Source organism: Kitasatospora sp. NRRL B-11411, from assembly GCF_000721345.1.
GTDB classification, from domain to species: domain Bacteria; phylum Actinomycetota; class Actinomycetes; order Streptomycetales; family Streptomycetaceae; genus Kitasatospora; species Kitasatospora cineracea.
The window spans coordinates 1-57,671 of record NZ_JOGH01000008.1 but is presented as its reverse complement, the minus strand read 5'-3'; the positions used below and the strand labels follow the sequence as shown (position 1 = coordinate 57,671).

Annotated in this window: 38 protein-coding genes and 1 tRNA gene (1 of these 39 running past the window's edge); 21 read left to right on the top strand and 18 right to left on the bottom strand. The window is 76.0% G+C overall.

From position 1 onward, the window contains the following. The 3 genes from IH44_RS0105900 to adhP form a co-directional block, all read right to left on the bottom strand. A protein-coding gene (locus IH44_RS0105900) for a discoidin domain-containing protein (protein ID WP_030458332.1) crosses the window boundary here: on the bottom strand, nucleotides 1-480 show its beginning. It extends 3,819 nt beyond the left edge of the window; only the first 480 of its 4,299 coding nucleotides appear in the window; the start codon lies at nucleotides 478-480; its stop codon lies off the left edge, out of view. Between the two features lie 203 nt (nucleotides 481-683). Further along, on the bottom strand, nucleotides 684-1,697 hold the full coding sequence (locus tag IH44_RS0105895; RefSeq protein WP_030458331.1) for a LacI family DNA-binding transcriptional regulator: 1,014 nt from the start codon (nucleotides 1,695-1,697) through the stop codon (nucleotides 684-686). Between the two features lie 103 nt (nucleotides 1,698-1,800). Then, nucleotides 1,801-2,814 (bottom strand): alcohol dehydrogenase AdhP, encoded by a 1,014-nt coding sequence (gene adhP, locus IH44_RS0105890; RefSeq protein ID WP_030458330.1) that lies wholly within the window; start codon nucleotides 2,812-2,814, stop codon nucleotides 1,801-1,803. Between the two features lie 272 nt (nucleotides 2,815-3,086). Here adhP and IH44_RS42400 point away from each other — a divergent pair, with 272 nt between their 5' ends. Further along, complete coding sequence (locus IH44_RS42400) at nucleotides 3,087-3,869, top strand: hypothetical protein (protein WP_051816587.1); 783 nt, start codon at nucleotides 3,087-3,089, stop codon at nucleotides 3,867-3,869. A 115-nt stretch (nucleotides 3,870-3,984) separates the two neighbouring features. Continuing rightward, the gene (locus IH44_RS0105880; RefSeq protein WP_030458328.1) at nucleotides 3,985-4,896 is read left to right on the top strand and encodes a PAC2 family protein; all 912 of its coding nucleotides are present in this window, start codon (nucleotides 3,985-3,987) and stop codon (nucleotides 4,894-4,896) included. 137 nt (nucleotides 4,897-5,033) lie between these two features. Here IH44_RS0105880 and mshC read toward each other — a convergent pair whose 3' ends face one another. The 4 genes from mshC to IH44_RS0105860 all read right to left on the bottom strand — a co-directional run bounded on the left by mshC (nucleotide 5,034) and on the right by IH44_RS0105860 (nucleotide 8,626). Continuing rightward, complete coding sequence (gene mshC / locus IH44_RS0105875; protein WP_030458327.1) at nucleotides 5,034-6,263, bottom strand: cysteine--1-D-myo-inosityl 2-amino-2-deoxy-alpha-D-glucopyranoside ligase; 1,230 nt, start codon at nucleotides 6,261-6,263, stop codon at nucleotides 5,034-5,036. An 89-nt stretch (nucleotides 6,264-6,352) separates the two neighbouring features. After that, nucleotides 6,353-7,189 (bottom strand): SCO1664 family protein, encoded by an 837-nt coding sequence (locus IH44_RS0105870; protein WP_369794905.1) that lies wholly within the window; start codon nucleotides 7,187-7,189, stop codon nucleotides 6,353-6,355. A gap of 38 nt (nucleotides 7,190-7,227) precedes the next feature. Further along, entirely contained in the window at nucleotides 7,228-7,791 is a 564-nt protein-coding gene (locus tag IH44_RS0105865) for a DUF3090 domain-containing protein (protein WP_030458325.1), read from the bottom strand. Nucleotides 7,792-7,930: 139 nt separating this feature from the next. Continuing rightward, nucleotides 7,931-8,626 (bottom strand): histidine phosphatase family protein, encoded by a 696-nt coding sequence (locus IH44_RS0105860; protein ID WP_030458324.1) that lies wholly within the window; start codon nucleotides 8,624-8,626, stop codon nucleotides 7,931-7,933. A 63-nt stretch (nucleotides 8,627-8,689) separates the two neighbouring features. Here IH44_RS0105860 and corA point away from each other — a divergent pair, with 63 nt between their 5' ends. Beyond that, entirely contained in the window at nucleotides 8,690-9,679 is a 990-nt protein-coding gene (corA, locus tag IH44_RS0105855) for a magnesium/cobalt transporter CorA (RefSeq protein ID WP_030458323.1), read from the top strand. A gap of 51 nt (nucleotides 9,680-9,730) precedes the next feature. Here corA and IH44_RS0105850 read toward each other — a convergent pair whose 3' ends face one another. Beyond that, complete coding sequence (locus tag IH44_RS0105850) at nucleotides 9,731-10,897, bottom strand: ALF repeat-containing protein (protein WP_030458322.1); 1,167 nt, start codon at nucleotides 10,895-10,897, stop codon at nucleotides 9,731-9,733. Nucleotides 10,898-11,155: 258 nt separating this feature from the next. On the opposite strand from IH44_RS0105850, the gene IH44_RS0105845 reads away from it, so the two are divergent. The 5 genes from IH44_RS0105845 to IH44_RS0105825 all read left to right on the top strand — a co-directional run bounded on the left by IH44_RS0105845 (nucleotide 11,156) and on the right by IH44_RS0105825 (nucleotide 23,778). Next, complete coding sequence (locus tag IH44_RS0105845) at nucleotides 11,156-12,010, top strand: DUF4132 domain-containing protein (RefSeq protein WP_030458321.1); 855 nt, start codon at nucleotides 11,156-11,158, stop codon at nucleotides 12,008-12,010. Then, nucleotides 12,007-17,091: a hypothetical protein gene (locus IH44_RS0105840; RefSeq protein WP_051816586.1), complete on the top strand. Its 5,085-nt coding sequence runs from the start codon at nucleotides 12,007-12,009 to the stop codon at nucleotides 17,089-17,091. Before IH44_RS0105845 ends, IH44_RS0105840 begins: the two co-directional genes overlap by 4 nt. 107 nt (nucleotides 17,092-17,198) lie before the next feature. Continuing rightward, nucleotides 17,199-18,335: an AAA family ATPase gene (locus IH44_RS0105835; RefSeq protein ID WP_030458319.1), complete on the top strand. Its 1,137-nt coding sequence runs from the start codon at nucleotides 17,199-17,201 to the stop codon at nucleotides 18,333-18,335. Nucleotides 18,336-18,340: 5 nt separating this feature from the next. Next, entirely contained in the window at nucleotides 18,341-21,931 is a 3,591-nt protein-coding gene (locus IH44_RS0105830) for a DUF5682 family protein (protein ID WP_063759552.1), read from the top strand. After that, nucleotides 21,928-23,778, top strand: coding sequence for a hypothetical protein (locus IH44_RS0105825; RefSeq protein WP_051816585.1), 1,851 nt, complete (start codon nucleotides 21,928-21,930; stop codon nucleotides 23,776-23,778). Before IH44_RS0105830 ends, IH44_RS0105825 begins: the two co-directional genes overlap by 4 nt. Nucleotides 23,779-23,936: 158 nt before the next feature. Here the strand turns inward: IH44_RS0105825 and IH44_RS0105820 are convergent, their stop codons facing one another. After that, nucleotides 23,937-26,114, bottom strand: coding sequence for a M4 family metallopeptidase (locus IH44_RS0105820; protein WP_030458316.1), 2,178 nt, complete (start codon nucleotides 26,112-26,114; stop codon nucleotides 23,937-23,939). A gap of 208 nt (nucleotides 26,115-26,322) precedes the next feature. Here IH44_RS0105820 and IH44_RS49335 point away from each other — a divergent pair, with 208 nt between their 5' ends. Then, nucleotides 26,323-29,079: a LuxR family transcriptional regulator gene (locus IH44_RS49335; RefSeq protein ID WP_051816584.1), complete on the top strand. Its 2,757-nt coding sequence runs from the start codon at nucleotides 26,323-26,325 to the stop codon at nucleotides 29,077-29,079. A gap of 21 nt (nucleotides 29,080-29,100) precedes the next feature. Here IH44_RS49335 and IH44_RS0105810 read toward each other — a convergent pair whose 3' ends face one another. Continuing rightward, a complete protein-coding gene (locus IH44_RS0105810; protein WP_030458314.1) occupies nucleotides 29,101-30,147 on the bottom strand; it encodes an LLM class F420-dependent oxidoreductase in 1,047 nt (348 codons plus the stop codon). 301 nt (nucleotides 30,148-30,448) lie between these two features. Between IH44_RS0105810 and IH44_RS0105805 the strand changes: the two genes are divergently transcribed. Together IH44_RS0105805 and IH44_RS0105800 are read left to right on the top strand one after the other, a co-directional pair. After that, a complete protein-coding gene (locus IH44_RS0105805; RefSeq protein WP_030458313.1) occupies nucleotides 30,449-31,426 on the top strand; it encodes an aldo/keto reductase in 978 nt (325 codons plus the stop codon). A gap of 31 nt (nucleotides 31,427-31,457) precedes the next feature. Next, nucleotides 31,458-33,602, top strand: coding sequence for a helix-hairpin-helix domain-containing protein (locus IH44_RS0105800; protein WP_030458312.1), 2,145 nt, complete (start codon nucleotides 31,458-31,460; stop codon nucleotides 33,600-33,602). 463 nt (nucleotides 33,603-34,065) lie between these two features. Here the strand turns inward: IH44_RS0105800 and IH44_RS0105795 are convergent, their stop codons facing one another. Beyond that, on the bottom strand, nucleotides 34,066-34,671 hold the full coding sequence (locus tag IH44_RS0105795) for a hypothetical protein (RefSeq protein ID WP_030458311.1): 606 nt from the start codon (nucleotides 34,669-34,671) through the stop codon (nucleotides 34,066-34,068). Nucleotides 34,672-35,021: 350 nt separating this feature from the next. Here IH44_RS0105795 and IH44_RS0105790 point away from each other — a divergent pair, with 350 nt between their 5' ends. Further along, the gene (locus tag IH44_RS0105790; protein ID WP_035954087.1) at nucleotides 35,022-35,231 is read left to right on the top strand and encodes a DUF5703 family protein; all 210 of its coding nucleotides are present in this window, start codon (nucleotides 35,022-35,024) and stop codon (nucleotides 35,229-35,231) included. An 87-nt stretch (nucleotides 35,232-35,318) separates the two neighbouring features. On the opposite strand, the gene IH44_RS0105785 is transcribed toward IH44_RS0105790, so the two are convergent. The 3 genes from IH44_RS0105785 to IH44_RS0105775 form a co-directional block, all read right to left on the bottom strand. Beyond that, complete coding sequence (locus tag IH44_RS0105785) at nucleotides 35,319-36,128, bottom strand: chaplin (RefSeq protein ID WP_051816583.1); 810 nt, start codon at nucleotides 36,126-36,128, stop codon at nucleotides 35,319-35,321. A 404-nt stretch (nucleotides 36,129-36,532) separates the two neighbouring features. Then, complete coding sequence (locus tag IH44_RS0105780) at nucleotides 36,533-36,775, bottom strand: chaplin (protein WP_030458308.1); 243 nt, start codon at nucleotides 36,773-36,775, stop codon at nucleotides 36,533-36,535. A gap of 187 nt (nucleotides 36,776-36,962) precedes the next feature. Beyond that, a complete protein-coding gene (locus IH44_RS0105775; RefSeq protein ID WP_030458307.1) occupies nucleotides 36,963-38,285 on the bottom strand; it encodes a M20/M25/M40 family metallo-hydrolase in 1,323 nt (440 codons plus the stop codon). Nucleotides 38,286-38,555: 270 nt separating this feature from the next. Between IH44_RS0105775 and IH44_RS0105770 the strand changes: the two genes are divergently transcribed. From IH44_RS0105770 to IH44_RS0105740, 6 genes are all read left to right on the top strand, one after another. Next, a tRNA-Leu gene (locus IH44_RS0105770) sits at nucleotides 38,556-38,643 on the top strand. 472 nt (nucleotides 38,644-39,115) lie between these two features. Next, nucleotides 39,116-39,649, top strand: a complete 534-nt coding sequence (locus IH44_RS0105765; protein WP_369794903.1) for a SigE family RNA polymerase sigma factor — start codon at nucleotides 39,116-39,118, stop codon at nucleotides 39,647-39,649. Continuing rightward, nucleotides 39,646-40,206 carry a PASTA domain-containing protein gene (locus tag IH44_RS0105760; protein WP_030458305.1) on the top strand — a complete coding sequence of 187 codons (561 nt, stop codon included), beginning with the start codon at nucleotides 39,646-39,648 and terminating at the stop codon, nucleotides 40,204-40,206. The genes IH44_RS0105765 and IH44_RS0105760 overlap by 4 nt, the downstream gene beginning before the upstream one ends. A 276-nt stretch (nucleotides 40,207-40,482) precedes the next feature. Further along, a complete protein-coding gene (locus tag IH44_RS0105750) occupies nucleotides 40,483-44,784 on the top strand; it encodes a metallophosphoesterase (RefSeq protein WP_051816582.1) in 4,302 nt (1,433 codons plus the stop codon). Nucleotides 44,785-44,908: 124 nt separating this feature from the next. Next, the gene (locus IH44_RS0105745) at nucleotides 44,909-48,496 is read left to right on the top strand and encodes a DUF4132 domain-containing protein (protein ID WP_030458303.1); all 3,588 of its coding nucleotides are present in this window, start codon (nucleotides 44,909-44,911) and stop codon (nucleotides 48,494-48,496) included. A gap of 93 nt (nucleotides 48,497-48,589) precedes the next feature. Beyond that, a complete protein-coding gene (locus IH44_RS0105740) occupies nucleotides 48,590-50,275 on the top strand; it encodes a hypothetical protein (protein ID WP_030458302.1) in 1,686 nt (561 codons plus the stop codon). A gap of 18 nt (nucleotides 50,276-50,293) precedes the next feature. On the opposite strand, the gene IH44_RS0105735 is transcribed toward IH44_RS0105740, so the two are convergent. Continuing rightward, nucleotides 50,294-50,578: a sulfurtransferase TusA family protein gene (locus tag IH44_RS0105735; RefSeq protein ID WP_030458301.1), complete on the bottom strand. Its 285-nt coding sequence runs from the start codon at nucleotides 50,576-50,578 to the stop codon at nucleotides 50,294-50,296. Beyond that, nucleotides 50,575-51,813 carry an MFS transporter gene (locus IH44_RS0105730; protein ID WP_030458300.1) on the bottom strand — a complete coding sequence of 413 codons (1,239 nt, stop codon included), beginning with the start codon at nucleotides 51,811-51,813 and terminating at the stop codon, nucleotides 50,575-50,577. Before IH44_RS0105730 ends, IH44_RS0105735 begins: the two co-directional genes overlap by 4 nt. A gap of 112 nt (nucleotides 51,814-51,925) precedes the next feature. Here IH44_RS0105730 and IH44_RS0105725 point away from each other — a divergent pair, with 112 nt between their 5' ends. From IH44_RS0105725 to IH44_RS0105715, 3 genes are all read left to right on the top strand, one after another. After that, nucleotides 51,926-52,270, top strand: a complete 345-nt coding sequence (locus tag IH44_RS0105725; protein WP_232794834.1) for a hypothetical protein — start codon at nucleotides 51,926-51,928, stop codon at nucleotides 52,268-52,270. A 116-nt stretch (nucleotides 52,271-52,386) separates the two neighbouring features. Further along, nucleotides 52,387-54,258: an FAD-dependent oxidoreductase gene (locus tag IH44_RS0105720; protein WP_157852118.1), complete on the top strand. Its 1,872-nt coding sequence runs from the start codon at nucleotides 52,387-52,389 to the stop codon at nucleotides 54,256-54,258. A gap of 162 nt (nucleotides 54,259-54,420) precedes the next feature. After that, on the top strand, nucleotides 54,421-56,076 hold the full coding sequence (locus IH44_RS0105715; RefSeq protein ID WP_030458297.1) for a hypothetical protein: 1,656 nt from the start codon (nucleotides 54,421-54,423) through the stop codon (nucleotides 56,074-56,076). Nucleotides 56,077-56,101: 25 nt separating this feature from the next. On the opposite strand, the gene IH44_RS0105710 is transcribed toward IH44_RS0105715, so the two are convergent. Together IH44_RS0105710 and IH44_RS0105705 are read right to left on the bottom strand one after the other, a co-directional pair. Beyond that, nucleotides 56,102-57,115, bottom strand: a complete 1,014-nt coding sequence (locus IH44_RS0105710; protein ID WP_030458296.1) for an LD-carboxypeptidase — start codon at nucleotides 57,113-57,115, stop codon at nucleotides 56,102-56,104. A 170-nt stretch (nucleotides 57,116-57,285) separates the two neighbouring features. After that, complete coding sequence (locus tag IH44_RS0105705) at nucleotides 57,286-57,531, bottom strand: hypothetical protein (protein ID WP_232794833.1); 246 nt, start codon at nucleotides 57,529-57,531, stop codon at nucleotides 57,286-57,288. Nucleotides 57,532-57,671: the final 140 nt, after the last annotated feature.

The window sequence follows — 57,671 nt, the reverse complement described above, 5'->3', positions numbered from 1 at the left end:
GGCCTGCCAGCCGGTGTTGGCGGTGACGTTGACCCGCACGTAGCGGGCGGTGGTGGCGCCGAAGGAGATCGTCGCCCTGTCCCCGGAGGCCGGGTCGAAGGTGTAGTTCGCCGAAGCGGTGATGGTGGAGAAGTTGGTGCCGTCGGTGGAGCCGAGCACGCTGAGCGTCTCGGTCCGGGCGCCCCAGGAGCCGGGGACCTTCAGCACCACCGTGTCGATGGAGGCCGCCGAGCCCAGGTCGACCTGGACCCACTGCGCGGAGGCGATGCCGTTGGACTCCCAGTAGCTGTCCTGGCTGCCGTCGTTGACGTTGGCCGCCGTGTAGCTGCCGTTGGCGCTGGAGGCGGTGACGGTCTTGCCGAGGGCCAGGTTGGGCCCTCCGGCCGCCTGTGCCGCCGGGAGCAGGGGCCCGGCGAGCAGGAGCATTCCCAGCGTGGCCGACGACGCCGTCAGCCGCGTGGTTATGCGCTTCGATCTCATGATGTCCCTTCATAAGGTCGAGAAGATGACAATCTTCTGTCCATCTTTTGCGTGATGGCAGCCAAGAGTTACAGCGGGGCTACGGGCATGTCAACGGATCGGTGCAAGCGTGCGCATACGAAAAGCGGGCGGGCACCGAAGTGCCCGCCCGCTCGGCGGTCCTGTCCCGTCGCCCCGTCAGGGGCCCGCTACCCGCCGGCCGGTCAGCCCCGCTCGCGGGCCGGCGCGGTCGATCCGCGCACCACCAGCTCCGGCTCGAACAGCAGCTCGTCGTGGGTGACCCGGACCCCGGCGATCTCGCCGACCAGCAGGTCCACCACCGCGCGGCCCATCGCCTCGATCGGCTGCCGGACGGTGGTCAGCGGCGGGTCGGTGCACATCATGAACGAGGAGTCGTCGTAGCCGACCACCGACACGTCGTCCGGCACCGCGAGCCCGGCCCGGCGCACCGCGCGGACCGCGCCCAGCGCCAGCGGGTCGCTCGCGCAGACCACGCCGGTGACGCCCCGGCGCAGCAGCCGGGTGGTGGCCGCCTGGCCGCCCTCCAGGCTGAACAGCGCCCGCTCCACGTGCTCGTCCGGCAGTTCGAGGCCCAGTTTGGCCACCACCGCCCGGGCCGCGGCCAGCTTGCGCTGCGAGGGCATGTGGTCCAGCGGGCCGAGCACCAGGCCGATCTTCGTGTGCCCCAGCTGCCGCAGGTGGCCGAAGGCCTGCTCGACCGCCACCGCGTCGTCGCAGGAGACCCGGGGGAAGTCCAGGTGCTCGATCGCGGCGTTCAGCAGCACGGTCGGCAGGCTGCGCTCGGCCAGCCGCTGGTAGTGGTCGTGCGGGGCGTCGCCCTGGGCGTAGAGGCCGCCGAAGAACACCACGCCGGAGACGTGCTGCTCCAGCAGCAGGTCGACGTAGTCGGCCTCGGAGACCCCGCCCGCGGTCTGGGTGCACAGCACCGGCGTGAAGCCCTGGCCGGCCAGCGCGCCGCCCACCGCCTCGGCGAACGCCGGGAAGATCGGGTTGCCCAGCTCCGGCAGGACCAGCCCGATCAGCCGGGCCCGCTCCCCGCGCAACTGGGTGGGCCGCTCGTAACCGAGCACGTCGAGGGCGGTGAGCACGGCCGCCCTGGTCGCTTCGGAGACACCGGGCTTCTCGTTCAGCACCCGGCTGACGGTCGCCTCGCTGACCCCGACCTTCTTCGCCACCTCGGCAAGTCGTCGTGTCATGGGTGGAGTGTACGACAGAAAACGCAAGCGGCTTGCGTGGATTTGCAGAAGAGGACGGAACCGACCGGTTCCGTCCTCCGCCCGCGGCCCGCGGCTTGCGGGGTCAGCGCAGGTCGAACACCAGCCGGGCCGAGACCTTCCCCGCGAGCACCTCCTCGAAGCAGGCGTTCACGTCCTCCAGCTTGCGGGTCTCCCGGATCACCTTCGTCCGGCCCAGCTGGTGCAGCCGGAACACCTCGGCCAGGTCCTGCCGGGTGCCGACGATCGAGCCGATCACCTTCGTCCCGTTCAGCACGGTGTCGAAGACCGGCAGGGTCAGCTCGCCCCCGGCGGGCAGGGCGACCAGGGCGAGGGTGCCGCCGCGGCGCAGCGCGTCGTAGGCGGCCCGGAACGAGGCGTTGGAGACGGCCAGCGAGACCGCCGCGTCGGCGCCGCCGAGCTTGTGCACCTCGGCCGCGACGTCCTGGGTGCGGGCATCGATCACGTGGTCGGCGCCGAGCTGCTTCGCCAGCTCCAGCTTCTCGTCGGTGATGTCGACGGCGACCGTCTCGGCGCCGAAGATCCGGGCGTACTGCAGCGCCAGGTGGCCGAGGCCGCCGATCCCGGAGATCAGCACCCGGGAGCCGGGGCGGGCGCCGGCCAGCTTGACCGCCTTGTAGGTGGTGACGCCCGCGCAGGACAGCGGGGCGGCGTCCATCGGGTCCACCCCGTCCGGCACCGGGACGACGTAGTCGCCGTGCGCCAGCGCGTACTGGGCGTACGCGCCGTCCACCGAGTAGCCGGAGTTGTGCTGGCTGAGGCAGAGCGTCTCCCAGCCGGTCACGCAGTGGTCGCACCGGCCGCAGGCGTCGGCCAGCCACGGGATCGCCACCCGCTCGCCGACCTGGACGTGCCGGACGTCCGCGCCGGCCGCCTCCACGATGCCGACGCCTTCGTGGCCGGGCACGAACGGCGGGGTCGGCTTGACCGGCCAGTCGCCGTGCGCGGCGTGGATGTCGGTGTGGCACAGGCCGGAGCACTCGATCCGCACCAGCACCTGGTGCGGGGCCGGGGCGGGCACCTCGCGCTCCTCGATCCGCAACGGCTCGGTGAAGTCCCGGACGACGGCTGCCTTCATGTCCTGCTCTCCTCGCGGTGCTGGGCAATTCCCAGGATTCCGACAATTCGGGGCACATCCCCACCCCCAGCCTGCTGGCTCCCCGTCCGCCCGGCGAACGGACGCGCCGCAGCCGCGGCGGCCGGGCCCCGCCGGGGGGCGTCCGGGGGACGTCCGGGGGCGCCCGGAGCTGACGGTCCCTCACGGTAGGTTTGACGAAAACCCGTCACGCCAGGGCGGGTTGGGCGGTTAGCCTGCCCCACGGACCACCGCACGGGTACGGAGGAAGACCCATGACGCGCACCCTCACGCGCACCGCCGTCAGCGCCCTCGCGCTGCTCACCACCGGGCTGCTGCTGGTCGGCTGCGAGTCCGCCAAGAACGCCGGGGCCGCGCCGCCCGGCCCCAGCGTCGGCGCCGGCACCTCCCCCTCGCCGACCGCGACCGGGCCCGGCGGCTCCGCCAGCGCGTCCTACCGCGCCCCCACCGGCGCCGCCGTCCCCAGCTACCAGCCGCCCAGCCGGCTCGACGACTCCTACTTCGCCGAGGGCTCCTGCGCCCGCGTCGTGCCCGGGTCCTCCTCGCGGTACGAGACGGTGCCCTGCGACTCCCCCGAGGCCGAGGCCAAGGTCACCAAGCGCAGCAGCACCGCGACGGGCGTGGCCGCCGCCCTCCCGCGCGGCGCGGACTGCCCCGACGGCACCGACGCCGCCCTCGACCTGACCCAGAACGCCCTGGTCGACGTCAAGCAGAACCGGGCCGCCTGGGCCTGCCTGCGCAACCTGCACGACCCGCACCCCGGCGACCCGGGCGGGGGCGGCGGCACCGGCATCGTGGTCGGCGACTGCGTCTACCGCACCGACTCCGGCGGCGCCGCCGAGACCCGCTGCGACGGGAAGGGCGAGCACCCGCCCCAGTACAAGGTGGACAAGGTCTTCATCCGCCAGACCCTGATCGACACCACCAAGCCCAAGCCGACCTGCCCCGAGGAGGCCACCGTCAGCTTCACCCTGCCCAACCCGCCGGGCACGCTCACCCTGGACCCGACCACCGCCTGCGCCGAACCGGTGGACTGACACCACTACGCTGGGCACTTCGACCGGCCCGCGGCGGCATTCAATGCCCGTAGGCTGGGCAGTAAGGGACAACGGGGGCGGCAGTGCCCCCGCCACTGACGGAGGGAGATGCCGGGTGATCGAGCTGGAAGACCTTCCCGAGTTGATCGACCCGGTGATGATCTGCGCCTTCGAGGGCTGGAACGACGCCGGCGACGCGGCCTCCGCCGCGCTCGGGCACCTCGACGAGACCTGGGGCGGCAAGGTGTTCGCCGCGCTCGACGCCGAGGACTACTACGACTTCCAGGTCAACCGGCCCACCATCTGGCTCGACGGCGGGGTCCGCCGGATCACCTGGCCCACCACCCGGCTCTCGGTGGTCCGGGTGACGGAGCCGAAGCCACGGGACCTGGTGCTCGTCCGCGGCATCGAGCCCAGCATGCGCTGGCGCTCGTACTGCAACGAACTGCTGGGCTTCGCCCACGAATTGGGCGTCGAGCTGGTGGTCGTCCTGGGCGCGCTGCTGGGCGACACCCCGCACACCCGCCCGGTGCCGGTCTCCGGCGTCACCTCGGACCCGACGGTGGCCCGCTCGCTCGACCTGGAGGAGAGCCGGTACGAGGGCCCGACGGGCATCGTCGGCGTCCTCCAGGAGGCCTGCGCGCACGCCGGGGTGCCCGCGGTGACGTTCTGGGCCGCCGTGCCGCACTACGTCTCCCAGCCGCCGAACCCCAAGGCCACCCTCGCCCTGATCAACAAGGTCGAGGACCTGCTCGACCTGCGCATCCCGCCGGGCGAGCTCGGCGACGACGCCCGGGCCTGGCAGCTGGGGGTCGACCAGCTCGCCGCGGAGGACTCCGAAGTCGCGGAGTACGTCCAGCAGTTGGAGGAGGCGCAGGACACCGCGGAGCTGCCGGAGGCGTCCGGGGACGCGATCGCCCGGGAGTTCGAGCGGTACCTGCGGCGGCGCGACAACCAGGGGCCGAAGGGCGAGAAGCCGATCACCGGTCATGCGACCGAGCGGCCGAAGGACGACGACGAGGAGTAGGCGCTTCACGCGCAGCGTGACGCGCACCGCGTGGATCGGCCCCGGGAGGGTGGTGACTCTCCCGGGGCCGATCTTGCTGTGGGTGCCGGGTTGCCCGCGCAGTCCCCCGCGCCCCTGGCGGGGCGCGGGGAAGGGCGTTAGAGGGCGACGCCGAGCAGGGCGTCCACGGTGCGGGAGACCAGGCCGGGGGCGCCGGTGTCCTCGCCGCCCTCGGCGTGGGCGGTGGCGGCCCAGCGGTCGACGGCCGCGAGGGCCGCGGGGGCGTCGAGGTCGTCGGCGAGGGCCGCGCGGACCTCGGCGAGCAGGGCCTCGGCGGGCGGGCCGTCGGGGCGGGAGACGGCGGATCGCCAGGTGGCGAGGCGGGTGAGGGCGGCGTCGAGGTCGGCGGCCGTCCACTCCCAGTCGCTGCGGTAGTGGTGGGCGAGCAGGGCGAGCCGGATCGCGGCGGGGTCGATGCCGTCGCGGCGCAGGGCCGAGACGAAGACCAGGTTGCCGCGGGACTTGGACATCTTGTGGCCGTCCAGGCCGACCATGCCGGCGTGCACGTACGCGCGGGCGTAGGGGTGCTCGCCGAGGGCGGTCTGGGCATGGGCGGCGCCCATCTCGTGGTGCGGGAAGGACAGGTCGCTGCCGCCGCCCTGGATGTCGAAGTCCATGCCGAGGAACTCGAGCGCGATGGCCACGCACTCGATGTGCCAGCCGGGGCGGCCGCGGCCGAGTTCGGTCTCCCAGGCGGGTTCGCCGGGGCGGGCGGAGAGCCAGAGCAGGGCGTCCAGCGGGTTCTTCTTGCCGGGGCGCTCGGGGTCGCCGCCGCGCTCGGCGAAGACCGGGAGCATCTGCTCGCGGGTGAGGCCGGAGACCTCGCCGAAGCGCGGGTCGGCGTCGACCGAGAAGTAGACGTCGCCGTCGACCTCGTAGGCGGCGCCGGAGGCGAGCAGCCGCTGCACCAGCGGGACGATCCACGGGATGGACTCGACGGCGCCGATGTAGTGCGCGGGCGGGAGCATCCGCAGCGCGGTCATGTCCTCGCGGAACAGCGCGGTCTCGCGCTCGGCGAGCGCGGTCCAGTCCTGGCCGGTGGCCGCGGCCCGCTCGATCAGCGGGTCGTCGACGTCGGTGACGTTCTGGACGTAGAGGACGTCGTGGCCGGCGTCCTTCCAGACCCGCTGCACCAGGTCGAAGGTGTTGTAGGTGGCGGCGTGGCCCAGGTGGGTCGCATCGTAGGGGGTGATGCCGCAGACGTAGAGCCGGGCGGTCGGGCCGGTGGGCACGACCTCTCGGACACTGCTGGTGGCGGTGTCGTGAATGCGCAGGGGAAGCCCCTGACCGGGAAGGGCGGGAACCTCGGAGGCGGGCCAGGCATGCATGGCACCGACTCTAACCTTGCGATCATTTGAAAGACCAACCTATGGACGCGATCGGCCGGAATCCGTTCGTCCTCGGTTTCGGATCGGTATCAGACCGGCGGCCAGGGAATAGAAGGCCACTCCGCCGACGGCAGCGGATGCCGTCCGGCGGTCCGCAGCGCGGCGGTCCGGGCCTTCAGCGCGGCGAGCTCACCGGGCGTCAGGTGCGGGCGCAGCCGCTCGCCGAGCGGTCCGTCGAGGTCGGCGGCGAGCGCGGCCAGCACCTCCAGGGCCTCGGCGGTGAGCGGCTGCTCGGCCCAGCCCCAGAGCAGGGTGCGCAGCTTCGGGTCGGTGTGGAAGGTGACGCCGTGGTCGATGGCGTAGATCCGGCCGTCGGCGGCGGGCAGCCAGTGGCCGCCCTTGCGGTCGGCGTTGTTGAGGACGGCGTCCAGCACGGCGAGGCGGCGCAGCCGGTCGTCGTCGCGGTGCACCAGCCAGACCTGGCGCCCGGCCTCGACCTCGGCCCGGACCACCGGGAGCCAGCCGTCCCGGACGCCGTCCAGGGGCTGCAGGTCGAGCAGTTCGGGCGCCTGCGGGTCGGGTTCGATCCACAGCTGCACCATGCCGGGCCCGGCCGGGCCGTCGCGCAGCACGGTGGGCGGGACGAGGTGCCAGCCGGTGGCGGCGGAGACCTCGTGCGCGGCGGTCTCCCGGCCGGCCAGGGTGCCGTCGGGGAAGTCCCACAGCGGGCGCTCCCCCGCGACCGGCTTGTACACGCAGGGCGCGGTGACGCCGTCCAGGGTGGCGGTGCAGTACAGGACGGCGTTGGAGGCGTCGGTGACCCGGCCGTGCACGGCCAGGGCGCCCGTGCGCAGCAGGGTGAGCGCGGTGGCGGGGTCGGCAGCCAGGGCGGCGCTGGTGGCCGGGTCGGTGCCGGGGGCCTCCACCTGTTCCACCTGCTCCCCCGTCCCTTCCGGTTGCTCGCTCAGCGCCGGTAGCCGTTCGCGCGCGGGCACAGGTGGCCCTCCGGGTCGAGCGGCAGGTTGCAGAACGGGCAGGGCTTGCGGCCGGCCGCGACCAGGTCCAGGGCCCGCTTGGCGAACACCCGGGCCATCGCGCCGCTGAGCCGCACCCGCAGCAGGTCGGGGCCGTTCTCGTCGTCGAAGACCTCGGCCTCGTTCTCCTCCTCGGACTCCTCGACGTACGCCTGCGCCTCGACCACCAGGCACTCGTCCCGGGCGTCCCAGGCCAGCGCCATCGTGCCGACCCGGAACTCCTGTTCCAGCGGCAGGTCGAGCGGGGCGGTGTCGAGCAGTTCGACGGGGGCGACGGCCGGGATCGCGGCCTCGCCGCCGCTGCGCCGCAGCGCCTCGTCGAGGACCTCCTCGACGCGCTCGGCGAGCGCGGCGACCTGGGTCTTCTCCAGCAGGACGCTGGTGATCCGGCCGCGCGAGGACGCCTGCAGGTAGAACGCGCGGGCGCCGGGCTGGCCGACGGTGCCGGCCACGAACCGCTCGGGCTGGTCGAAGAAGTGGACCTGACGGGACACGCTGTTCGCTCCGGAAGGGGTTGCGGTCTTCTCGATCTCACCCTACGGCCAAACGGGCCGTGAGCGGCACGCGGGGCGGGCGGTTTCCGCGTGCGGTCGGGCAGTTGTGCGCGGGCGCGGCGGCCGGGCGCCGGGACGCTCAGGCGGTGCCGGTCTCGCCGCCGACCACCGCGTCGTCGCCGGCCGAGTGCCCGTGCGGGCGCGGGGCCAGCGCGGTGAGCGAGCCGGTGTCGCCCAGGCGCAGCAGGTAGGGGCGGTGGGGGGTGTAGCGGATCGCGGTGACCGAGCAGGGCTCGACCGAGATCCGCTGGAAGTGGTCGAGGTGCAGGCCGAGGGCGTCGGCGACGATCGCCTTGATCACGTCGCCGTGGGTGGCGACGGCCCAGAGCGCGTCCGGCCCGTGGTCGACGGCGACCTTGTCGTTCCACTCGCGCACCGCGTCGACGGTGCGGTGGCTGAGCGCGCGCAGCGACTCGCCGCCGGGGAAGGCGGCGGCCGAGGCGTGGTCCTGGACGGTGCGCCAGAGCGGCTCGTCGGCGAGCTCGGACAGCGGGCGGCCGGTCCACTCGCCGTAGTGGCACTCGCCGAGCCGCTCGTCCAGCGCGGGGGCGGCCAGTTCGGGGCGGGCGGCGAGCAGCGGCTCCAGGGTCTGCCGGCAGCGCTCCAGCGGGCTGCTGACCAGGCGGGCGATCGGCAGCCCGGCGAGCCGCTCGGGCAGCGCGGCGGCCTGGGCCCGCCCGGTGTCGTCCAGGTCGACTCCGGGCGTCCATCCGGCGAGGATCCCGGCGGAGTTGGCGGTGGACCGGCCGTGGCGGACGAGCAGCAGGGTGGGCATACCTGAAAGGGTACGGGGTCCGCCCCTCCCCGCGGGCGGCGCCGGTCGGTCACAATGGCGGGCATGATCGTGGACTGCGGCACCTACCGGGACGGCAAGCGCACCGAGGGCCCCGAGGACTTCTCGGACGCCCTCGCGGAGGTCCGCGCGGCCGGGGACGGGTTCCTGTGGATCGGCCTGGCGGACCCGACCGCGGCGGAGTTCGACCACGTCGCCGAGGAGTTCGGCCTGCACCCGCTGGCGGTCGAGGACGCGGTGACGGCGCACCAGCGCCCGAAGGTCGACATCTACCAGGACTCGGTGTTCACCGTCCTGAAGACCGCCGCCTACCACCAGCAGGACGAGACCGTCTCGATCGGCGAGCTGATGATCTTCCTGGGCGACTCGTACGTGATGACCGTCCGGCACGGTCCGGAGAGCCCGCTCAAGGACCTGCGGGCCAAGCTGGAGAAGCAGCCCGAACTGCTCGCGCACGGGCCCGCCGCCGTGCTGTACGCGGTCTGCGACCTGGTGGTCGACCAGTACCTCGACGTGGCCACCGAGCTGCAGACCGACCTGGACGAGCTGGAGGAGGAGATCTTCTCCCCCGGCCGCTCGCGCGGCGCCGCCGAGCGGATCTACGGCTTCAAGCGGCAGGTGGTGGGCTTCCGCAAGGCCACCTTCCCGCTGATGGAGCCCGCGCTGCGGCTGACCCGGGTCGGCGCCGACGTGCAGGTGCCGTTCGTCGCGGACGGGCTGCGCCCGTACTTCCGGGACGTGGCGGACCACCTGGCCAAGGTCAACGAGGTGGTGGAGAGCCTGGACCGGCTGCTGTCCGACATCCTCTCCGCCAACCTCGCGCAGGTCAGCGTGCAGCAGAACGACGACATGCGGAAGATCTCCGCGTGGGCCGCGCTGGCCGCCGTCCCGACCATGATCGCCGGCATCTACGGGATGAACTTCGAGCACATGCCGGAACTGCGCCAGCCCTGGGGCTACCCCGTCGCCCTCGGCCTGATGGCGGGCGTCTGCGTCGGCCTGCACCGGCTCTTCAAGCGCGCGGGCTGGCTGTAGGCCCCGGGCCGGGGACGCGGCCGCGACCGCGCCCCCGGAGGTGACGTCCCGTCAGGAGCGCTGCGTCCGGCGGCGGGTGGCCACCAGGGTGCCCGCGCCGAGCACGACCGCGGCCGCGCCGGCGGCGGTGACGGCGGCGAGCGGGGTACCGGGACCGGTGAAGGCCAGCCCGGCGGCGGTGCTGTCGGTGCCGGTGGCGGTCGTGGTGGTCGTGGTGGTGGTGTTCGAGACCGGGGTGACGGTGCTGCCGCCGTCCGGGCCCTTCCCGCCGTCCCCGTTCCCGTTCCCGTCCTCGCCGCCCTTGCTGCCCTTGCCGTCGTCCTCCTTGCCGCCGCCGCCCTGCTGGGCCGCCTTGTCGCGCTCCTGGGCCTCCTTGAGCCCCGTGGTCAGGAAGGCGCGCAGCACGTCCGGGTCGTCGGAGTCCAGCACCGCGTTCGCGGCCTTCCGGACCTCCGGGCCACCGACCGACATCTCCCGGACGATCCGGATCCGGTAGTCGGTGCGGAGGCGGGCGGGGGCCTTCTCCAGGAAGGCGGCGATCTCCGCGGGGTCGTTGCGCTCCAGCACCGCCATCGCGTCGGTGCGCAGCGCGGTCCCGATGAACGGGTCCTCGACGAGCTGCGAGAGCTTGACCCGGTTGTCGGAGGCGGTCAGCGCCGGGACGGTGACGGTCAGGAAGCGGACGCACGCCTCCGTGCTGCCGTCGGTGAGGACGTCCTGAGCCGCCTGCCAGATCGGGGTCCCGTACCCGGCCCCGGCCATGATCTGGGTGGTCCTGATGGCGTAGTCGTCGTGGACGACCACCTTCAGCTCGACGTCCAGGAAGTGCTGGATCTGCTCGGCGGTGCCGGACTGCGCCTTCTTCACCGTCGCGTAGTAGTAGGCGTAGTGGCCGGGCTCGGCGAGCGCCGCGTCCAGCCGGGCGCGCAGCGCGGTCTCGTCCAGCACCGGGGCCGCCGGGGCGGTCGGGTCCGTCGTGCCGCCGGTCGTGCCGCCGGCCTCTGCGGGGGCGGACGGCTGGGCCGGGGCCTCGGGCGCGGTGGTGTCGGCCGGGGTGGTGTCGGCGGGTCCGATGGGCTCGGTGTCCGGCGCGGGCGCGTCGGGCAGGGACCGGCCGGTCGGCGGGGTGTCGGCCAGCGCCGGGGTGGCGCCGAGGACGGTGGGTGCGGAGACGGCGGCGACGAAGACGGCAGCGGCGATCGACCGGCGAATGCTCAAGGGGTCCCCCCAGGGAAGCGGTGCGCGTGGGAACCACCGCCGCGGTGCGTGATCACACGGCGGTGTACGCCGGGGATCGTACCGGAACCTTTCACACGGTCATAACGTCTGCTTTTCCCACCCTTTGCCCTCGACCGGCCCGTCGCGTCCGGTTTCCGCCACCCCCGGGAAGGGGCGGGCCCGGGCCGGTGGATCACTTGTCGGCGAGGGCCGCTACGTTTCTCGCCAGTCGAAAGCAGCAGCTGGGAGGGCGTCGTCGTGGCGTGGGTGGCAGCGGGTGACTACGAGGTCGCGCTGGAGGGGGACGGGAAGGTCGCGTGCCGGAACGCGGCCGGGCGCCGGTTGAAGGCGGTGCCGTCGAAGCTGAAGGACGACCCGGTGGTGGTCGGGCTGCGGCAGCTCGCGGAGTGGCTGGCCGGGCACGAGCGGCAGTGCCTGGCGGACGTGGAGCGGTGGATGGTCCGCTCGCTGCCCGTCCCGGCCGCGGTGCTGGTCGCGGTGTGGGCGGACGAGGCCTGGCGTTCGGTGCTGCGCGACCTGGTGGTGACGGGTGCGGACGGCGCGGTCGCCGGGTTCCTGCGCGACGCCGATCCGGAGCGCGGCATCGGCGTGGTCGACCTGGACGGCGACACCGTCCGGCTGGCCGATCCCGAGATCCGCGTCCCGCACCCGGTGGTGCTGCCCGACCTCGACGAACTGCGGGAGTTCGCGGCCGAGTTGGGCGTCACGCAGCAGCTCCGGCAGCTGCACCGGGAGGTCTGGCACCGCCCGGCCGACCACGACCCGGCGGCCACCCGGGTGGATGCGTACGCGGGCGGCCGCTACAAGGAGCTGCGCGAGCTGCTGGGCCGCTGCGCCCGGCTCGGGTACCGGGTGCGGGGCGGGTACGCGGTGGTGCCGCTGGTCGAGGGCGGGCGGGCGCTGGAGGCCCGGCTGTGGGTGGGCGACTACTACGAGTACGACGAGTGCGAGACCGGGCCGCTGAGCTGGGCCGCCCCGGACGGGCGGCTGCTGCCGCTCGCCGAGGTGGGCCCGGTGGCCTGGTCCGAGGGCATGCGGATGGCTGCCGCGCTGCACGCCGGCCGCACGATCGAAGGGGAGGAGTCGGCATGACGGGGAGCACCCTGACCGACGCGCAGTACACCGAGCGGCTGCTCGACGCGGGGGCGGTCCTGCCGGCCGGCACGGCGACCCGGGACGACGGGGCCGACGGGGCGGACCGCACGGTGGACGTGCTGACCGCCCGCGGCTACCGGCACCCCGGGCTGGACGGGCGGACCGTGGTCCGGCTGGTGCCGGGGGCGCTGGGCGCCGCCGAGGACCTGGCGGCGGAGTTCCTGGGCCTGCGCCCGGCCGCCGACCCGGTCGAGGTGGGCCTGGTCCGGCAGGAGGCGCTGGGATTCCCCGCCTGGGCGCTGGTCCACGACCCGGCCAACGGGCACCACGCGCTGGCCGTGGTCAAGGAGATGGAGCGGCTGGCCCGCCAGGCCAAGTCCAAGCCGGGCCACGCCAAGGACGGCTTCGAGGAGCTGGCCACCCGCCTCGGGCGGGCCGTCCCGCACTTCCTGCCGACGTACTGCGAGCAGGTCGGCCGGATCTTCCTGGAGCAGGGCAACCAGACGTACGCGGCGATGTTCTTCGGCCGGGCCCGCGAGGCCGAGCGCACCCACGGCCTGGAGGTCGACGAGGAGCGGCTGCGCGCCGTCTTCCTGGAGTTCGCGCTGAACGGGGCGCTGACCGTCAAGGCGCTGCGCCAGTACGTGAAGGACCTCGGCGGGCGGCTGGACGCGCTGACCGCGTGGCAGCGGTTCCGGCAGCTGTGCGCCGAGCGCTCCGCCTCCGGCATGGCCCCGTACGCGGGCATCGCCGAGGACGCCCGGGCGCTGCTCCGGGCCGCCGGGCTCGACCTCGCCGAGCAGGAGCGGGCCCTGGTCGTCGACCTGCTGTCCTCCCCCGCGATCGGCCGGGCCCCGGGCGGGGTGTGGAAGGCCTGGCGCGGGCCGCTGGTCGAGGCCGCCCGCGCCGACGCGGCGGTGCGGGCCCGGCTGCTGGAGATCCTGCCGACGCCGTCCGGCGGGCAGGACGAGGGCGGTGTGGACGGGGAGTGGCTGGAGCTGCTGCGGGACAGCGGCGCGCAGGACCTGCTGACCGACCCGCAGCACCGCGGCGCCGAGCCCGCGGCCCGCTGGCTGGAGCGCTGGACGGCGCACCTCAGCCGGGGCTGGCGCTCCCGCCCGGGCTGCGCGGCGACGGTCGAACTGGCCGGCCGGATGGCCGGGCGGCTGCGGGCCGAGGCCGTCCCGGTCGCGCTGGCCCCGAACAACCCGACCGCGCTCAACCTGCTCGACCTGCTGCTCGCCGAACGGGTGCCGGTCGCCGACCCGCCCGCGCGGCTGTCGGTGGACCTGCGCACCTGGCTGAGCGAGGGCCGCCCCGGCCGGCGGGACCTGGCGGCCGCCGCGGCCGACCCGCGCTTCCGCCCGGCGCTGCGCGAGGCCGTCCCGCCGGTCTGGGGCGCCGCCGACGCGGAGCGGCTGCGCGCGCTGGAGGACCAGTACCCGGCGCTGCACGCACTGTTCGTCGAGTGGGCCGACCTGGCCGCCGACGAGCTGCTCGCCACCCGCGGCCTGGCCGCCGCCCACGGCCGGGTGTCCCGGCTCGCCACCTGCCGGCGCGCCGTCGCCCTCGCCAACCCGGCCGCCGCCGCCCGGATCGCCGGGCTCGACGTCGCCGCGCTGCTCGGGCACACCCTGCGCGCGGGCATCCTGGACGAGCTCGGCTGGCCCGCCCTGGAGGAGGGCCTGCGGCTGCTGGACGGCGACGGCGGGGCCGCCCGGCCTCCGTCCGGCCGCGACGGCCTGCGGATCGAGAACGCCTGGCCCGCGCTGATCCTGGCCCGGCGCGACAAGGCCGTGGTGGTCGGCCCGGAGGGCGTCCTGCTGGAGCACGACCTGCGGGTGCCCGCCGGCCTGTCGTCCTGGCACGGGCCCGCGCTGCGGTACGCCGACGGCGAACTGCTGGTCTCCTGGTGGGAGGACGGCGGGCAGCGCGCCTACTGGTCCGGCCGGCCGGACCAGGTCTTCACCCCCACCGGCGAGCGGCCGGGGACCGGCTACCACGGGATCCACAGCACCGCCCCGACCTCGCTGCCGCTGCCCGGCGGCGGCCGGACCACCGGCGGCCGCCCGCTGCACGCGGGCGACACCGCCCTGCCGCCCGAGCACCGGGTGCTCTGCGACGGCACCGGCTACTGGACGGTCCGGCGCACCGGCGTCCGCACCGTCCTCACCGAGTACGACCCGCTGACCGGGCAGCACGGCCGGACGTCCGTGCCGCCGCTGTTCGCCGCCCCCGCCGCCGACCCGACCGGCGCGCTGCGGCCGGAGCTCTCCCGGCTGCTCCCGCTCCAGCCCGGGCTGGAGCGCACCCCGCTCGGCACCGACGGCGCCCTGCTCGGCGGCTGGGTCCGCGCCGAGGGCGAACGGATCACCTTCCACGGCGTCGACGGCCGCCGCACCGCCCTGACCCTCCGGGGCCCGCACGACGACCGCCACCCGCTCGGCCGGCTGGCGCTGCCCGGCGGCGCCGCCCCGGTGCTGGCCGTCGGCCCGCGCCAGGCCGAACTGCTCCCCGCGGACGGGGCCGACCACGACGGGGACGGGGCCGGCCGCGACGGGGACGCGCTCGCGGTGGTCACCTTCGCCCAGCACGGCGGCCAGGAGGCCGCCGGAACGGCCCTGGTGCCGCCGATCGACTTCTGGCACGCGCTGCGCCCCCGCGACGAGGCCGGTTCGCTGGCGCTGCGCGCCCTGACCGACCGGCAGGCCGCCGAACTCCTGGCCGCCGCCCGGCCGGTGCCCGCGCCGGAGACCCCGGCCGTCCCGGACCCCGCGCCGGTGCCCACCCGGACGCTCGGCGTCGGCCTGCGGTTCCTGTCCCGGCCGGCCGAGCCCCGGCCCGCCGAGCCGGCCCGGTCCGCCTCGCTGGAGGCGGTCGCCGCGCTGCTGCCCGGCCTCACCGACCCGCGGCTGGCCGCCGGTGTGGCGGGCCAGCTCCGGACGGCCGTCGCCGTCGGGGCCCGGGCCGCCGGGTTCGGGCCGCAGCCCGAGCCCGCCGCCCCGGCGGCCGCCGCCGCTCCCGCCCCGGTCGCCCACCGCCCGGAGCACGGCCGGGACGGCCAGCTGGCCGACGCCCTGGAGGTCGCCCTGCGCAGCACCGCCGGCCTGGGCCACAGCTGGAACCGCCCGACCGAGCAGTGGCACGTGCTGACCAACCTGCGCACCGTCACCGCCGCCCTGGCCGCCCCGCCGCGGCAGCGCCCCGCCGGGTGGACGGCCGACCCCGACCGGCTCCCGCTACTCGGCGCGAGCGAGTACCAGGGCTGGCTGCCGCTGCTCGGCCGCACCGGCCCGCTGGCCCTGACCGCGGCCCAGCCCGGCACCGGCGAGCGCGTCCGGGCCACCCTGCTCCTGCTGCTGGAGGAGCTGACCCGCGGCTGGCTCGCCGACCGGGGCCCGGAGCTCCGCGAGGTGACGCTCAGCGAGAAGAACGACGCCTCCGGGCCCTCGTCCGAGATCGTCGCCGACCGGCTGGGCCGGGTCCTGCGCCACGGGGACCGCACCGTGGTGCTGGTGGCCTGCCGCCGCTACGGCCCGGAGCTGCAGTGGGACGCCGTCGACCACGACCCGTCCGGGACGTTCGGGCCGGTCGCCCACTTCACCACCGTCCGGGAGCGGCCGGTGCGCGACGACCTGACCGCCGACCGGGCCGCCCGCTTCGCCGCCGTCCTCCGGCAGCACGGCCCGGCCGCCTGGCGGCCCGAGCAGGCGCAGGCCCTCGGCGAGGCCACCGGCCTCGGCCCGACCCGCGCGACCCTGCTGCTGGCCGGCCCGGTCGACGACCTGCCGGCCGAGCAGCTCGCCGCGTACGGCCTGAAGAGCGCCGCGGCCGACACCGCCCGGCGGTGGCTGCACGCCGTCCCCCAGGACGACCTGGACGCCTTCGGGGCGGCCCTGCTGCCCGCCGACCCCGAGCGGCTGCGGGACGAGGGCCTGGCCGTGGACGCCGCGACGGCCTGCTGGACCGCCCGCCGCGGCCGGCTGCTGACCCTCCCCGAGGAGATGCGGACCAACACCGCCGGGACGGACCTCCTCACCATCGAGGCCCTGCTCAACCCGGCCGGCACCCACTGGCTCTCGCGCACCACCGTCCAGCGGGTGCGCACTGTCGAGTCGGTCCCCCAGCTGACCGCCGACGACCCGGCCGCGCTGCCCCACCACCGGAACCTGAGCGGCGCGGTCGGCGCGCTGCGCTGGCTGGCCCACCACCTGCCGTACGGATCCCCGGTCCGGCAGGCCCTGCCGGGGACGCTGGCGGCGGTCCGCGCCCGGCTCGCCGACCCCGGGCTGCTGCTCGACCTCGGCCCGTACTCCAGCGTCCGCGACCGGCTGCTCACCCACGTGCTGCGCGCCCACTTCGGCCTGCCGGAGCAGGGCGGCGCGGACGGCGACGGCCTGCTCGCCTGCACCGGGGCCCTCGTCATCGCCCCCGGCCCCTACGGCGAGCACGCCCACCTGCGGCCCGCGGCCCTCGACGGCCCCGACGACCCGCTGTTCGAGCTGCTCGGCGGCCTGGTCGCCCCCTACTACGCCCAGGACCTGCTGACCGCGCTGCGCGCCCTGCTGAGCGAGGAGCTGACCCGGCTGACCGGCCACGGCAGCTCCGCCGACGAGCCCGCCGGCTGGCCGCAGGACCCGCAGCGCAGCGTCCCCGACCTGGTCGCCGAGGTGGCCGGCGCCACCGGCCTGGACCAGGACGCGGCCGCCCTCTACCTGCAGCTGCTCGCCCTGCCCGACCCGACCGACCGCAACACGGCCCGCTGGACCGGCTGGAAGCCCGCCCGGCTCAAGCGGGCCCGGGCCGCCCTCGCCGCCGGCGACCTGGTGCTGGCGGCCAAGCGGGCCCGGGCCGGCCGCAGCCTCTTCCTGCCCGGCGGCTGGCAGGAGGCCAAGGCGCCCGCCCTGCCCGTCGAGGTCTGGAAGGGCGGCCTGTACCCGATCCCGGCCGGCGCGGTGGTCCTGCCGCCGCTCCCGGCGCCCGAGCTGTTCGCCCGCGCCTGGCAGCGGGTCGCCGACGGCGACCGGCCCGGCTACGAGCAGCTCACCACCGGCGGCCGCGGGCGCAGGCGCCGGTGAACCCGCGCCGCCCGACCGGCTCGTCCGACCCGACCGACCCGACCGACCCGCACCGCCCGACCGACTCGTCCGACCCGACCGACCCGCAGCAGAGTGAGGACCAGGCCATGAGCACCACCCCCGCGCCGGACCGGCAGATCGTCCCGCCCGAGGAGAGGTACGCCGCCGAACTGGAGTTCCTCGCCGCGTACGACAGCGGCCCGCGCCCGCCGGGCTGGCGGCTCACCCCGCGCGCCGTGGTCACCTTCGTGCTGGGCAGCGACGGCGCGAAGCTCAAGCACGGCCGCCGGAGCCTGGCCGTCGAGCGGAAGTTCGTCGGCGAGCGCGCCCTGGTCGAACGCTGCGTGGTCACGCTGGCCGGCGAGCGCGGCCTGCTGCTGGTCGGCGAGCCCGGCACCGCCAAGTCGATGCTCTCCGAACTGCTCGCCGCCGCCGTCTGCGGCACCAGCGCGCTCACCGTCCAGGGCACCGCCGGCACCACCGAGGACCAGCTCAAGTACGGCTGGAACTACGCCCTGCTGCTCGCCAAGGGCCCCAGCCGGGAGGCCCTGGTGCCCTCGCCGGTGCTCACCGCGATGACCGGCGGCGCGGTCGCCCGGGTCGAGGAGGTCACCCGCTGCCTGCCCGAGGTGCAGGACGCCCTGGTCTCGCTGCTCTCCGAACGGCGGATCGCCGTCCCCGAACTCGCCGGCAGCCCCGACGCCCAGCTCCACGCCGCCCCCGGCTTCACCCTGATCGCCACCGCCAACCTGCGCGACAAGGGCGTCTCCGAGATGTCCGCCGCGCTCAAGCGGCGCTTCAACTTCGAGACGGTCGGCCCGATCGGCGACCTCGACGCCGAGATCGACCTGGTCCGGCGCCAGTCCACGGCCGCCGTCGCCCGGGCCGGCGCGCCCTACGCCGTCGACGACGCCGTCCTGGAGGCCCTGGTCACCGCCTTCCGGGACCTGCGCACCGGCCGCTCCGTCGAGGGCTGGGACGTCGAGCGCCCCTCCACCGTGATGAGCACCGCCGAAGCCGTCTCGGTCGCCACCGCGCTCGGCGTCACCGCCGCCTACCTGGACGGCGACGGCGACGTCCTCGGCCGCCTGCCCGGCCAACTGGTCGGCGTGGTCCGCAAGGACGACCCCGCCGACGCCGCCCGGCTGCTCGGCTACTGGGACGGCGCCGTCCGCCGCCGCGCCGAACGGGGCTCCGCGACCTGGCGCACCCTGTGGGACCTGCGCCCGGAACTGGGGGACTGACCCCCGTGACCCCCGCGGCCACCGACCTCTCTCTCGATTCCCTCTCCCCCGATTCCCCCGATTCCCCCGATTCCCCCGCCGAGGGCCTGGCGGCCCTCGCCGCCTCCGGCACCGACCGGCCCGGGCCGCACCTGATCGGCGTCCGCCACCACGCCCCGTCGATCGCCGCCGTCCTGCCCGCCCTGCTCGACGCGGCCCGGCCGGACGTCCTGCTCGTCGAGCTCCCCGCCGAGTTCCAGCCCTGGCTGGACCTGCTCGCCGACGCACGCACGCAGGCCCCGGTCGCCCTCGCGGCCGCCGCCCCCGAGGAGGGCGCCACCCCGGCCTTCTACCCCTTCGCGGACTTCTCCCCCGAGCTCGCCGCCCTGCGCTGGGCCGCCGCCCACGGCGTCCCCGCCGTGGCCTGCGACCTGCCGCTCGCCGCGGGCCTGCCCGGCGGCGGCCGGAACGGGAGCCCGGGCGGGGACCGCCCGCCGGGCCTCGCCGAGGCGCTGCGCCGCCGCCTGACCGGCCGTCCGGACGAGGACCTCTGGGACCGCCTGGTCGAGGCCCCCGCCCCCGGCTGCACCCCGGAGGCGGTCCGGCGGGCCGCCCTGCTGGTCGGCTGGGCCCTCCGCCGGGACGCCGGCACCGTCGACCCGCACGACCTGCGCCGCGAAGCCTGGATGCGGGACCGGATCCGGGACGCCGCCACCGGCGGCCGCCGGGTCACCGCCGTCGTCGGCGCCTTCCACGCCCCGGCCCTCCTGCCCGGGCCCGAACCGTCCGAGGCTGCCGCCGCGGGCCGGGACACCGACAGCGGGGCCGAGACCCCCGCTCCCGCCGGGGTCGTCGTGTCGTTGATCCCGTACACCTACCCGTTGCTGGACGCCCGTTCCGGGTACCCGGCCGGGATCCGTGATCCCGAGTGGCAGCACGGGGTGCTGGCCGCCGGCGGGGATCCGGGGCGGCTCGCCGAGCAGCTCACCGGGGCCGCGGTGCGGGTCTGCGGGGCGCTGCGCGGGCAGGGGCATCCGGCCGGGCCCGCCGATGCGCGGGAGATCGTCCGGTTGGCCGGTGACCTGGCCCGGTTGCGGGGGCTGCCCGCGGCGGGGCGGGGGGAGCTGGTCGAGGCGGTCCAGACGGTGCTGGCCCAGGGCGAGCCGCTGGGTCGCGGCCGGGCCGTGGCCCGGGCGCTCGAACGGGTCATGGTCGGTACCCGCACCGGGCGGCCGACTCCGGCGGCGCCGCGGAGCGGTCTGGGTCCGGCGGTCGAACTGCTGGCGACGGAGCTCGGCCTGCCGGGGCCGGACGACGCCGCCGAGCCGGCGCCCCGCGACCTGCGGCTCGATCCGCTCCGTTCGCCGCTGGACGCCCGCCGCGAGCTGCTGCTGCGCCGCCTGGGGGTGTGCGGGGTGCCGTACGGCGAGCAGCTCGCCGTCGTCGGGGCGGGCGGGACCGATGCCCTGGGTTCCCGTTGGCGGGTGCGGTGGACGCCCGCGGTCGCGGCCATGCTGGCGGTCGCGGGGGTGCGCGGGGTGACGCCGGGTCAGGCCGCGGAGGGCACGCTCCGCGAGCGGCTGCGCCGGGAGGACGAGGAGGGCGGGCCGACCGCCCGGCAGGTCGTCGACGGCCTCGCCGCCGCCGCGGACTGTGCGCTGCCCGCGCTGGCGGGCGCCCGGCTCGAACAGCTCGCCGAGCGGCTGCCCGCCGTGGCCACGCTCCCCGAACTGCTGGACGGGCTGGCCCTGTTGGACCGGTTGGCGGCCGGCCACCTGGCCGGGCAGGAGGCGGTGGCGCCGCTGCTCGGGCGGGTCGCCGAGGCGGCCGGCCTGCTCACCGCCGCCGCCGTCCGCGGGCTCGACGGCCTGCTCGGTTCGGACGAGCCCGCCGACGCCCGCGCCCTGGTGGAGTTCGCCCGCCGGGCCGACCCGGACGGCGGCCTCCGGCTCGGGCACACGCTGCGCCGGCTCGCCAACGGCGGTTCGCCGCTGGTGCGGGGCGCGGCCGGCGCGGCCCGGGTGCTGCTGGGCCACCAGCCGCCCGCGGTCCTCGGCGAGCGGGTGGTCTCCTGGGTGGACGCCGCGTCCTCCCCGACCGGCCGGGCCGCGCTGGGCCGCGCCCTCACCGGTCTGCTCACCGCCGCCGAGGGCCTGCTCGCCGCCGCCCCGGCCGCGCTGGAGCCGCTGCTGACCCGGGTCACCGAGCTGTCCGACGACGCCTTCCTGGAGCGGCTGCCCGCGCTGCGCGGCGGCTTCGACGCCCTCAGCCCCGCCGCCCGGGACCGGCTGCTCGCCGTCGTCGAGGAACGCCTCGGCACCCACGTCGACACCCTGCCGGCCGACCTGGCCCCGGCCGCGCTCGCCGCCTGGGCCCGGGCCGACCTGACGGCACGTCAGGCGCTCGCCGCCAGGGGGCTGCTGCCCGAAACCCCCGCCGTGGCCGAACTCCCGCCGCCGGTCCGCCCCTCGTCTGCCTTCTCCGCTGCCCCCTCCACTGCCCCGTCCGCCCTGCGGCCCGCCGACCGCTGGCGGCTGGTGCTCGGCCGGCCCGGCAGCGGGGCGGAGCCGGGCGGGCGGGCGGCCCGGCTGGCCCTCGCGCTGGACGAGCTGTACGGCACCGGGCGGGGCGAGGGCTCCGGCCCCGGCCTGACCGGCGGCGACGGCGGCGGCCGGGAGGCCCCGTACCCCGGGGTCCGCGAGTGGGCGGAGGAGTTGACGGCCCTGTTCGGGCCGGGCATCCGCGAGGAGGTGCTCGCGGCGGCGGTCGCCCACGGCCGCACGGACGTCCTGCCGGCGGTGGACCCGGACGCCGTCCGCCCCTCCGTCGAGCTGCTGCGCACGGTGCTGCAGCACGCGGGCGGCCTGCCCGAGTCGCGGCTGGCCGCGCTGCGCCCGCTGGTGAAGCGGCTGGTGGACGAGTTGGCGCGGGAGCTGGCCAGCACCCTGCGCCCGGCGCTGACCGGTCTGACCCTGCCGCGGCCCAGCCGCCGCCCCGGCGGGCGGCTCGACCTGGACCGGACGATCCGGGCCAACCTGGCCGGTGCCCGTCCGGGGCCCGACGGCGCCCCCCTGATCGTGCCCGAGCGTCCGGTCTTCCGGACCAGGGCGGGCCGGGCCAACGACTGGCGGCTGGTGCTGGTCGTCGACGTGTCCGGCTCGATGGAGGCCTCCACCGTCTGGGCCGCGCTGACCGCCTCGGTCCTGGCCGGCGTCCCCGCGCTGACCACGCACTTCGTGGCGTTCTCGACCGAGGTGGTCGACCTGAGCGGGCAGGTCGAGGACCCGCTGGGGCTGCTCCTGGAGGTGCGGGTCTGCGGCGGCACGCACATCGCGGCGGGTCTGCGGTACGCCCGCGGCCTGGTCACCGTGCCGTCCCGGACCCTGGTCGTGGTGGTGAGCGACTTCGAGGAGGGCTATCCGCTCGGCGGGCTGCTCGCCGAGGCCAGGTCGCTGGTCGGCGAGGGCTGCCACCTGCTGGGCTGCGCCGCCCTCGACGACACCGGCCGGCCCCGCTACTCGCAGGCCGTCGCCGGACAACTCGTGGCGGCGGGCATGCCGGTGGCGGCGCTCAGCCCGCTGGAACTGGCCCGCTGGGTGGGGGAGAAGATCGCATGACGGAGAACGCAACGGGTGCCCCCGCCGGGTCGTGGCCCGCCGTGTCGGCCGAGGTCGTCGCGGAGGTGGTGTCGGCCCTGTCGGAGCGGCTGCGCAAGCGGCTCGACGGCGCGGCGGCCAAGCTCGCCGCCCGGCCGGTCGTCCGGGCCGGTGACGAGTGGACCGTCCGGATCGACGAGGAGGCGGTGCTCGTCCTGCGCGCCCCCGGCGGCACGGTCCGCGCGGCCGCGGACGTCCGGTGCACCTGCCTGCTGGCCCCCGGCTGCCTGCACCGCGCCGCCGCCGTCACCGCCGCGCCGCTGGCCGAACCCGAAACCGGGACGGGGACCGGTGGCGGGGCCGAACCGCCTCCGGCCCCGGAGGCCCCGGACGCCCCGGACGCCGGAGCGGCGCAGGAGCCGCTCACCCCGGCCGAGGCCGAGGCCGTCCACCGGCTGCGCCGGGCCGCCGCCCACACCCTGGCGGCGGGGATCAGCGGCGCGGGCAGCGTCGTCCAGGCGGAACTGCTGCGCACCGCGCACCAGGCCCGGCTGCTCGGCCTGCACCGCCCGGCCGCCCTGGCCACCACCGTCGTCACCCGGCTGCGCGCGGCCCGCGCCGCCGAGCCCGACCACCGGCTCGCCGACCTGGCCGCCGCCCACCGCGACCTGCTCGACGCCACCACCGTCACCGCCGCCACCGACCCGCGCACCCTGCGCGGCACGGCCCGGCAGACCTACCGGGAGGTCGGCTCGCTGCGCCTGTACGGGCTGTTCGCCGAACCGGTGGTGACCGCGACCCACGCGGGGGTCGCGGTCTGGACGGTGGACGCCGACGGCACCCTCGCCACGGTCTCCGAGGTCACCCCGCACGGCGACCCCGCCGAGGCGGCCCGGCTCGCCCGGGCCGCGGCCGACCGGCCGCTGCGGCTCGGCGAGACCTCCCTGACGCACCGCGACCTGGCCCGGGGCGGCCTGATCCTCCAGGGCGCCACCCGGACGGCCTCGGGCCGGCTCGGCGCGGGCACCGGGGTCCGCGCGGTGGGCGCCGCCGGGGCCCACTGGCACCAGCCGCCGGTGGCCCGGCTCTGGGAGGTCCCGGCCGGGGCCCAGGTCGAGCGCGCCCTGCGCGCCGAACGCACCCCGTACGAGCTCCGGGCCGCCGGGTCGGACCTGCTCTTCCTGGACGTCACCCTGCTCGGCGCGCGGACCGTCCCCGGCTCGGCCGCCCCGCTGCTGCTCGCCGACTGCGCGGGCCTGCCGGTGGCGCTGCTCGCCACCCAGGGCCATCCGCGGCTCGCCTTCGCGGCCAACCTGGCGCTGCTCGCCGCCGTCCCCGGCCTGCGGCTGCGGATCGTCGGCCGCCTGGAGCGCGCCGCCCACCCGCGCCTGCACCTGCTGGCGGCCGCCCCGGCCCCGGAGTCTGGTCCGGGGCCGTCCCTCGCCCTTCCCGAGGCGTACCGGCAGCGGGTCAGCCTCGGCTTCGACGCGTTGCAGCACGCCGACCTGCCGCCCGCCCCGGCCGCCCCGGCCGGCGCTCCCCCGGCCGCCGACCTGGCCCCGCAGCCGCCGCTCCACTTGCTGGCCCGTCCGCTCGAACAGGCCGTCACCGGCGGCCGCAGCGCCCTGTCGGCCCGGCTCGCCCGGAGCGCCGCCGGGGAGGAGGCCCACCTGCGCACCGCGGGCCTGGCCACCGCCGGGCACCTCCTCACCGCGCTGCGCGCCGCCGCGGCCGACCAGCGGCGCGACACCTTCGGCCGCCTGCGCACCGACGACCACCAGGCCTACGCCACCGCCTGGTTGGCCGCCGCCGCCTACCGGGAGGAACTCGCCACGGCCCTGTGCGCCGCCGCCTGGTCGGCCGGCTGACCGGCACCGCCCGGAACGCGGCGGCCCCGTGGCCGGACCCTGCCCCAGGAGGGTCCGGCCACGGGCTGCCGCCTCCGTTGCCACCCCGCGCGAACGCGGCAGTCCTGCGGCCGGAGCCGTCCCAGGACGGGTCCGGCCGCAGGAGTGTGCGGGACCGGTCAGCCGACGGCGACGTCGTCGATCAGGAAGACGGTCGCCAGGTAGGCGTCCTCGGTGCCGGCGAACTCCAGCTTCACGCTCCGGCCCTTGTAGGCGGACAGGTCGACGGTCTTCTGGACGTACCCGGCCGAGGCGTTGGCGTTGGAGTAGGTGGCCAGCGTGGTGCCGTTGACGTTGACCTTGAGGGTGTCGTAGGCGGTGGTGCCGCTCTCCTGGGTGCTGACCTTGAGCCAGAAGGTGAGCTTGGGGCTGCCGGTGGCGGGCACCGCGATGTTCGACTGGGACAGGGACTCGACGGCGGAGGTGCCGTAGCCCATCATCCAGGCGTACCAGGAGCCTCCGTGAGCGGCCTGGAGGGTGGAGTTGGTGATGTCGCTGTCGCTCTGGGTCCAGCCGGTGGTGCCCTGCTCGAAGCTGCCGTTGGTCAGCGCGTTGCCCGGGTTCGGGTTGCCGGTGGACGACGGGGACGGGGACGGGGCGGGGCTGGTGGAGGTGGAGGGCGACGGGGAGGGGCTGCCGGTGCCCGGGTCGGGCAGCGCGGTGCCGACGCTGACGGCGGCCCACGCCTTGGAGACGAGGTACCGCTCCTGGGAGTTGGCGCCGTACAGGTCGGCGGCGGCCTGGAGGGTCGCGGTGCGGGCCGAGGAGTAGGTGGTGGTGGAGGTCATGTAGGTGGTCAGCGCCCGGTACCAGACGGCCGCGGCCTTGTCCCGGCCGATGCCGGTGAAGGTGTCGCCGTTGCACGGGGTGCCGTTGTGCGGGAGGCCGCCGATGGTCTTGGCGCCGGTGCCCTCGGCGGCCAGGTAGAAGAAGTGGTTGGCGATGCCGGAGGAGTAGTGCACGTCGACCTGCCCGGCGTTGGAGCTGTAGCAGGACAGCGAGTTGCCGTCGACGGCGGGGTTGTCCATCCGGCGCAGGTAGCCGCCCGGCATGTTGAGCTTCTCGCCGATGTAGTAGTCGCCGGGGTCGGTGCTGTTGTTGGCGTAGAACTCGACCATGGTGCCGAAGATGTCGCTGGTGGCCTCGTTGAGGCCGCCGCTCTCGCCGGAGTAGTTGAGGTTCGCGGTGGCGGCGGTGACGCCGTGGCTCATCTCGTGTCCGGCCACGTCGAGCGCGGTGACGGGGGTGTTGCCGTTCTGCGAGGAGCCGTCGCCGAAGGACATGCAGAAGCAGGAGTCGTCGTAGAACGCGTTCAGCAGGCTGCTGTCGACGTGCACGTAGGCGGGTGCGCCGCGGCCGTCGTTGCGGATGCCGGAGCGGTTGAAGGTGTTCTGGTAGAAGTCCCAGGTCTTGGCGAGGCCGTAGGAGGCGTCGACGGCGGCGCTCTCCCGGCTCGAAGTGGAGCCGGTGCCCCAGGAGTTGGTGCTCTTGCTGAAGGTGCGGGCGTTCTGCTTCGGGTTGGACTGCGGGCTGTTGTACGAGTCGTAGACGATCGTGCCGCCGTGCGAGGCGTCGGTGAGGGTGTAGCCGCTGCCGGACTGGGTGGTCTCGATGGAGACCTGGCCGGCGGTGACGCCGTTGCCGGTGCCGGTGACGCCCTGGTGCAGTTCGTACTGGTCGAGCGGCGCGCCGCTGCCCGCGTCGACGATCACCGCCTCCCGGGAGCCGGGGCCGCTCTCGCCCTCGCCGGTGACGGTCGAGCGGTACGCGAGGACGGGGACCTTGCCGACCGCGTACACCACCAGGGTGCTGCCGTCCGCGGCCCCGCTCCTGGCGTTCCTGACGTGCTTGGCGTGCCGGGCGGCCGCGGCCGAGGCGTCGGCCGCGCTCAGCTTCGGCGTCACCCCCGCCACCTTGATCGCGCCCTGGTGGGCCTGGTCGGAGCCGGTGGCCCGGCCGTTCCTGTCGTAGTGGACGACCAGGTCGCCGCCGATGACGGGCAGGCCGCGGTAGCTGCGGTCGTAGCGCACGTGCCGGGCGCCGTCGGTGTCGACCAGCACGTCCTTGGCCGTCAGGCGCTCGTCGGGGCCGAAGCCGAGCGACGCGGCGACGGCTGCGGCCTCCCGGTCGGCGGTGCGCAGCGCCTCGGCGCGCGCGTCGGCGCTCATCGCCCGGAACCCGGCGCCGGGTCGGGCGGTGGAGCTGGCGGCGGCGGTGGACTGGGTGGCCACCACGGTCACGGTGCCCAGGGTGAGGGCAGCCGCCACGGCGGCCGCGAGGGCGTTCTTGCGGGACATCGGATTCCTCCCGCCGAGCTGGGGTTGAGGGGGGAGGGCCGCGGGACGTCGTCGGGGGGTGGGGGGCGTCCGGCGGCCGGATGACAGCTCGACTGTGGCGATGAGGCTAGGGAAGGCCGGGGGCCGCCCACATCAGGGCAATCCCTTGACCTGGACCGCAGCGGCGCCGGGGGCGCACCATGGCCCGGTGCCAGACTCTGCGACGCGGGTGAGCGAGCTTCAGGGGGCGGCCGGCGCCGTGCTGCCGGTGGTGCCGGACGACGTGCTGCCGGTGGTGCCGGTGGTGCCGGACGACGTGCCCGGCACCCGCCGGGTGGTGCTGTTCGGGCCGCCCGGAATCGGCAAGACCACCGCCGCCGGCGTCCTGGGGCGGCGGCTGGGCCTGCCCGTGCTGCGGCTGGCCCCGGGCCCGCAGGACGCCCGCGTCCCCTACGCCGGGCTGCTGGAACTCGCCCTCGCCGCCCAACCGCTGCCCGCCGCACGGGAACTGGCGGCGGGTCTGGACGGGGCCGCCGGCGACCCGGACGGCGCCGGGGCCTCGCTGCGGCTGCGCCGGCTGACCGCCGCCCTGCTGCGGGACGCGCCGCCCGTGACGCTGGTGGTGGACAACGCCCAGTGGCTGGACCCGGCCAGCGCGGCCGTGCTGCGCTGGGCCCTGCGCCTGGCGCCGGACCTGCCCGTCATCGCCGCCGAGCGCACCTGGCGGCCGGAGGCCGGCGGCCACTGGATCGGCGAGGACGCGCACCCGGTGCGGGTACCGGCCCTGACGGACCGTCAGGTCGCGGCGCTGCTCGCGCCGCACCGGCCGGCCCTGCGCGAGGTCGCCCGGATCCGCACCGCCGGCGGCGGGAACCCCGCCCTGGTCCTGGCCCTGGCCGAGGACCTCGACCGCACCGCCGCCCCGTCGGCCGCCCGGGGCGCCGAGGACGGCCCGGCGCTGCCCCCGGCGGCCCGCCGGCTGGTGGGCGAGTGGCTGGGCACCGTGTCGGAGGAGGTCCGGGAACTGCTGACGCTCGCCGCGCTCGACGACCGCCCCGACCGCACGCTGCTCGCCCGGCTCGCCGGTCCGGCCGCCGGGGCCCTCCTCGCCGAGGCCGAGGCCGCCGGGCTCCTCGACACCGACCGGCCCGACGGGCAGGTGCGCTTCACCGCCTCCGCGATCGGCGCCGAGCTGACCGCCCGGCTCCCGGAGACCGCCCGCCGGCTCCTGCACGCCCGCCTGGCCGAGGCCAGCCACGACGGCCTCCGCCGCGACCGGCACACCGCGCTGGCCTCCGACGCCATCGACCCGCGCACCGCCCGGCGCGCCGCCCGCGCCGCCGCGAGCGCCCGGCTGCGCGGCGAGCACGCCCTGGCCGCCGAACTCTCCCTGCTCGCCGCCCAGCGCACCCCGCGCGAGGACACCGGTCTGCTCACCGAACGGGCCCTGACCGCCGCCCGCGACGCCGCGCACTACGGGGACCTCCCCCGCGGCCGGGTCGCCGCCCGCTTCGTCCTGGAGCACGACACCGGCCCCGCCCGGCGCGTCGACACCCTGATCGCCCTGATCGACGCGAGCGGACAGCACCTGGACGACGCGGACCACCTGTTCGCCGACGCCCTCCACGCCGCCGCCGGACGCCCGGACCTGACCTCGCAGGTGCTGATCCGCCAGGCCGTCTGGGCCAACGTCAGCGAGGGCGACCCCCACCGGGCGTGCGTCCTGGCCGAACAGGCCGCCGCCCTCGCCCTGTCCGCCGGCGACAGCGCCACCGGCGCGCTGGCCCTGACCATGCAGGCCCGCGTCCAGCGGATCCTCGGCCACCCCGGGAGCGAGGCCACGCTCGGGCACGCCCTGTCCCTGCCGCGCACCGCCGCCGTCCCCGTCAACGGCGCGCCCCAGCACCTCGCCGCCCGGCACGCCCTCTTCGACGACCTCCCCGACCGGGCCCGCGCCCTGCTGCTGCCGCTGCTCGTCGAGGCCGAACGGATCCCGGACGCCGAAGCCACCGTCGACGTCCTGCGCAGCCTCGCCGAGGCCGAACTGCGCGCCGGACGCTGCGCCCGGGCCCTCGATCACGCGCACCGCGCCCAGGCCCTGACCGACCGCACCGCCCTGTCACCCGCCCCCGCCTGCTACACCTCCGCCCTCGCCGAAGGCGCCGGCCGGAGCACCGGCACCGCCCTGGAGCACGCCCGCCGCGGCATCGACGCCGCCCGGCACGAGGACAACAAGGTCTTCCTCTCCCGCAACCTCTACGCCCTCGGACACCTGCTGCTCGCCACCGGCCGGCCCAGGGAGGCCCTGGAAGCCCTGGCGGAGGTCCGCGACCTGGAACGGCAGCAGCAGGTCCGCGACCCCTCCGTGCTGCGCTGGCACGCCGACCTGGCCGAAGCCCTGGTCGCCGTCGGCCGCCTCGACGAGGCCGACGACCTGCTGGCCGACACCCACCGCACCGCGACCGGCCTCGGCCGGGCCTCGGTGCTGCCCGCCCTGGCCCGCACCCGGGCCCTCCTGGAGGCCGCCCGCGGCGACTACGACGCCGCCGCCCGGCGCCTCACCGGCACGGCCGACCGCCTCCGCCACCTGCCCCTCGAACGCGGCCGCACCCTGCTGGCCCTCAGCCACACCGAACGCCGCGGCCGCCGCCGGGCCGCCGCCCGCGCCGCGGCCCGCAGCGCCGCCGACCTCTTCACCGCCCACCGGGCCCACCCCTGGGCCGACGCCGCCGCCCGCGCCCTGCACCGGCTGGAGCCCGGCCCCCCGGAGGAGGGCGCGCTCCCCCGCCTCACCTCGGCCGAGGAGCGCTGCGCCCGCCTCGCCGCGGCCGGCGCGAGCAACCGCGACATCGCCGCCGACCTCACCGTCAGCGTCAAGACCGTCGAGGCGACCCTCACCCGCGTCTACCGGAAACTCGACCTGCACTCGCGCGTCCAGCTCGCCCGCGCCCTCGCCCCGGCCGCCGACCGACCGGCCGACGGCTGACCGGCCGGCGGCGGGTGCGGATCAGGCCAGGCCGGCGCGCTCCAGGGCGTCGACGCCGGTGCGCAGGGCGGTGATGCGCTCGTCGAGGGTCCAGCCGGACGGGGCGAGGGTGAGGGTGGTGACGCCGGCGGCGGCGTACGCCTGCATGCGGTCGGCGATCCGGGCGGTGTCGCCGAGCAGGGCGGTGGCGTCGATGAAGTCGTGCGGGACGGCGGCCGCGGCGGCGGCCTTGTCGCGGGCCAGGTAGTGGGTCTGGACCTCGTCGGCGGCCTGCTCGAAGCCCATCCGGCGGGCGAGCCGGCTGTAGAAGTTCTTCTCCTTGCTGCCCATGCCGCCGAGGTAGAGGGCGGTGTAGTCGCGCAGGGTGTCGGCGGCGGCCCGGACGTCGTCGCCGACCACGATGTTGACGGTGGGGCAGAGGTCGAATCCGTCCAGGGTGAGCCCGGCCTTGGCGCGGCCCGCGGCGAGGGCGTCGACGGAGAGCGCGGCCTGCTCGGGGGAGAAGAACAGGCCGAGCCAGCCGTCGGCGATCTCGCCGGTGAGTTCGAGGTTCTTCGGGCCCATCGAGGCGATGTACAGCGGGAGGTGCTCGCGGACGGGGTGGACGGTGAGCTTGAGCGGCTTGCCGGGGCCGCCGGGCAGCGGGAGGGTCCAGTTGGCGCCCTCGTGCACCAGGCGCTCGCGGGACATCGCCTTGCGGATGATCTCCACGTACTCGCGGGTGCGGGCCAGCGGCTTGTCGAACTTGACGCCGTACCAGCCCTCGGAGACCTGCGGGCCGGAGACGCCGAGGCCGAGCCGGAAGCGGCCGCCGGAGAGGGTGTCGAGGGTGGCGGCGGTCATCGCGGTCATGGTGGGGGTGCGGGCCGGGATCTGGAAGATCGCCGAGCCGATGTCGATCCGCTCGGTCTTCGCGGCGACGTAGGACAGGACGGTGGCGGCGTCCGAGCCGTAGGCCTCGGCGGCCCAGCAGACGGAGTAGCCGAGGCGGTCGGCCTCCTGGGCGACCGCGATGTTGTCGGCGTCCAGGCCGAGTCCCCAGTAGCCGAGATTGATCCCGAGTCGCATGTGCCCAAGCCTTCCAGTCGGGTGGTGCGGGTGAGCGTAGCCGCCCCGCCGGACGTCATGCTACTGACCGGTAGTGGCGGTCGGGCCGCACCGGGGCGCGGACGGCGGCGCGGCACGAGGGCAACGGCGCGGCGCGGCGCGCGGACGGCGGCGCGCGGACGGCGGCGCGGCGCGCGGACACGTCGGCCGAGCGGGTCGTCCCGGGCCCCGGGGGGTTTCGCCGCTACCCTCACACCACGTGGGGGCACCGCCCCCGACCTGCGCCGACACGATTGGCACAGCGGGCTTGACGGAGGGCGCGATGGAACAGCGACAGCTCGGCCGGACCGGCCTGCGGGTCTCCCGGCTCGGCCTGGGCACCCTCACCTGGGGCCGGGACACCGACGAGCACGAGGCCGCCGAGCAGTTGAAGGCGTTCGTGGACGCGGGCGGCACCCTGGTCGACACCGCCGACGTGTACGCGGACGGCGGCGCCGAGTACCTGCTGTCCCGGCTGACCGACGGCCTGGTCCCGCGCTCCGAGCTGGTGATCGCCACCAAGGCGGGCGCGCGGCCCGGCTCGCGCCGCCCCGACGCCTCCCGCGGCCACCTGCTGGACGCCCTGGACGCCTCGCTGCGCCGCCTGAACACCGACCACGTCGACCTGTGGCAGGTGCACGCGCACGACCCGGTCACCCCCACCGAGGAGACCCTGCACGCGCTCGACCTGGCGGTCGCCTCCGGCCGGGCCCGGTACGTCGGGGTCTGCCAGTACAGCGGCTGGCAGCTGGCCAAGTCCGCGGCCCGGCAGCACGCGGTGCCCGGCAGCACCCCGCTGGCCTCCGTCCAGCTCGAGTACTCGCTGCTGCAGCGCGGCATCGAGCGCGAGGCGCTGCCCGCGGCGCTGGACGCCGGGGTCGGCCTGCTGGCCTGCTCGCCGCTCGGCCGGGGCGTGCTGACCGGCAAGTACCGGCACGGCGTGCCGCCCGAGTCGCGCGGCGCCGCCCCGCACCCCGCCGGGTCGGTGCAGCCGTACCTGGGCGAGGCGTCCCGGCGGATCGTGGACGCGCTGGCCACCGCCGCCGACGGGCTCGCCTCCACCCCGCTGAAGGTGGCGCTCGCCTGGGTCCGCGACCGCCCGGGCGTGTCGGCCACCCTGCTGGGCGCCCGCACCTCCACCCAGCTGCAGTCCTCACTGTCGGTCGAGGCCCTTACGCTTCCGGGTGAGATCCGCGCTGCGCTGGACGACGTGTCGGCCCCGGTGCACCGCTACCCGGACCAGGGCTGGACGGAGCTGTAGCCGCCCCGCCCGTCGAAGGAGCCTTTCCGCGATGACCACCCCCGAGGAGGGCCCGGCCGCGAGCCGGGCCGAGGGCCGCGCCGAACGCCCGGCCGAGAGCCCGGCAGCGCCGACGGGCGCCCCGGACACCCCGGACGGCGGCGCCGGACGGCCCGCCGACGCGCCGCTCAGCGGCGAGCAGCGCGCCGCCGCGGTGGCCGCGCTGGCCAAGGCGATCGGCGCGATCAACGCGAACGACATCGTCGCCCCGCCCCGTCCCCCGCGCGAGATCGACCTGGCGACCCCCGACGAGCCGTCGGACGGGCCCGAGTCGGAATCGGAGCCGGGGCCCGGGCCTGGGCCGGTCGAGGACGCCGCCGAGCGGCCCGAACCGCCCGCGCCGGTCGGGGAGTCCGCGCCCGCCGAGCGCCCCGTCCGCCGGCCGGCCGCGCCCGCCGGGCGCCCCGACGTCCCGCTCGACGACGCGCAGCGCAGGGCCGCGCTGGCCGCCGTCGGCGAGGTGCTGGCGGCCGGCGGTGCGCCCGCCGAGCTGGCCGGGCCGGCGCTCGCCGAGTTCGGCGAGGGTGCGGCCGAGCAGCTGCGGGAGGACCCGTGGGCGGTGCTCGCGCTGCCCGGGGTCCGTCCCGAGCACGCCGACGGCTTCGCCAAGGCGCTGCTCGGCCCGGCCGCCCAGCCGGGCGACCCGCGCCGCGCGCAGGCGCTGGTGGCCTGGCTGCTGGAGCAGGCCGCGCTGCGCGGGCACTCGGCGCAGGAGCTCGGCGAGGTCGCCGGGGCGCTGCGCGCCCAGCGCGTGCCGGACCCGGAGGCCGCGCTGCAGGCGGTGCTGGAGGACGGGCGGGTGATGCCGTTCCAGGAGGAGCTGCCGCTGCCGCCCGGCAGCCACGACGAGGACGAGGAGCCGCCGGTCCGCACCATGCTGGCGCTGGAGCGGCTGGCGCTGGCGGAGGAGAGCCTCGGCGAGGGCCTGGTCCGGCTGCTGTCCACCGTCGAGGACGGCCCGGGTCCGGACGCCTGGGAGGAGGCCGCGGCGGCGGCGCCGCGCTCCGCGCAGGAGCTGGTCCGGGCGGTGTCCGCGTCCGGGCTGGTGCTGCACACCGGCGGCGAGGCGGCCCGGGCCGAGCCGGCCGCGCTGCTGCACGCGGCGGCCGGGCTGGGCCTGCGGGTGTGGGCGGCCGTCTGGGCCGGCCAGGGGCGGGACGCGCTGGCGGCGCTGCTGCCCGACGGCTCCCCCGCCGCCGGGCGGATCGGCACCCTGCACGAGCTGCTGTACGGCGCGGACGTGCCGCGCGCGCTGGACGGCACCCTCGAACTGGACGTGCTGGTGGTGCTGGACGCCCCGCTGCTGGACGTGGAGACCGCGGCGACGCTGCTGGAGGCGATGGCGGACGGCGCCCGGCTGGTGCTGTCCGGGGATCCGGGCGGCCTGTGGTCGGCCGGTCCGGGCCGGTTCTTCGCCGACCTGCTGGCCGCCCGGGCCTGCCCCGCGGTGGCGTCCCGGACGCCGGACTTCGGGCCGATCGGCGAGCTGGTGTCCGGGGTCGGCGTCGGCGAGCTGCAGCCGGTGGACGCCCCGGACAAGGAGGTGGTGATCCTCACCGCGCAGGACGGCGGGGAGGCGGTGCACCGGGCCGTCCAACTGCTGACCGACTCGATCCCGCGGGCGCTGTCCGTGCCGCCCGAGCAGACGGTGCTGCTGACCCCGGGCCACGGCGGCCCGGCCGGCACCCGGGCGCTGAACGCGGCGGCCAAGGCCCGGCTGAACCCCGGCCCCGGCCGGTTCGGCGGCTTCGACCCGGGCGACCGGGTGGTGCACTCCCCCGCGCTGGGCGTCAACCTGCCCGGGCGGGTGCTGGACGGCGACGCGAGCGGCCTGCACGTGGAACTGGCCGACGGCGGCCGGATCACGCTGTCCCCGGCGCAGGCCGGGAAGCTGCGGCACGGCTGGGCGGTGACCGCGCACCAGGCGGTCGGGCGGCGCTGGCCCGCGGTGGTCGTGGTGCTGCCGCCGGAGGCGGCCGGGCAGCTGACCAGGCAGTGGGTGTACTCGGCGTTCGGCCGGGCGGAGCGGCACCTGTCGGTGGTGCACGCGGCGGGCCCGGCGCTGGCCCAGGCGGTCACCGAGCGGCCCGCGCCGGACCGCACCACCCGGCTGCGGTCGGTCCTGACCGCGCAGTGAACGCGCGGTGAAAGCGCTGCGGGCGCGGTGGCGGGGCGAGGCCCCGGCCGCCGCGCCCGCAGGGCGGTGCAGTACCCGCTGCCGCCGGGCCGACCGTTCGGCGGGGTCAGGTGGGAGGGAGAGCCGCCGCAATCCCCCCGGGGCGCCTCGTCGTTGAGCCGCTCGTCCGCTTCCCCCGCCGCAGCCCGGCAGCAGTCCCCCGTGCGACGTACGACCGCACCGGTAGCCGGGTGCCGGCACTCCGCTCCCCCCGGACCGGAGCCCCGGAACGCGTCTCCGTCGCTGCCCGAACGCTAGCCGAGATCCGGTCCGTTCGGGCAAGAATCAAGAAGGCCGGGCGATCTTCCGGGCACGGGCGCGGGCGCGGGAAAGGGCCCGGGAACGGGAACGGGAACGGGAACGGCCCCCGCGCGCCGGGCGGCCGGACGGGGCCGGGGCCTGGCGCGCGGGGGCCGGGGGTTGCTCAGAGCTCGTCGAGCTCGTCGTCGTAGACCTCGCTGACGTCGAAGCGGCAGATCAGCAGCTCCGGGTCGGCGCCGTCGAACGGTTCGGGCAGCCACTCGCCGGGGTCGGCGGGTTCGGCGGCCGACACCCAGAGCGTGGAGTCGCCCTCCTCCAGGCCGAACTCCTCGGCCCGGGCGGCGATCTCGTCCGGCTCGTACTCGCCGAACAGCACGCCGAGCGCCGCCGTCACCTCGCCCTCGGCGCCCGCGCCCGGCGGGAGCGACTCGTCGACCCGTTCGGCCTGGGCGCGCAGCCGCTTCGGGTCGGCGATCAGGTAGTCCCGGCGGATCAGCACGCTGATCGCCTCGGGGTGCTCGGGGCCCTGGTAGCCGGACCCGGCGTCGTCGCCGGGGATCTCGAAGGGGGTGACCTCGTCGTAGACCTCGTACAGGATCTGGTCGTAGGCGATGGCTGCCGCCGCGAGTTCCTCGTAGGCGTGGACGACGACCGGATCGCCGGGTTCGGTGGAGCTGGAGACGGCCTGCAGGTGGCGGTCGATGGCGGCCTTGACCGCCTCTGCGGCGGCCCGTACCTCGGTGATGGTCAGCTGCGCGGCATCAGACATGGTGCAGACGCTATCCCCACCCGGCGACGACACGCACAGCGGTTGTCATCTACAGCCGGGAAAACCGGGCAAGTTCACCCCCGATGTCCGTTCCGGGCGGTTCTGCGCCCGCCGCCGCGCGCGGTTTCCCGCCCGCCGGGCCGCCGACCGGACCGCCCACCGGGCGTGCGTGGGGCGCATCGGCGCGGCCCGGCGCGGGTATCCCTTCCGGTACCGGAAAACTGATTGACGATCAGCTCCGGCCGGGACGAGGCTCGGACCGTCCGCCCGGGCGGGCCGACCCGGACCGGCCACCTTTCGGCGACGCGCCGTAGGCTTGCAGGCAGCACAGCAGCGGAGGAGACGCCTTGATCCCTACCAAAACGGTCCGGCTTCCGGAGTACGAGTACCAGTCGCTCCGCCTGCCCCGCGGCACCACCCGGAACGCCGCGCGCCAACTGCTCACCGAGCACGCCGAGTACGGGAATTGGGAGCTCGACCGGCTCCGGCTGTTCCCCGACGGCAGCCGGACGGTGCGGCTGAAGCGGCGGATCATCCGGCAGGTCCGTTCCAGCTGGTAGGAAGCGCACCCGCGCCCGGGCGCCCCGCCGCCGGCCTGAGCCGTGGCGGGGCGCCCGGGCGCGGGCGTCAGGGGCGGGCGGGCGCCGTCAGCGGCGGGCCAGCGAGCGCGAGCGGCGGTAGAGCACGCCGCCGCCGAGCAGCAGCGCGAGGCCGGCCGGGGCGATGACCTCCAGGCCGGAGACACCGGTGGAGGCCAGGGCCTGCTCCGCGACGGGGGCGGCGGCCCGGGCCTGGACCACGGGGGCGACCGGCGCCGGGGTGGCGGGCCGGTCGCCGCCGGGGCCGCCGGTGCGGTCGGTTCCCGGGGGGCCGGGCGGCGTGCTGTGCTCGCCGCCGGTCTGCTCGGGCGGGCAGTCGCAGTCGTGGCCGGGCGGGGTGACCGGCGGCGGGGTGACGGGCGGCGGGGTGACGGGCGGCTGGTGCGCGGTGGACACGTTCGCGCAGTTGTTGCCGTACGCCGGATTGCCGAGGCCCACCACGTTGACCGAGTTGCCGCAGGCGTCGACCGGCGCGCTGATCGGCACCTGGACGTTGTTGCCGGAGGCGACGCCGGGCGAGTTGCTGCTCGTCCCGCCGGCACCGGAGCCCGCGGTGCCGGAGCCCGCGGTGCCCGAGCCGGACCGGTCGCCGGTGCCGGTCTGGCTGCCGCTCCCGGTGCTGCCGGTGCTGCCCGCGCTGCGGCCGGTGTGGCTGACGTTGGAGCAGTCGTTGCCGTACGCCGGGTTGAGCAGGCCGATCACGTTGATCGTGTTGCCGCAGGCGTTCACGGGGAGCTCCACGGGCACCTGCACCGCGTTCCCGGAGCCCACGCCGGGCGAGTTGGCCGCCACGCCGTGCGCATCGGCGGCCGCGTGGGCGTAGCCCGCGGTCGAGGCCAGCACGCTGCCGGTGGCCATGGCCGTGAGAAGGCCTTTCCTGGCGACCTGTCGCATTGACTCCCCTTGGTTTCTCGTTCGGTGGTCCGATCCGGTTCCGGGCCGCCGCCGGGACGGTTCCCCGGCGGATTTCCGGCGGCTCCGGAGTTCCGGTCGATCCGATAGTCGGAATTGCCTGCCGCGAAGGCGGCGGCACTACTTCAACGACCCTTAACGGTGAAGGTTGAGCCATCTGCAGTCACTTCATCCGATCGGGTGAGCTCTCCCTTTCCCCGGGAACCGCACCGTTCACCCGACCGGGGCCGACGCCCGCCTCCCCCGCCCCGGACGCGCGTCCGGACACGCGTCCGCCCCCGCGCGACACAGGGGTCGCGCGGGGGCGGGAACTCGGGGTCGGCGGCCCGCCGGTCCTCGGCGGGGCCCGCTCAGACGTTCTGGCAGGCGTTGCCGAACGCGGGGTTGAGCAGGCCGATCACGCTGATGGTGTTGCCGCAGACGTTCACCGGGACGTGCACCGGGATCTGGATCAGGTTCCCGGAGAGCACGCCCGGGGAGGCGACCGCGACACCGTCCGCGCCCGCACCGCCGTGCGCCGAGGCGACGCCGGCGCCCGCGAGCACCAGGCCACCGGTGGCGGCGACAACGGCAGCGATCTTCTTGGCCTTCATCTGAACTGCTCCTCCTGGTCGTTTCCAGCCCGTTCCCCCGGGCTGCACACGGAAGAACGAAGCCTCCGCGACCGGGACACGGGGCCGGATCCGCATTCACCCGTTGAAGTGATCAAGCGAACAGGTGATCGCCATTTCGGATGCTCGAAAGCTCTGATGCTGGACCGATTAACCGCACTTCCCCGGCTCAGGCCAGGTCGATGAACCGGTCCAGCACCCGGACGCCGAACTTCAGGCCGTCCACCGGCACCCGCTCGTCCACGCCGTGGAACATCCCGGCGAAGTCCAGGTCCGGCGGGAGCTGCAGCGGCGCGAAGCCGAAGCAGCGGATGCCCAGGTCCTGGAAGGACTTGGCGTCGGTGCCGCCGGACAGGCAGTACGGGACGGCCCGGGCGATCGGGTCCTCGGCGCGCAGCGCGGTCTGCATGGCCTCGACCAGGGCGCCGTCGAAGCTGGTCTCGATCGCCTTGTCGTGGTGCAGGCTCTCGCGCTTGACGCGCGGACCGAGGACGCTGTCCAGCTCGGCCAGGAACTCCTCCTCGTAGCCGGGCAGGAAGCGGCCGTCCACGTGCGCGGTGGCCTGGCCGGGGATGACGTTCACCTTGTAGCCGGCGCCGAGCATGGTCGGCTGGGCGGTGTTGCGCAGGGTGGTGCCGATCATCTTGGCGATGCCGCCGAGCACCCGGAGCGTCTCGTCCATGTCCTCCGGGTCGAGGCGCACGCCCAGCGCGTCCGAGAGCTCGTCCAGGAAGGCCCGGACGGTCTTGGTGATCCGCAGCGGGAACTGGTGCCGGCCGAGCCGGGCCACCGCCTCGCACAGCTCGGTGATCGCGTTGTCGTCGTTCTCCATCGAGCCGTGGCCGGCCCGGCCCTCGACGGTCAGGCGCATCCAGTGCATGCCCTTCTCCGCCGTCTCCACCAGGTACAGCCGGGCCTGATCGTTGACGGTGAAGGAGAAGCCGCCGACCTCGCCGATCGCCTCGGTGACGCCCTCGAACAGCTCGGGGTGCCGGTCCACCAGGAACCGGGCGCCGTACGTGCCGCCCGCCTCCTCGTCGGCGAGGAACGCCAGCACCAGGTCGCGCGGGGGCTTGCGGCCGGTGCGCAGCCGGTCGCGGACCACCGCGAGGGTCATCGCGTCCATGTCCTTCATGTCGACGGCGCCGCGGCCCCACACGCAGCCGTCGGTGATCTCGCCGGAGAACGGGTGCACCGTCCAGTCGTCGGCGTTGGCCGGGACCACGTCGGTGTGCCCGTGGATCAGCAGGCCCGGCCGGGAGCGGTCCTCGCCCTCGATCCGCACCACCGTGGAGGCCCGGCCCTTGGCCGACTCGAAGATCTGCGGCTCCAGCCCGAACTCGGCGAGCTGCTCGGCCACGTACTCGGCGGCCTTCCGCTCGCCCGGGCCGGAGCCGTCCCCGTAGTTGCTGGTGTCGATCCGGATCAGGTCCCGGCAGATCTCGGCGACCTCCGACTCGGCCGTCACCGCGCGCTCGCTGCCCACGCTCATCGCTCCCACCTCGTGTCTGCCCGCCCCGGCGCGGCTGCGGCCCGCGCCGCCCCGACCCCGGCCGGGGACCGCGGGCGCCGTCCCGTCATCCTCCCCCACCACCCGTCCGGCCCCAAGGGCATATCTCCCCGACACTCCTGACCGACGCCCCGTCGCCCCCGCATTCGAAGCCCCGCCCACCCCGCCACCCCCGGGTTTTGGGTCTGGCAGTCGATCTTTGCTACTGTTGTCCATGTCAGCGCGGGGAACGCCCCGCGAGGACGACACCCGGTCCGGGTGGCGGAATGGCAGACGCGCTAGCTTGAGGTGCTAGTGCCCTTTATCGGGCGTGGGGGTTCAAGTCCCCCCTCGGACACCAGCGTGAAACCCCTGTTGATCAGGGGTTTTTTGCTTTTCCGGGCAGTGGCGCGACCAATCACGTGACCAACGGCCCCGGAAGTTCCCTCTCCGCCGTGGACAGCCGTCGAACCGGAAGACGCGCAGCGGCGGGAGGCCCCCGGGCGGCAGCGCTTCACGCACGACCGGGCGGACGACCGGAACGGGGCGGGGCCCCGGGCTCAGGTCGAACTCGCACCAGACGTGGTCCCGGCCGCCCCGCCGCCGGTGGCCGTACCGGTCGCCCTCCGTCAGCGCCTCCGTGACGGCCGGGTGGTCCACCCCGCTCTCGGGCACTTCCGGGTTCAGCCGGATGCCCTGCGCCGGAGCGATCCCCTCGGCGCCCCCGCTGTGATCCGTGCCACTGTCCGGTGGGCCGTGCAGCGCTGGGGCGGGGTGGGGCGTCTTGGGGGCAGTTGACCGGAGTGGTGGAGTGGGAGGAGGGGCGAGTGAGGTTGCGCAGGGGTGATCCGGGGGCCGGGTTCGCGGAGTTCGTGGGGCAGCGGTCGGGGGCGTTGTTCCGGACCGCGTACGCGTTGACGGGTGATGTGCACGCGGCCGAGGACCTGGTGCAGGAGGCGTTGGAGCGGGCCTGCCGGCACTGGCGGAAGGTGGCGGCGGCGGATTCGCCGGAGGCCTACGTGCGGCGGGTGCTGGTGAACCTGGCCAACGACCGGTGGCGGCGGCGGTTTCGGCGTGGGGAGCGGACCGGGCTGGCCGGGCTGCCGGAGCCGGTGGAGCCGCGGGACGGGTTGGGGCAGGCGGAGTTGCGCGCCGAGCTGATCGGGGCGCTGCTGGGGCTGCCGATGGGGATGCGCAGCGTGGTGGTGCTGCACTACCTGCACGACATGGGGACCGAGCAGGTCGCCGACGTGCTGGGGATTTCCGCGAGCGCGGTGCGCTCCCAACTCGCGCGCGGCCTGGCCAAGTTGCGTGAGTCCTTGACGGCTGACAGGGCGCCCGGGGCGCCGATCGGAGGGGTGCGGTGAGCGGGACGGGCGGGACGGGGCCGGGTTTCGACGAGGAACTGCGGGCGGCGCTGGTCTCGTTCGCGGACGGCCCGGCGGCGCCGGTGGTCGACGCGGCCGCGATCGAGCGGACGGTGGGGCGCCGCCGGGTGCGCCGGGGTCTGCTGGGCGGCGCCTCGGTGGCGGGTGTCGCGGTGCTGGCGGCGACGGGGTTCTTCGCGCTGCGGCCGGAGTCGGCGCCGTCGCCCGCGGCGCTGCCGCCGACGGGCAGTTGGTGCGTTCCGATGCCGACGGCCGGGCCTGCGGCGGAGGGCTCGGCGGAGGCCACACCGACCCCGGCGGCGGGGGCGGGGCCGCATTCGGGGGTGGTGCTGCCGGACCTGCAGGGGATGACGGTGGACCGGGCGGGTGAGGTGCTGCGGGGGCTCGGGCTGCGCTGCTCGGTGGTGTGGCACACCGACTGGAAGGCGCCCGCCGGGCAGGTGCTCAACACCGCGCCGAGGGGGGGCCGGGGCCCGGTGGAGCCGGATTCGACCGTGCTGGTGTTCGCCTCCAGGGGCAAGCCCGGCGGTCGGTGACCTGCGGCGTCCCGTCGGTGCCTGCGGCGTCCCGTCGGTGCCTGCGGCGTCCCGTCCGGGCCCGGTCGTCGTCGGATCTCCCGGATTCCGGGTTCCGGCCGACAGTGGCCGGGCCCGGCTTCGGGTGAACGTTCGGGCGGGGGCCGCCGGTCGCTCACGACTCATTGCCGACTCTTTACCTTCGCTGGTTACGGTCCACCGGATTCCGATCCGAGAGAGTGGGCCCGACCCGTGCACCATCCCCGTCCGCGCGCGTTCCGTGCGCTTCCCGCTTCGTTGGCCCTGGCCGTGGTGGTCAGCGGCGTCGGCGTCGCCCGGGCCGTTTCGGCCGGGGGCGGGGCGACGTCCGATCAGGTCCCGGCCGGGGCCGGGCTGTTCGTCTCGGAGGTGCACCCGGACGACGGGACTCCGGCGAACGTCCCGGACGACTTCGAGTTCTTCGAGGTCACCAACACCACCGGCGAGGCCGTCGACCTGGCGGCCCGGCAGATCGGAGTGGGGTACAGCACCGATGCCGCGCCGACCGACGCCTCGTTCGGGTCGGCGCTGAAGTTCGCGGTCTCGGACGGGGTGGCGGGGAACGCCGTCACGCCGGGGCCGCTGGCGGCGGTGGTGCCAGCGCACGGCAGTACGGTCTTCTGGCTGGACCACAGCGACGGCGGGGTGAACACGTACGCGAGGTCGGAGGCCGACTTCCGGGCGTTCTACGGCAACGTGCCGGACGACGTGGCGATCGTCCGGGTGGAGGGGCAGGCCGGGATCGCCAACGGCGGGCAGCGTGCGCTGGGGCTGGTGGACGCCTCGGTGCCCTCCGCGTTGAAGGTGCCGAGCTGGTCGTTCGTGCCCGCTCGGGTGCCGGCGACGCCGGGGGCGTCCACGCACTTCACGGTGCCTGCGGGCGGGGCGCGGGCCGCGCTGTTCTCGAACGGGCCGGCCACGCCGGGGACGGTGGCGCCCTCGCAGCTGGTGCCGGGGACGGACGGGAACCCCGAACCGACCCCGGCCCCGAGCCCCGGTACGACACCGACGGCAGGCCCGAGCGCGGGCCCGGGCCCGACGCCCACGCCGTCGCCGTCGCCGTCCGCGTCGGGCGTCCCGCCGGTGGATCCGGCGTTGCGGGCGCCGCTGTTGCAGGTCACCGAGCTGGCGCCGGACACCGCGAACGTGAACGGCTCGGACGGGTACGAGTTCGTCGAGGTGTACAACGCCTCGCAGTCGCCGGTGCGGTGGAACGACTTCACGCTGGAGTACCTGTACCTCGACGCGAGCCGCGTGGTGACCAGCAGCGCGCTGTGGCCGTCGGTGCCCGCGGACACCGTGATCGGGCCGGGGCGGACGCTGGTGCTGTGGGTGCGCAACGGGGCCGACCAGGCGTTGACCGCGGCCGACTTCAACAAGCACTGGGGCAGCAACCTGACCCCCGGGGTGGACCTGGTCGAGACGTTCAACGGCGGGATGGCGAACGGCGGGCCGCGCGGCATCCGGGTGTCCACCGACACGGGGTACGAGATCAGCCGGGCCGACTACCTGAACGACGACCAGACGGTGGCGGACGAGCCGATCCAGTACCGCTGGGAGTCGGGCACCGCGCAGACCATGATCGGCCCCGGCCCGGCCACCCCCGGACGGACCGATCCCGGGCAGGTGCCCGCCGGGCTGGTCGCCGACCCGGCGAGCGACACCGCGCCGGTGGTCACCGACCTGCGCGGCACCGGCGAGGCGCCGGTCACCGACGACCTGGAGCTGACCTTCGCGGTCACCGACGACCACCAGGTGCGCACCGTCGAGCTGACCCTGGACACCGACACCACCGAGCCGAGCACCCGCCGACTGCGGGCCGGCGCGCCGGGCCGCTACTCCTGCACCGTCCCGAAGGTCGACCTGTTCGGGAAGGGCTGGATCGAGTACCGGGTGGTGGCCCGCGACGGGGCGCACTCCACGGTGCTCGACACCGTCCGGATCGACCTGCGGGGCGGCGGCGCGCCGGAGCCGGTGCGGCTGAACGTGACGGACGGCCAGTACGTCGGCGGGCAGGTCCGGTTGGCGGGCACCACGGCCGGGAAGCCGGACGGGCCGGGGCTGCGGGTGGACGGGGAGCCGGTGGCGCCGGGCGTTCCGGCGCTGGAGCAGGGCGCGTACTTCGCGTTCGAGGCGACCAACACCGACGCGTTCTTCCGCAACGGCGTCAAGCTCGACGACCAGGTGCTGAACGTCTTCGACGAGGGCTACTACGAGCGGGTCGTCACCGTGCCGACCCGGGTGCCGGTGGAGCGGATCCGCAAGGGCGAGCCGCTGACCCTGAGCATCTGGGCCGGGACGAAGGGCTACCCGGAGCTGAGCACCGCCGACGACAACGACGACTTCTCGGTGCGGAACCTGCGCCTGGCGCTGCCGGACGGCCGGGTGCTGCGCCCGGTGGTCGTCGGCGTGAACGCCACCAACGGCGCCACCGCGTACGACCCGCCGGTCCGGACGGTGCTGTCGGCCGGCGAGGACACCCTGATCGCGATGGGCGACGGCGCCGCCGACTACGACTACCTGGAGGCCACCTTCACGCTGCCCGACGACGCGTTCACCTCGCTCGCGCACGTCTGGGACACCACGGCGGTGCCCGACGGCCCGCACACCGTGAGCGCGACGGCCGACGGGCGCACCGTGACCCGCACCGTCCAGGTCGACAACACCCGGCCGCAGCTCACCCCGACCGTCGAGCCGGGCCGCCGCTACCGGGGCGGGTTCACCGTGGACGCCACGGCGGGCGACGCCGGGTCGGGGGTGAAGGCGGTGAGTGCGACGCTGGACGGCAAGCCGGTCGCGCTGCCGTACGCGGCCTCCTCGCTGACGCTCGCCCCCGGCGCGCACACCGCCGTGTTCACCGCCGTCGACGCGATCGGCAACACCGCCACCAGCCGCGTCGATTTCAGCACCGACGGCGTCGAGCCGGCGGTCTCCTCCCGGACGGCGCTGCCGTACCAGTTGTTCACCGTGCCGGTGCCGGAGGGCGCCGGGGCGGACGCGCAGGTGCGGCTGTCCTGGGCGGGGTCGGCGAACACCGGTGCCAAGGTGCTGCTGTACGCGCTGAACTCCGCCACCGGGAAGTGGGAGGAGGTCGACCGCCGCCTGACCACCGGCGCGGAGGGCGGGCGGGCCTCGTTCACCCTGGGCGGCACCGTGCCGGTCGCCGACCACGTCAAGGACGGCCAGGTCACCGTGCTGGTGCAGCACTCGGAGGGCTTCCCCGGCGGCGACCGCTCGGCCCGCGACAGCGCGGTCACCCCGTACAGCGCGGGCGCGACCCCGCGCGACGCCTACGACTTCACCATCGGCTGGCAGTCCGACACCCAGTACTACAACGAGAACCAGGGCTGGGCGGCCGGCAGCGGCGGCCCCGACACCTGGTACGCGCACCAGTTGGCGATCAACGACTTCTTCCTGTCCCAGCGGGACGACCTCAACCTGCAGTACGTCATCCACACCGGCGACATCGTGGACGACTACCGGGCCACCGACTTCCGGGGCGACAACCACGACCCGGCGTACGAGTGGAAGAACGCGGACGCCGCGTACAAGCCGCTCAACGAGGCCGGGCTGCCGTACGGCGTGCTGGCCGGCAACCACGACGTGGGCCACGCGGCCGACGACTACTCGCAGTTCGGGACGTACTTCGGCGCCGACCGCTACCGGGACAACCCCTGGTACGGCGGCGAGACCGGCAACAACCGCGGCCACTACGACCTGGTCAGCGCGGGCGGCGTGGACTTCCTGATGCTCTCGATGGGGTGGGACCCGGGTGACGAGCAGATTGCCTGGATGAACTCGGTGATCAGGCAGTACCCGGAGCGCAAGGTCTGGATCGACCTGCACGAGTACCTGCTCACCACCGGCACCCTCGGCCCCGTCCCGCAGCGGATCCACGACGAGGTGGTCAAGCCCAACTCCAATGTCTTCGCGGTGAGTTCGGGCCACTACCACGACGCGTACACCCGTACCGACGGCTTCGACGACGACGGTGACGGCGTCGCGGACCGCACCGTCCACTCGATGCTCTTCGACTACCAGGGCCTGGAGCAGGGCGGCCTCGGTTTCCTCCGGCTGCTGCACTTCGACAACACCGGGCAGAAGATCGTGGTGCGCACCTACTCGCCCTCGCTCGACACCTTCGACTCCCCCGAGCCCTCGCTGAACGACCCGGCCGGGCAGCAGGAGTTCGAGATCCCGTACGCGGCCGTCGGCCTGCGGCCGCAGGACAAGGTGCTGGGCACCGACTCCTTCCGGGCCGCCGTGCTGACCGGCAAGGACATCGCGGTGGTGAAGGGCGTGCCGAGCGGTGCTCGGGCAGACGTGGTCTGGCGCGGCGTCCAGCCCGGCGCGCACGGCTGGTACGTCGAGACCACCGGCCCGCACGGCGGGATGAACGCCTCGGCGGTGCGCACCTTCACCGCGACCGGGGCCACCCTGGAACTGGACCGGAACAACCTGTCCGGCAAGAACATCAGCGTGCGGGTCACCATCAGCAGCCCCGGCTACACCACGGTGGTGCGGACGGCGGCGCCGGCGGAGAAGGTCCGGCACGGCTGAGCCGTCCCGCACGCACCGGGGCCGGAGCGTCACCCGGCTCCGGTGCGTGCGGGGCGGTGTCGGGGGACGTCGCTAGGGTTCCGGGTGTCGATCATCGGATGGTCAGGGCGCGGAGGAGTGGGCTGTGCGGCGCTGGGAGCTCGTCGGGGACGGTTCTGCGAAGTTCTGGGAGGCGGCCGTCGAGGGCGCCGGGGTGCGGGTGCGCTACGGGCGGATCGGCACCGACGGGCGGGAGCAGCTGAAGGAACTGGCCTCCGCCGAGGCCGCGGCGGCGCACTTCGCCAAGCAGGTCGCGGAGAAGGAGCGCAAGGGGTACGCGGAGGTGGCGGCCGTGGAGACCGGGACTGCGCAGGCCGCGGGCGTCGAGGTGCGGGAACTGCCGGACGAGGACGCCTTCGTGATGCCCGCGGCCTGGTGGAAGGCGGTGCTGCCGCGGCGCGCGGGCCGGATCCCGGAGGTGGCGTGGCCCGGGCCGGAGGCGCTGGAGCGGGAGCGGCGGCGGATCGACGGCCGGCGGGAGTGGGTGGAGCGGGTGCTGGACGCCCCGGCCTCCGACCCGGAGCTGGTACGGGCCGCGCGCGCCTACCTGGAGGGTGCGCCGGACGTGCTGGGCGCGGTCGCGGTGGCGAGCATCGTGCCGGCCCCGTGGCAGGCCGACGCCGAGGAGAAGGCGCTGTTCGCCGACGTCTGGACGGCCCGGCACGGGCTGCCCTTCGCGGTGCGCGCGGCGCTGGAGCGGCACACCGTGGAGACCACCTACCTGCAGTCCGGGTCGGACATCTCGAACATCTCGCTGCGGCGGCGGGTCGGCCCCCTGCCCTACTACGGGCAGGACAGCCGCCCGGTCGAGAGCCGGCTGCGCGCGCTGCTCGCCGCCGCCCCGGAGCCGGAGTACCGGGAGGCCCTGGCGGCCGCCGCCGAGCACCGCGGCACGCCGCGGCACCGGGCGCTCGCCTGCTACCTCGCCCCGAACGTGCCCGGCTGGCTGGCGCAGTGCCTGGCGGACATGCCGGGCTACGGCGACGAGCGGGCGGGGCTGCAGGTGCTGCTGCTGCACGCGCTGGACGATCCGGCGCAGGTGGAGCCGATGGCCGCCGACCTCCAACGGATGTGGCGCGCCTGGCCGGTGACGCTGGTGGCGACGCTCGCCGAGAGCGTCGGCACGGCCTTCGTCCCGCTGCTGCGCGAGGCGTTCGAGCAGGCGCACGACGCGACCGAGGCCAGGGAGCTCGCCGCCGTGCTGGCGCAGCTGCCGACCGACGCGGCGTTCCGGCTGCTGCTGGCCCGGCTGGAGGACAAGCAGGTCCGCCCGGCGCTGCAGGAGGCCCTCCGGCGGTACCCGGTGCGGGCGGTGCGGCTGCTGGCCGAGGCGGCGGCGCGGGGCGGCCGGGCCGCGGCGACGGCCCGCCGGCTGCTCGACACCCACGTCCTGCTGCACCGGGAGCTGCTGCCGCAGATCCTGCCGCGGCTCGACGCCGCGGCGGCCGCGCTGGTCGCGGAGCTGGACGGCGCCCGTCCGCAGGCGCCCGAGGCCGCGCCGGAGGCGCTGCCGCCGCTGCTGGCCGCGCCGCCGTGGACGCGGCCGCGCACCCGGCGCAAGGCGCGGGTCGTCGAGGGCCTGCGGCCGGACGAGGGCGTGGAGCTGGCCTGGCGGGCCGGTGAGCGGGAGGGCTGGGCCCGGTTCGAGTTCGCCGGGTGGCAGTACCCGGCGGACACCGACTGGGCCGCCGAGGCGAAGACGGGGTTGGAGAGCCACAACCTCTGGTACCCGGTCCGGCTGCTGGTGCAGGGCCCCGCGGAGGTGCTCGCCCCGGCGGTCGCCGAGTGGCGGCCCGCCGACCTGTGGGGCGGGTCGGAGTACCTGCCGCCGGTGGTCGCCAAGTACGGCCCGGCCGCGCTGCCGATGGCGCTGCACGCCGCCCGGGCCAAGCCCGGTGTGCTCTCCTCGCTGCTGCTGCCGTTCCGCGAGGTGCGAGCGGCCCGGCTGCTGGCGGACGGCCTGGTGCGGCTCAAGTCGGTGCACGCGACGGCCCGTTCGTGGTTCGCCCGGCACGGGGTGGCGGGTGCGCTGCTGCTGGTCCCGGACGCGGTCGGCCCGGCCGGGCGGGAGCGGGCGGCGGCCGAGCAGGCGCTGCGGCTGGTCGCGTCCTCCTGCGGGGACGAGGCGCTGCTGGCCGCGGTGGCCGACCGCTACGGCGCCCCGGCGGCGGAGGTGGTCGGCGAGGTGCTGGCCGCCGATCCGCTGGAGACCGCGCTGCCGGCCCGGATGCCGGTGCTGCCCGTCTGGGCGGATCCCGCCGTCCTGCCCCAACTGCTGCTGCGCGCACCGGTGGAGGGGGCGGGGACGGCGCTGCCCGCGGAGGCGGTGCGGCACGTGCTGACCATGCTGGCGCTGTCCAGGCCCGGCGTGCCGTACCCGGGGCTGGCCGTGGTGGCCGAGAGCTGCCGGGCGGACGGGTCGGCCGCGTTCGGGTGGGCGCTGTTCGAGCAGTGGCTGCAGGCCGGGATGCCCGCGAAGGAGAGCTGGGCGCTGCACGCGCTGGGGGTGCTGGGCGACGACACGACGGTGCGCCGGCTGACCCCGGTGCTGCGCGACTGGCCGGGGCAGGGCGCGCACCAGCGGGCCGTGGAGGGCCTGGACGTGCTGGCCGCGATCGGCACCGACCTGGCGCTGCTGCACCTGCACGGGATCTCGCAGCGGGTGAAGTTCAAGGCGCTCAAGGCCCGCGCGCAGGAGAAGATCGCCGAGGTGGCGGAGGGCCTGGGGCTGACCGCCGAGCAGCTCGCGGACCGGCTGGTTCCCGACCTCGGCCTCGGCCCGGACGGCACCACGGTGATCGACTACGGTCCGCGCCGGTTCACGGTCGGCTTCGACGAGCAGCTGCGCCCGTTCGTGCTGGACGGTGACGGCAAGCGGCGCAAGGACCTGCCCGCGCCGGGGGCCCGGGACGACCAGGAGCTGGCCCCGGCCGAGCGCAAGCGGTTCGCCGCGCTGAAGAAGGACGTGCGGACCGTCGCGGCCGACCAGATCCGCCGGCTGGAGGCCGCGATGGTGGCCCAACGCTCGTGGAGCGCCGAGGAGTTCGGCTCGCTGTTCGTCGAGCACCCGCTGGTGTGGCACCTGGCGCGCCGGCTGGTCTGGACGGCCGACGGCACCGCGTTCCGGGTCGCCGAGGACCGCACCTTCGCCGACGCGGCCGACGAGCCCTTCGTGCTGCCCGCGGACGCGACGGTCCGGCTGGCCCACCCGCTGCTGCTGGGCGAGGCGGCGGTGGCGGTGTGGTCGGAGCTGTTCGCCGACTACGAGGTCCTCCAGCCGTTCCCGCAACTCGGCCGCCCCGTACGCCGGTTCACCCCCGAGGAAGCGGCCGCCAACCGGCTGCACCGCTTCGAGGGCTGCACGGTGCCGGTCGGCCGGCTGCTCGGCCTGACCAAGCGCGGCTGGGAGCGCGGCGCGCCGCAGGACGCCGGGGTCGAGCGCTGGTTCTCCAAGCGGCTGGCCGACGGCTGCCACCTGGTGATCCAGCTCGACGAGGGCATCGCGGTGGGCCTGGTGGACGAGTTCCCCGACCAGACCTTCCAGACGGTCTGGCTGGACTCCACGCCCGGCGACCACTGGAGCAGCCGCGACTACCCGCTGCGCTACGGCGGCCTGGACCCGGTCGCCGCGTCCGAGCTGCTCGCCGAACTCGAGGAGGTCACCGCCGGGTGACACCCGGCGGTGGCAGCCGGTCCCGGCCGCGCCTGCGGGAAGCGAGACGCGGCCGTGGCCGGGATGTGACGCGGCGTCGGAACACTCGTTCCCATGCGGAACGACGGGGGGCGGGCGCTGCGCTGGGCGGGGCACCCGGGGACGTTGCTGGCGGTCGCCGTGCTGGCGTTCAACGACCGGGTGGGCAAGCGGGCCTGGCCCGGGGCGGTGACCGGCAAGGTCAGTGACGCGGCCTGGATGCTGGTCGTCCCGCCGGTGCTGGCGCTGGTGGCGTCGGCGGTGCCGCGGCTGCGCGGGCGGCCGGCGGCGCTGCTCGGGGTGGCGCTGACGGCGGTGAGCTTCGCGGTGGCCAAGTCCTCCGCCGCCGGGGCGGAGCTGGCATCCGCGGGCTGGTCGGCGCTGACCGGCGTCCCGAGCCGGACGGTCGCCGACCCGGGCGACCTGCTGGCCCTGCCGGTGCTGGCGCTGTCCTGGTGGCTGTGGCGGCGCAGCGCCCGCCCCCGTCCGCTGCGGCGGGTGCTGGCGCTGGTCGGGACGCCGCTGGCGGCCGCGGCGATGGTGGCGACCACGCCGGTGCCGCAGACCGCGCCGCGGCTGTGGAGCCAGGACGGCCGGCCGATGGTGTACGACGGCGTCTGGTGGACCACCCGTGACGGCGGCCTGACCTGGCAGGCCGTCCCCTACGGCAAGAAGCACCCCGCCCCGCCCGCCGTCACCCCCGACCCGGCGGCCGGACAGTGCCTGCCCGCGCCGGACCGGCTGTGCTTCCGGCTGCGCGGCTACGGGCTGCCGGTCGAGGCCAGCCGGGACGGCGGCCGGACCTGGCAGCCGGAGTACACCCCGCCGCTGCGGCTGACGCCGGTCGACGGGTACGGGTACTGGTACGGCGGCGGGACGGGGACGGACGCGGACCCGGTCCCGGATCCGGATCCGGATCCGGATCCGGACGCTTCTCCGCACTCGGAGGCCTCGGCGGGGACGGGCGCTTCGGCCGGAACCGGGGCGGCGGCTTCGGCGGGGCGGGGCGGGCTGGTGGTGGCGGCCGTCCCGGGCGGGCACACGGTGATCGTGGACTATCCGCTGCGAGGGCTGCAGGTCCGGGACGTGGACGGCCGGTGGCGCGGGGTGGAGCTGCCGCCGCAGTCCGACTCGGCCCGGGCGGGCGGGTACGAGCTGGTCGGGGTGCCGTTCATGTGCCTGGTGGTGGCCCTGGTCGCGGGCTGGGCGGCGGTCTTCACCGGCCTGGGCGCGTACCGGCTGCGGCTCAACCGCGCGTCCGGGCCGCCGTACCTGCCGTGGTGGCTGGTGTTCCGTCAGGCGGTGCCGTTCGGCTGGCTGGTGGCGGCGCTGGTCTTCGGCGGGGGCCGGGTGCCCTGGCTGGCCTGGCTGGTGCCGGCCGCGGTGGTGGCGCTGGTGGTTCCGTGCTGGCGGCGGCCGCTGCCCGCCCGTCCGATGAGCGGCGGGAGCACGGCGGGGGTGTTCGCGGTGGGGGCGGGGGTGTTCGGCGTGACGTCCGTCGGCCTGCTCGGGTCGCTCGGCTCCCGGTTCTCCTGGCAGGGGTACTGCGGTCAGGCGCTGCTGTGGGCCGTGCTCGGCAGCGGGCTCGCCGCGGTCGTCGGCGCCTCGGCGCGCCCGTCGCTCCCGCCGCGCTACCCGCTGCCCGCCCCGCCGTCCGCACCGTCCCCGCCGTCCCCGTTGACGCTGCGTCCGCCGTCCGTGCTGCCCGCTCCCCCGCCGGGCGGGCCGGGGTCCAAGCCGGTGCGGCGGCTGGGGCGTTGAGGTGGCGGGCGGGCGGGGTCAGCCGGCCGACTGCCGGTGCCAGGGGGCGTCCGGGCGGGTGGGGGCCGGGGTGGCGGTCAGACGCAGGGCGTACGTCCCGGGGGCGGGTTCGCCGAGGTAGTGGTGGCCGGTGAGGTGGCACCAGGCGGGGAGGTCGAGCGGGGCGGCCGGGTCGGTGGCGAGGACGTGCACGAGGGTGCCGGCGGGGGCGTCGGCGACGGCGGCGCGCAGGCGCAGCAGCAGGGTGACGCAGAGCAGTCCGCGGCCGTCGACGGTGCGGTCCGGGAGGTGACGGTCCGTCATCGGCGGGTCCGGGTGGCGGTGGTGGCGAGGGCCGGGAGGACGGCGAGGGCGAGCAGGCCGCCGCCGAGGGCGAGGACGGGGTAGCCGGCCAGGTCGACGACGGCGCCGGAGGCGAGGCCGCCGGTGGTGCCGGAGACGGCGATGGCGACGTCGACGGCGCCCTGGGTCCTGGCGCGGGTGGCGAGCGGGGCGGCGTCGGTGATGATCGCGGTGCCGGAGACCAGGCCGAAGTTCCAGCCGAGTCCGAGCAGGGCCAGGGCGAGGGCGAGCAGGGCGACCGAGTCGGCGGGGGCGAGGGCGGCGACGAGTCCGGCGGCGAGCAGGGTGAGGCCGGCGGCGGCGCCGACGAGCAGCGGCCCGCGCCGGTCGACCAGGCGCCCGGTGAGCGGGGAGGGCAGGTACATCGCGGCCACGTGCAGGGCGATGACCAGGCCGGACGCGGCGGTGCCGTGGCCGTGGTCGTGCATGTGGACGGGCGTCATGGTCATCACGGCGACCATCACCAGCTGGGTGACCACCATGACCTGCGCGCCGAGCAGCACCCGGTTGCGGATCCGGGCGGCGGCGGCCGGGTCGGCGGGGACGTCCGCGGTGGCGGCGGGGCCGTCGGGGGCGGTGGCGCGGGCCAGCAGCAGCGGGTCGGGGCGCAGCCGGGCGGCGAGGACGAGGGCCGCGGCGGCGTAGGCGGCTCCGGCCAGCAGGAACGGTCCGGCGAGGCGGGGCAGGCCGAGCGCGGCGGCGAGGTCGCCGGTGGGGGCGGCCAGGTTGGGGCCGAGGACGCCGCCGAGGGTGGTGGCGACCAGCACGGTGGAGACGGCGCGGGCCCGGTGGCCGGGGGCGGCGAGGTCGGCCCCGGCGTAGCGGGCCTGGAGGTTGGTGGCGGTGCCGGCGCCGTACACGAAGAGCGCGGCGAACAGCAGGACGGGGCTGTCCAGGGCGGCCGCGGCGATGACGCCGGCGCTGCCGACGGCCCCGGTCGCGTACCCGGCGGCGAGGCCGGGGCGGCGGCCGCGGGCGGCGGATATTCGGCTGACCGCGATCGCGGCGACGGCGCTGCCCGCGGTGAACAGGGCGCTGGGCAGCCCGGCCAGTCCGGTGCTGCCGAGCATCTCCTGGGCGAGCAGCGCGCCGACGGTGATGCCGGCGGCGAGGCCCGCGCCACTGAGCACCTGCGAGACGACCAGCACCCGCAGGATGCGCCGCTGCACGGCGGGGTCGACGGCCGTACCGGCCACAAGCCCTCCTCATTCATCCATGGATCGATGGAATAGGGTACCGTCGCCCCGCACGGACGGAACCACCGGGTAGCGTGCCGAGGAGGATCCGGGCCGGGGGGAGGCAGCGTAGGTGAACGGTTTCCACGACGGGCCCGACAGCGGGCTCCGCCTCGACGCGGACCGGGAGATGCTGGAGTTCTTCGGCGAGATCGTCGAGGTGCTGGTGTCCTTCGGCGCCTCCCGGGCCGAGGCGGTGGCCCGGGTCAACCGAGCCTGGGGTCATCGGAAGATCGGTCCCTACCCCGACCTGATGTGCCACGAGGCGCCCGAGCACTGGGCGTACGGCATGTACTACGACGACGGCAGCACCGCCACCGTGGCGTACTGGGACCCGGACACCGACCGGAGCACCTGGACCGTCAATCCGCCCCCGCCGGACGGCGATCCGGCGTGGACGCTGCCCCGGGAGGGGTGAACCGGGCGGGGGTGTGCGCCCCGGTGTGCTTCGAGCGCCCCCGTGCGGGTGACTGGGGGTTCGTTCGTGCGCGGAGACCGCGTGTCGGGCGGGTGGGCGCTGCCAGGGTGTGGCGGGTGATCTCTCGACGTGGATTGTTCCTCGCCTCCGGCGGTGCGATGACCGCCGCCGCCCTGGTCGGCCCCGGCACCGGCCCCTCCCGCGCGGCCGGTGCGGCCGCCCCGCCGCCCGACCCGGCGCGGCAGGAGGCGGCGCTGACCATGGCGCGCCGGATCCTGCTGACCGACGCCGACCACCGCGACCTGACGCTCGACTACCTGAAGCTGCTGACGGGCCGTCAGCGGCTGCGTCCGGTCGCGCCGCGCGACGTGCTGGTGGTGGGTGCGGGCGTGGCGGGCATGGTGTGCGCGCGGCTGCTGCTGGCGGCCGGGCACAAGGTGCGGGTGCTGGAGGCGAACCGGAGCCGGGTCGGCGGCCGGGTGAAGACCTTCCGCGGCGACCTGTGGCAGGACTCCCGGCTGCACGCGGAGGCGGGTGCGATGCGTATCCCGTCCAGCCACGTGCTGACCCTGGCGCTGGCCGACCACCTGAAGGTGCCGCGCCGCCCGTTCCACCTGGTGGACGTCCCGCCGCAGCCCGACCTGGTCTCCGGGGACGCCCGGGTGGTCTACAAGTCGTGGACCGGCGAGGAGTTCGCCACCGGCACCGCGCCCGCGTACACCGCGCCGAAGGGCCTGGGCGGCCGGCTGGTGCACGTGAACGGACAGACCGTCAGCAAGGCGGCGTACGCGGCCGACCCGGGCCCGGTGAACAAGAGCTTCGGCTGGGACAGCACCCGGACCGCCGCCGCCGCCTTCGACCGCGCCCTGGACACCGCCCGCGCGTACACCATGGTGAAGAACGGCGACGGCTCCTGGAGCGACAAGCCGATCGAGCAGCGGGTGACCGGCATGGCGCAGCTGCTGTACGACATGGACGGCTACTCGCTGCTGCGCTACCTGCAGGAGAGCGAGGGCTGGAGCGACGCCCAGGTGCAGGCGGTGGGCACGCTGGAGAACCTGACCAGCCGACTGTCGTACGGCTTCCTGCACTCGGTGTTCGACGCCTCCGACATCAACCCGGCGGTCACCTACTTCGAGTTCAGCGCGGGCACCGACGCGCTGACCGAGGCGCTCGCCAAGGACCTGCCGATCGAGCGCGGCAAGGTCGCCACCCGGGTGCGGTTCGGCGACGACGGGGTGACGGTGGTCGCCGAGCCGGAGAGCGGCCCCGAGGACGAGGCGTGCGAGGGCGCGATCGGCGGCGACCGGTGCGAGTACCGGGCGGACGCGGTGGTGCTGGCGGTGCCGTACGCGGCGCTGCGGCACGTCGACTTCGACCCGATCCTGCCCTACGGCAAGCGCCGGGCGATCGCCGAGCTCAAGCACGACACCGCGCACAAGGTGCTGGTCGAGTTCACCGAGCGCTGGTGGGAGTGGGACGAGGACACCTGGAAGGCGAAGCTCGGCGCCGACTACCGGCCCGCCCCGCACGGGGACGCGGTGGCGGCGGTCGGCGGCGGCTGCGTCTCGGACGAGGCCAGCCGGTTCGTCTACTTCCCCTCCCACCCGAGCGACGACGGCGCGCCCGGCGGCATCGTGCTGGCCGCCTACAACTGGGCCGAGGACGCGCTGCGCTTCGACGCGCTGACCCCCGCCGACCGGCACACCGAGGCGCTCGACCACCTGGCGGGCCTGTTCGGCGAGCGGATCCGCCGCTACGCCACCGACCGGCACGTCTCGCAGTCCTGGCTGCGCAACCGCTGGGCGCTCGGCGAGGCCGTGATCGAGACCCCGGGGCAGTTGCTCAGCCTCGGCCCGCACGTCCCCGCCCCGGTCGACGGCCGGCTGTTCTTCGCGGGCGACCACTGCCAGCCGCGCTACCACGCCTGGATCTCCGGCGCGATCGCCTCCGGCGTGGAGGCGGCCGTCCAGCTCACGGCCGGCTGACGGGACCGGCAAGGGCCGGCGGGGCTGACGGGACCGCCCGGGCCGAACGGGTCGGCGGACGGGCCGTCAGCCCGGGCCGCCGGGCCGGGCGGGGCGGGTCTGACGGGCGGTCAGTTCCCGCTCCGGCGGGCGGAGCTGCGGGAACGCCGATAGCATCGGCACATGCCTGACGCCGGCCGGAACCAGAGGCCCTCGGTGCTGCTGGCGTTCCGCTCGGCGGTGGCACTGAACCGGCTGCTGGACGTGCTGCCGGTGTTCGGGGGCGATCCGCGGATCGACCGCTGGTTCACCCAGGTGCCCGGCTCCCGGTTCGGGCTGGACGCGCTGGCCGCGCTGGACCGTTCCGGCGCCCGGGTGATGGACTTCGAACAGGCCCGGCACGAGCGCTTCGACCTGATCCTGTCCACCAGCCCCAAGGGCGCGCTGACCAGCCTGTCCGGCCGGGTCCGGGCGCTGCTGCCGCACGGCGCGGGGTTCAACAAGGCGTTCGGCACCGAGGGTTCGCCCAGCCTGCCGTCCGGCCTGGACCCCGCGTTCCTGCTCTCCGAGGGCGAGCCGTGGGCCGACCTGCACGGCCTCGGCCACCACGAGCAGCTGGCCCGGCTCACCGAGTACTGCCCGCCCGCCGCCGCCCGCGCCGTCGTGGTCGGCGACCCCACCCTGGACCGGATGCGGGAGTCCACCGGCCGCCGGGAGACCTACCGGGAGCGGCTCGGCGTCGGCGACCGGACCCTGCTGGCGGTGCTCACCACCCACGGCGGGGAGAGCCTGCTGGCCCGCCGCCACGACCTGCCGCTGGAACTCACCCTCCACCTGCCCGTCGACGACTACCGGGTGGCCCTGGTCGTGCACCCCAACGAGGTCAGCGAACGCGGCCCGCACAACCTCGCCGAGCAGCTCCGCCCCGCCCTGCAGGCCGGGCTGCTGCTGCCCTCCTCCGCCCAGGAGTGGGCGTCCGTCCTGGTCGCCGCCGACGCCGTGCTCACCGACCACGGCTCCACCGCGCTGTACGCGGCCGCGCTCGGCCGCACCGTCGTCCTGGACGGCTACGACGGCGGGACGGAGCTGATCCCCGGCACGCCGATGGCCCGGCTGCTCGCCGTCGCCCCGCGCTTCACCGGGGCCGCCGCGCTGCCGGACCTGCTGCGCGACCACCCCGGCCCCGGCCCGGACCCGGCGGAGTTCGCCGCCGCGGCCTTCGCCCACCCCGGCCGGGCGCTGCCGCTGCTGCGCGCCGAGCTGTACCGGCTGCTCGGCCTCGCCCCGCCGCGGACCCCGCTGACGCCCGAACTGCTGCCCGACCCGGCGCCGGCCCGCCACCCGGTCCCGGCGCTGGCGGTGCGCGCCGAGGTCGACGGGCGGCGGGTGCGGGTGGAGCGCTTCCCGGTCGCCACCGAACTGCCGGTCCACCACCGCTCCGCCCGGCACGGCGCCGCCGGCCTCGCCGAGCAGCGCAGCGCGGAGGTGCTCTGGCGGCACCCCGGCACCGGCCGCTGGACGGCGGCCGGCTGGGCCGCGCACGTCCTGGACGAACTCCCGGGCTGCCGGGTCGCAGCCGCCCTGCTCTCCCCCGAACGCTGCCTGCTGGTGCACCGCCGCCACGGCCCGTTCGCCCTGCGGGTGCCCCCGCACCGCGCGGCCGGCCGGGTCCGCCGGATCGACCCGGCGGCGGCGGTCTCCGCCGTGTACGCCTGGCTGGTCGCCCGGCCGGACTCCGCCGGGGACCTCCCGCTGGAACTCGACTGCACCGTCGGCCCGGTGACGGTCCGGCTGGAACTGGGACCGGCCGGTCCGGACGAGCGGGACGCCGAGTTCTGAGCCGGGCGGGGGGCTTCGGTGCGGCTCAGCCGGACGGCTCCGGCTGCGGGGGTGCGACCGCCGGTTCGAGCAGCGTCAGCGTGCGGCGCTCCGCGTCGAGGCCGGCCCGGACGCCGACCGGCAGCGGCAGGTTCGGCCCGGCGTGGCCGAAGTCGACGTTGCCCAGCACCGGGACGTCCCGGTCGCCGAGGACGTCGAGGACGATCTCCCGCAGGGTCGGGGACGCGCCCGGTTCGAGGCCGGCGATCTCGCGCGGGACGCCCACCACCATGCCGCCGATCCGGTCCAGCACGCCGGCGTGCCGCAGCACCTGCAGGTAGCTCCACACGTGCGAGGCCAGGCCGCCCGTCTCCTCCCAGAACAGCACCGCCCCGTCGAACCGCTCGGGCGGCAGCGCGAACCGGGTGGCCTGCGCCAGCACGATCCGGTTGACCACGCCGCCGATCAGCGGGCCCTCGGCCCGGCCGGGGCGCCAGCACTCCCAGGACGGGCCCGCGGGTAGCGGGCCGGGCGCCCCGGTCCCGGTCAGCAACCGGGCGTAGAGCGCCTCGAGTTCGGCCTGCCGGGCGGCCGGCGCGGCGGGCCAGGAGCCGCCGAAGCCGGGCACGGCCATGTCGGCGTGGAAGCCGACCAGGCCGGTGCGCGCGTGCAGCACCAGGTGCAGCAGCGAGACGTCGCTGTAGCCGAGGACCGGCTTGGGGTCGGCCCGGACCGCGTCGAAGTCGATCAGGTCGAGGTAGCCGAGCGCCGTCTGCCCGCCGTCGCTCGCCACGATCGCCCGCACCTCCGGGTCCCGCAGCAGCCCGTTGAACTCGGCGGCGATCCGCTCCGGCGTGGCCGCGCTCCACCAGTGGCTGCGCCCCGCCTCCACCAGCGGGGCCCGCCGCATCCGGAACCCCATCCGCCCGAACAGCGCCACCGTCCGCTCGACGTGCACCTCGTGGACCTCCGCCAGCGGACCGGACAGCGCGGCGACCACCACCAGGTCCCCGGCCCGCAGGGCCCGCGGCCGCAACAGCGGCGTCGTGGTCGCCGTCACCTGCCGCCGGCCTTCCCGTTCTCGACCGTCATCTTCCTACGATCCGCTTTCCTGGAAGGCCGGTTGGCGGCACCGGGCGGTGCCCCGGGCCACCCTACCGACCGGGCGGGACGGCGGACGCCCGCTTTTCCGGCAGTGGGTCGGCCGGTCGGTAGGGTGCCCCGAGGCGGTCAGCGGATGCTCATGACGTACCACTGCCTGAGCGTTGCGCCGTGCAGGTACAGGTGCGGCCCCCGGCAGACGGGGCGGGCGTACTTCTTGAGCGGTGTGCCGTTGGGCAAGGTGAGGTGCGCTTCCTCGACCGGCAGGACCTCGGTCTCCGTCATCCGGCAGCGGTGCAGGCGGTCGCCCTGGCGGTCACCCCCGAGCAGGACGACCTGGTCCCCGTGCACCGCGATGCCCCGCGGCGCGGTCACCGGTGTTCTCCGGACCCTGATCCGGCCGTCGGAGCGGGCCTCTAGGGAGCGTATTCGGTCGTGATCAAGGGGCGGGCTTGGTGAGGTCTTTGAGCCAGATCATCGCGCCGCGAAGGCGGAGGCCAGCGAGGTAGCTCTCG

Coding starts and splice junctions, on each gene's coding strand:
- IH44_RS0105810 (WP_030458314.1), bottom strand. CDS start 30,147: ATGCGACTCGGGATCAATCTCGGCTACTGGGGACTCGGCCTGGACGCC.
- IH44_RS0105715 (WP_030458297.1), top strand. CDS start 54,421: ATGCCTGACGCCGGCCGGAACCAGAGGCCCTCGGTGCTGCTGGCGTTC.
- IH44_RS0105780 (WP_030458308.1), bottom strand. CDS start 36,775: ATGAAGGCCAAGAAGATCGCTGCCGTTGTCGCCGCCACCGGTGGCCTG.
- IH44_RS0105820 (WP_030458316.1), bottom strand. CDS start 26,114: ATGTCCCGCAAGAACGCCCTCGCGGCCGCCGTGGCGGCTGCCCTCACC.
- IH44_RS0105860 (WP_030458324.1), bottom strand. CDS start 8,626: ATGCCCACCCTGCTGCTCGTCCGCCACGGCCGGTCCACCGCCAACTCC.
- IH44_RS0105775 (WP_030458307.1), bottom strand. CDS start 38,285: ATGAGCGTGGGCAGCGAGCGCGCGGTGACGGCCGAGTCGGAGGTCGCC.
- IH44_RS0105895 (WP_030458331.1), bottom strand. CDS start 1,697: ATGACACGACGACTTGCCGAGGTGGCGAAGAAGGTCGGGGTCAGCGAG.
- IH44_RS0105795 (WP_030458311.1), bottom strand. CDS start 34,671: ATGTCTGATGCCGCGCAGCTGACCATCACCGAGGTACGGGCCGCCGCA.
- IH44_RS0105800 (WP_030458312.1), top strand. CDS start 31,458: ATGACCACCCCCGAGGAGGGCCCGGCCGCGAGCCGGGCCGAGGGCCGC.
- IH44_RS0105805 (WP_030458313.1), top strand. CDS start 30,449: ATGGAACAGCGACAGCTCGGCCGGACCGGCCTGCGGGTCTCCCGGCTC.
- adhP (WP_030458330.1), bottom strand. CDS start 2,814: ATGAAGGCAGCCGTCGTCCGGGACTTCACCGAGCCGTTGCGGATCGAG.
- IH44_RS0105740 (WP_030458302.1), top strand. CDS start 48,590: ATGCGGAACGACGGGGGGCGGGCGCTGCGCTGGGCGGGGCACCCGGGG.
- IH44_RS42400 (WP_051816587.1), top strand. CDS start 3,087: ATGACGCGCACCCTCACGCGCACCGCCGTCAGCGCCCTCGCGCTGCTC.
- IH44_RS0105825 (WP_051816585.1), top strand. CDS start 21,928: ATGACGGAGAACGCAACGGGTGCCCCCGCCGGGTCGTGGCCCGCCGTG.
- IH44_RS0105735 (WP_030458301.1), bottom strand. CDS start 50,578: ATGACGGACCGTCACCTCCCGGACCGCACCGTCGACGGCCGCGGACTG.
- IH44_RS0105785 (WP_051816583.1), bottom strand. CDS start 36,128: ATGGCCACCGGCAGCGTGCTGGCCTCGACCGCGGGCTACGCCCACGCG.
- mshC (WP_030458327.1), bottom strand. CDS start 6,263: ATGCATGCCTGGCCCGCCTCCGAGGTTCCCGCCCTTCCCGGTCAGGGG.
- IH44_RS0105835 (WP_030458319.1), top strand. CDS start 17,199: ATGAGCACCACCCCCGCGCCGGACCGGCAGATCGTCCCGCCCGAGGAG.
- IH44_RS0105840 (WP_051816586.1), top strand. CDS start 12,007: ATGACGGGGAGCACCCTGACCGACGCGCAGTACACCGAGCGGCTGCTC.
- corA (WP_030458323.1), top strand. CDS start 8,690: ATGATCGTGGACTGCGGCACCTACCGGGACGGCAAGCGCACCGAGGGC.